Source organism: Paraburkholderia fynbosensis (assembly GCF_902859935.1).
In the GTDB taxonomy this organism is placed as follows: Bacteria; Pseudomonadota; Gammaproteobacteria; order Burkholderiales; family Burkholderiaceae; genus Paraburkholderia; species Paraburkholderia fynbosensis.
In genome coordinates, this window is sequence record NZ_CADIKI010000004.1 from 57,094 (window position 1) to 113,835 (window position 56,742).

A 56,742-nucleotide genomic window follows, 5' to 3' on the forward strand; every position below is an offset into this window, starting at 1 on the left:
GAACAGGCGGGCGGCACGTCGGAACGCGTCCAGGCGATTGCGGACGCGATGGCCGATGCGAACTTCGACGTCTCGGTCAGCGACAACATTCTGTTGCGCATGTGGGAAAAGTGGGTTTTCCTGGCCACGTTGGCGGCGAGTACCTGCCTGATGCGAGGCTCGGTCGGCGATATTCTGGCCGCGCCGGACGGCAAGCGCGTAATCGAGAACCTGTTGGGCGAGTGCCGCGCGGTGGCCGAACACCACGGCTTCACGATGGGCCCGGACTTCGACGCGCGCGCCACCCAGACGCTGTTCACGCCTTCGCCGCTGACCGCGTCGATGCTGCGGGATGTGGAAAACCACTCGCATACCGAGGCGGATCACATTCTCGGCGATCTGATCGCGCGCGGCGGCGATGCGCAAAAGGGCGAGCACGGACTGTCGCTGCTGCGCATCGGTTATAGCCATCTGAAGACGTACGAAGCGCGCCAGGCTCGCACGTCCTGAGCGCGGGCCCAAGTCGCCGAGAGAGTGCGGGCAGGGGGATGAAGAAGGACCGTCATCGCAGCCTAACGACCGGAGGTGAAACATGCCGAGTCCAATTGGATCGGTGCCCGCACTGAGTGCCGCTTCGGCGACGATCTTCTCGATCGGCATCGTATTTCTCGGCTACTGGGGCCTGTATGAGCCGAGCAAATGGCGTCCCGCCGACATCGTCGTCTTCATCTGCGCGCTGATCGGCTTCGCTTGCCTTGGGCTCGTGCCGTGGATGGCGACGAGTCCCGTCGAGCCGGAAAACAGCGATGTGCGCATCCGCATCGCACGGCATCTGTTTCTCACGGGCGTTATCTCGATCTGGCTCGCGGTGGCGATCTCGGTGGTTTTCTGAATGCCACGGGCATCACGTGCGCCCCATAGAAAACGCGCCCTGTAGCGGCAAGGCGCGTTGTCTTCCATCGAAACCGAACCTGAATCCGGCGGATTTAGCGCTCGATCTGCCGGTTCCAGCGCGTGTCCCACTGCGCACGATGCGCGTTGATCGTGTCCCAATCCACCACGGTCACCTTGCGGATCAGATCGTCGACGTTGCCGAGGCTTTGCTGCATCGGCGGCGTCATCTTCGCGAGATGGTTGGTCGGAATCTGCTTGCCGGCCTCGGCGGCTTTCGTCTGCGCCGGCGCGGACAGCAGGAATTGCGCGAGCTTTTGCGCGAGTTGCGGATCGGGATTGTTGTTGACCACGCACAGATCGACCAGCAGCAGCACCGGCCCTTCCTTCGGATTCACATAAGCGACCGGAATGCCCTTGTCCTGCAGATCGCCGACGCCGGTCGGCGTCAGTGGGAACAGACCCGCTTCGCCGGTCTGAACCATTTCGGAAATCTTCGCCGAATTCGGCACGTACTCGACCACGTTCGGGCCCACCGTGCTCGCCCATTTCGTGAAGCCCGGTTCGACGTTCTGCTCGCTGCCGCCCATCAGCCGGTTGATCGCGAGAAAGCCGTGCAGCCCGAAGGTACTGCTCGAAGCCGACTGGAACACCACCTTGCCCTTGTACTTCGGGTCGGCGAAATCCATCCACGAAGTCGGCGGCGCCCAGCCTTTTTCGGCGAACAGCTTCTTGTTGTACGCGATGCCCGTCATGCCCAACTGCACGCCCGCGCCCATGTCGCCCTTCATGCGCGCGAACGGATAGAGTTCCTTGAGCACTGGCGAGTCGTCGAGCTTCTTGCACACGCCCATGCTGACCGCACGCGCCATCACGCCGTCATCGAGGAACACCACGTGAATCTGCGGACTGGCCTTGTTGGCGAGCAGCTTCGCGAGAATATCCGACGACGTGCCCGGCACCACCACCACGTGCACGTTGTTGGCTTTCTCGAAGTCGGGCAGCACCTGGCTCGTATAGGCCTTTTCCATCGGACCGCCGTTCATGCCGATGTAGATCGTTTTGGTCTGCGACCACGCCGGCGCGGCCGCGCCGAACGCGCACAGGGCGGCGAGTGCCGCAAGCGTCTTGAACAGTTTCATAGGGGCTCCTGAGTTTCACTGGATTTGAGACTTAAGCGACGGATGAGGTGGTCGCCGCGGCAAAGCGGCCAATCGAGAAAGCGTCGAGGGGCGTGGCCGTGGCGCCGTCGATCACGAGATCGGCAAGCACTTCGCCGACGCCGGGCGCGAGCAGAAACCCCCCGCCCGAAAAGCCGAAGGCGTGCAACAGACGCGGCACCGTGCGGCTCGCGCCGATCACCGGATTGCTGTCGGCTGTCTCGCCTTCGACGCCGCTCCACGTGCGGATCAGCAGCGCCTCGCGCAACGCGGGCAGCAGCGCGCACGCGTCGCGCATCACGGCGCGGGTGGTTTGTGTCGACGGCTGACCGTATTCGCCGTCGCCATGACCGCGTCCGCCGCCGATCACGCAATTGCCGCGCGCCACCTGCCGCGCGTAGATGCCACCGCCGTACACGCCGAGGTTGTGCGTGATGAGAAGCGGCAGCGGCTCGGTGACCCACATGTTCGGGTAGATCGGTTTCATCGGCACGGTCTCGCCGAAATGACCCGCGACCTTGTTCGCCCATGCGCCGGCCGAGTTGATCAACCAGTCGGCGCTGATGCGCGTGTCGCCGGCGCGCAACTGAAAACGCGTGCCGTCGTGATGAATCCCGGTTAGTTCGGTTTGCTCGCGTACGTCCGCGCCTGCGGCTCGCGCGGCACGCGCGAAGGCGGGCGACACGAGACGCGGGTTCGCATGACCGTCGCTCGGGCACAACGAGCCGCCGATGGCTGCCGCGCCGAGCCACGGGTAGCGTCGGCGGAAGTCCGCGCCATCCAGCACCTGCGAGCGCAGTCCGTAATCGCGCGCCATGTCGGCCCATGCCTGCAGCGCGACAAGATCGGCTTCGCTGCGCGCGAGCCGCAAATGGCCTGACACCGTAAACTCGCCGTCGATGCCGATCAGTTCGGGCAGGCGCTCCCAGATGCGCCGCGCACGCATCGCGAGCGGCATCTGTTCGACCGGGCGGCCCTGGCAGCGCACGCCGCCGTAGTTCACGCCGCTCGCCTGCGCGCCGCAATAGCGCCGCTCGAACAGGCCCACGCGCACGCCACGGCGCGCGAGCGCCAATGCGGCCGACGAACCCACGAGACCGCCGCCCGCAATGACGACGTCGTAATGCAGCGCGTCACTCATCGCGGGCCTCCGCGGGAATCTCGGCGACATCGTCGGCGTACATCGCGGGCGAAAGCGGAATCGGTTTGACGGGCGGCTGGCTGCGCAGGCGACCGACCGCTTCGAGCGGCTTGCCGGTTTCCTCGGCGAGCAGCGCGAGCGCCGCTTCACCGCACATACGCCCCTGGCAGCGGCCCATGCCGACCCGCGTGAGCGCCTTCAACCGGTTGATCTCGTTCGCTTCGCCGCCGCGGATGCAGCGCCGCACGGCGCCCGCGTCGATCTCTTCGCAGCGGCACACGGTCATGTCGTCGGGCCATTGCGCGGCGCACTGCGTGGGCGGCGCGAAGGCCGCTTCGATGCCCTCGCGAAACAGCGCGATACGTTTCAGGCCGCGTTCGAGCGACGCCGCGTCGGGCAGACCGGGGCCGCGCGCCGGCTCGATGCCGAGATCGTCGAGTAAGGCGAGCGCCGCGCGGCGGCCCGCCAGTTCGGCGGCGTCGGCGCCGGCAATGCGCGCACCGTCGCCGGCGAGATAAATGCCGCGCACCGAACTGCGGCCGGCGGCATCGAGTTCGGGCAGCCAGCAGCGGTTGGTCGGATCGAAACGGAAGCGGCACCCCGCGAGATCGGCGAGTTGCGTTTCCGGCTTCAGCCCGAAGCTGATGCCAACCGCGTCGCAGGCGATCGTTTCGCTCGCCGCGCGGTCGCCCGGCTTGCGCCATTCGATTGCCTCCACGCCTTGAGCGCCGCGAATGGCCACGAGTTTCACCGCGCGTTCGATACGCACGCCATGCGTTTTCAGCCAGCCGACGTAGTACAGACCCTTGGCGAATGTCCACGGCAGACGCGCGAGTTTCGCCGTGGCGGCGATCTGTTGCGAGAGCGGGCTGGTGTCGAGCACGGCCAGCACCTGCGCGCCCGCTTTGACGTACTGATACGCCACCAGGTAGAGCAGCGGCCCGGTGCCCGCCAGCACGACGCGTCGGCCGATCGCGCAGCCTTGCGCCTTCAGCGCGACCTGTGCCGCGCCGAGCGTGTAGACGCCGGGGAGCGTCCAGCCAGGCAGCGGCAGCACGCGATCGGTCGCGCCGCTCGCGATGATCAGGTGTGAGAACGGCACGCGGGTTTCGCGTCCCGCTTGCAGCGTATCGAGCCAGCCCGCTTCGCAGGCCCACGCGAGCGTGTCGGGACGGTAGTCGAGATGCGGCAGCAGCGTGGCCATGGTCGTATGCAACGCGTCGGCCTTGTGCGCTTCGAAACCGTAGAGTGTTTTTTTCGAGCGCTGAAAGCCGCCGTGCACGGGCGGTTGCCGATAAATCTGGCCACCCCAGCGGGCGTTTTCATCGATCACGATGGGCTTGAGGCCCGCCGCGACCAGCGTCTGCGCGGCGCGCACGCCCGCCGGACCCGCGCCGACGATCACGATGCGGCGTTCGTCGTTCATCGCGCGTCTCCCTCGGCGGGCGCAACGGCAACGGCGCCGGCTTCGCTCGCGGCAAACCGCGTGACCACCCGCAAGCCGTTGGTCACCGGCGTCGAGCACGCGCGCAGACGCCGGCCGTCTTCGGTGCGCATCCAGCAGTCCTGGCAGGCGCCGATCAGGCAGAAGCCGGCGCGCGGCGCGCCGCTGAATTCGCTGTCGCGCACGCGGCGCTGGTGCGTCAACACCGCGGTCAGCAGCGTGTCGCCTTGCAGCGCGGCGACTTCGCGGCCATCGAGAAAAAACCGCAGCGGCTCGCGCTGCGTTTCGGCGAGACGAACGAATTGCGGCGCTTGTGTGCACGTGGCGGCATCGGAAAACGGCGGGCTGGATGGCATTGCAGAGTAGGAAGAAGACATCAGTGCTGGCCGATCAGAATCCGGTTCAGTCCGTACGCACGATCGAGCAGCAGCATCGCGCCGGCCGTGATGAAGATCACCAGCGCGGAGACGGACGCCATCATCGGGTCGATCGATTCGGTCGCGTACATGTACATGCGCACCGGCAGCGTGACGGTTTGCGGCGAGGTGACGAAGATCGACATCGTCAGTTCGTCGAAGCTGTTGATGAACGCGAGCAGCCAGCCGCCGGTAATGCCCGGCAGAATCATCGGGAAGGTGATGCGGCGAAACGTGGTCCACGCGTCGGCGCCGAGCGAGTGCGCGGCATGTTCGACGCTGCGGTCGAGACCGCTCACCGAAGCGAGCACGAGCCGCATCACGAACGGCGTGATGATGATCATGTGCGCGAGCACGAGCCACGCGAACGAGCCGGTCGCGCCGATCAGCGCGAAGAAGCGCAGCAACGCGATACCGAGCACGAGGCCGGGAATCACGAGCGGCGAAAGCAGCAGACCGTTCAGAAACGCGCGGCCCGGAAAGCGCGCCCGGCCGATCGCGAGCGCGGCGGGCAGCGCGACGAGCAGGGACAACGTCGCCGACGCGAACGCCAGCTTCAGGCTGTTGAAGAACGCCGAAATGAAGTCCGGGTAATTGAGGATCGCGCGGAACCAGCGCAGCGACAGGCCGTGCGTGGGCAGCGTGAGCGTTTCGCCGGGCGTGAACGCGACCAGCACGACGATCACGAGCGGCGCGAGCACGAACGCAATCACCAGCGTGTGGAAAATCAGCGCGACAGGGCCGTTTTTTCTCATGATGTCTTCACTCGATGAGGCAGTCGATCAACCCAGCTTTCTGGCGTATCTGCGTTCCAGAACCCGGTAGTAGGTGAGCATCACGATCAGATTCGCGACCAGCAACAGCAGCGCGATAGTCGCGCCGAGCGGCCAGTTCAGCGAGCCGAGGAATTCGTCGTAAACAGCGGTGGCGGCGACTTTCAGGCGCCGTCCGCCGAGCAGGCCGGGAATCGCGAACGCGCTCGCCGACAAGCCGAATACCATCAGACTGCCGGACAGAATGCCGGGCGTGAGTTGCGGCAACACGATGCGGCGCAGCACGGTGGCGGGCGAAGCCATCAGAGAGAGCGCGGCGTTTTCCGTTTGCGGGTCGAGCTTCTGTAACGCCGTCCACACAGGGATCACCATGAACGGCAGCATCACGTGCACGAGGGCGATGACGATCGCGAAGGTCGTGTATTCGAGCTTGTAGGGGCCGAGGCCGACCAGACCGAAGGCCTGATTCACCAGACCGTTGCTGTTGAGCAGCATGCTCCAGCCGAACGCGCGCACCACCACCGACACCAGCAGCGGCGCGAGAATCACCAGCAGAAACATCGAGCGATACGGATCGCGCATGCGCGACAGCACGTACGCTTCGGGCGTGCCGATCGCGACGCACAGCAGCGTGACCAGAAACGCGATGCCGAAAGTCCGCAGGAAGATCGTGTGGAAATACGCGGAACCCAGCACCTCGACGTAGTTGCCGAACTGGAAGGCGGCGAGCGGGCCGCTCGCCGGGTCGAAGCGGTAGAAGGTCAGCACCAGCGTCATCACGAGGGGAATCAGCACCAGTGCGGCGAACAGCAGAAAGGCCGGCGCGCACATCAGCCAGAGCGGCAGGAACGCGTGCCACGGCGCGCGCCGGGCGTCGCCGGACGGCCGGCTGCCGTTGTCGGTGGCGGGCAGCGCGCTAGCCATGTTGTGCATCCCGTTGAATGAAGCGGATTGCTTCGCTGTTCCAGTCGACCCCCACCGCCGCGCCTTCCGGCAGCGGCTCTGCGCCTTCGTTCTGGCAGCACACCAGCACTTCGCCGAGCCGGCTGTCGAGCCGGTACAGCCACTGGCTGCCGAGGAAGAAGCGGCTCGTCACGGTGGCCCGCACCCGGCCCGTGTCGGGCGCGCACAGGCGCAGCTTTTCCGGGCGGATGCACAAGGTCACCGCGTCGCCGACCGCGACCACGCGCTCGCGCGCCGGCAACTGCGCGGTGCGGCCGGTTTCCGCGAGGTCATGGCCGAGGTCGATGCGGATCGCGTCGCCGTCGCGCGCCACCACGGTGCCCGGCAGCATGTTGGCCTTGCCGATGAACTGCGAGACGAAGCGGTTCTCGGGGCGCTCGTACGCTTCATACGGCGTGTCGATCTGCGTGATGCGGCCGGCTTCCATCACCACCACGCGATCGCTGATCGACAGCGCTTCGGACTGGTCGTGCGTGACCATGATCGTGGTCGTGCCGATCTTGCGTTGAATGCTGCGCAGTTCGAACTGCATGTCTTCGCGCAGCTTCGCGTCGAGATTCGACATCGGTTCATCGAGCAGCAGCACCGGCGGGGCGATCACGATCGCGCGGGCAATCGCCACGCGTTGCCGCTGACCGCCGGACAACTCGCGCGGAAAGCGATGCGCGAGCGTGTCGAGCCGCACGAGAGCGAGCGCTTCGCGCACCCGCGCCTGCCGTTCGGCCTTGTCGATGTTGCGCATTTCCAGACCGAAGCCGACGTTGTCGGCGACGCTCATGTGCGGAAACAGCGCGTAGCTCTGGAACACGATGCCGAGCCCGCGTTTGTTCGGCTTCATGTGCGTGATGTCGCGGCCGTCGAGCGTGATGCGCCCGCGCGTCGTTTCGACGAAGCCCGCGATCATCTGCAGCGTGGTGGTCTTGCCGCAGCCGGATGGGCCCAGCAGCGAAACGAACTCGCCTTTTTCCACCGACAGGTTCACGTCGGCGACCGCCTGCAGGTTGCCGAACGATTTGGCGACATCGGTGAGTGTGAGGAACGACATGGTCTGGCCTTTGGATGGTTCGACTCGGTTCAAACGGCGACTGCTGTGAGCCGTGATGGAGCCGACTCTAGCCAGCCAAATTACCGGGCGTCAATTCGAAATTCCGTTTGGCGGGATAAGCTTGAAAAAAATTCCGTTATACGGAATATATGTGGTGCAATGTGAATGAACTGTTCCGCTGCATGGGGTCAGGAATATCCCTATACATACGCGGCCAAGCGTTGTGTCACAGGCACGGGTCAAAGATTCCGTTTGCGGATAAACCGCCTTATAGTATTCCGAACAATGAAATAACCGAGGGCCAACAGAATGAATGCCGCCGCCAAACGAGATACCGCTGCCGCACCGGCCCAAACGGGCGACGCGCCCGGCCCCGGCATGCTGGAGCGCGCCTTCGCCGTGATCCGTGCGTTGTCGCAAGTGCAACCGGACGGCGGCCGCGTCACGCGGCTCGCCAAAGCCGTGGGGCTGACGCAGGGCACCGTGCATCGCATCCTCCACGCGTTGATTGCCGAGGGCATGGTCGAACAGGACGAAAGCTCGAAGCTGTACCGGCTGAGCGTCGAGTTCTTCGCGCTCGCGGCGCAGGCCGGCAATCCGAGCGGCATGCGCACGCTGTGCCGTCCGGCGTTGCTGCGGTTGTGCGCGAGCCTCGGCGACACGATCTTCCTGCTGGTCAAAAGCAGCTTCGACGCGGTGTGCCTCGACATCTGCGAAGGGCCGTTTCCGATCCGCTCGTTTACGGGTGACATCGGCGGACGCGTCGCGTTGGGTGTCGGCCAGGGGAGCCTCGCGATTCTCGCGTTTCTGCCCGAGGCGGAGCGCGAGGAAATCATTCGCTTCAACGTGCCGCGGATTCGCGGCTACGGCGTGCTCGACGAAGTGTATTTGCGCACCGAGATCGAACGCGTGCGCCAATTGGGCTACGCAGGGCGCAATAGTGGCGTGCTCGACGGCATGGCCGGCGTGGCGGTGCCGATTCTGGACCGCACCGGCGTCGCGGTGGCGGCGCTGAGCGTCGGCACGCTGGCCGCGCGCCTCGGTGACGACCGTCTGCCGATGGTGGTGGAATTGCTGCGGCGCCAGGCCGATGCGATCGGTCCGCAAACCAATCCGTTCGATGTCGCGCTGCGTCGCCCGACGCAAGGTTTGTCGCGCGCGATGACGACCGAACGGATCACGGGATAAGCGGCGAAACAAGAGGCGCTGAGCGGCGCGGCGCCCCCTTTCCCGCGATGCTTTATCATTGGGCCCGCTCCGCTTGCCGGAGCCTGAGCCCGATGCGGCGCAGCTTACCGCGAGGCGGGCCTCATACCCCGTCCTCTGGTTTTTCCGCCGGTAATTGGCGCATGGGCGTGCGATCGAGCACGCCGATGATGGCGCCCGCGCGTATGCGCCAACCGCGCAAGGCTTCGCCGACCGCTTTTCCAGATCCCGTATTTTGCGCTGCGCGGCCCGTTCGCGCGACGCGGCAACCGTTCGAACAAGAGGTACACGATGAATTCATCCCACCCGTCGGACGCACGCGTCTCGCAGACCCGTTCGTTTTCGACGGTCTTTCTGATCGAGATGTGGGAGCGTTTCGGCTATTACGGCATGGCCGCGTTGCTCGTGCTGTTCATGATCGACAAGCTTAACTTCACCGACAGCCACGCGACGCTCACGTGGGGCGCATTCACGGCGCTGGTGTACGCGTCGCCGTCGATCGGCGGCTGGATCGGCGACAAGATTCTCGGTGCACGCCGCACGATGATCTTCGGCGCTGGCGTGCTGAGCGCCGGCTACTTCATGCTGGCGCTGCCCAACGACCAGCTCGCGTACATGTACGCGTCGCTCGGCGTGATCGTGGTCGGCAATGGCCTCTTCAAGGCAAACGCGGCGAACCTCGTGCGCCGCATTTATGAAGGCGACGACGCGCGCATCGATAGCGCGTTCACGATCTACTACATGGCGGTCAACATCGGCTCGACCGTGTCGATGCTCGCCACGCCGTGGATCAAAGACCATTGGGGCTGGCACGCGGCGTTCGCCGTGTGCTGCGCGGGCATGCTGCTGTCGGTGCTGAACTACTTCGTCATGTTCCGCACGCTCGCGCATATCGGCTCCGCGCCGGATGCCGAACCGGTGCGCTGGAAGCGTGTCGGCGCGGTCGCGCTCGGCGGCCTCGTGCTCGGTGCGGCGACGATGTTCGTGCTGCAGCACAAGGCGATCGCGGTGGCCTGTGTGTATGCGGCGGGCATCGCGATTCTGGCGATCTTCGGCTACATGCTGATGAAGTGCGAACGCTCCGAGCGCGCGGGACTCGTCGCCGCGCTGATTCTGACCGCGCAGGTGATCCTGTTCTTCGTGTTCTACGTGCAGATGTCGACCTCGCTCACGCTGTTCGCCCTGCGCAATGTCGATCCGCGTTTCACGCTGTTCGGCGCGACGCTGTTCACGTGGAGCGCCGCGCAGTTCCAGGCGCTCAACCCGATCTGGATCATGCTGCTGAGCCCGTTGCTCGCGCTGCTGTACACGAAGCTCGCGAGAAATGGCAAGGACCTGCCGGTGGCGGTGAAATACGCGTTCGGTTTCGCGGTGGTGGCGGCCGGCTTCTTCGTGTACGCGGCGAGCGGCAACTACGCGGTGGATGGGCGCGTGTCGTCGTGGTTCATGGTGGGCGGCTACGGCCTGTATTCGCTGGGCGAATTGCTGGTGAGCGGGCTGGGACTCGCGATGATCGCGCGCTACGTGCCCGCGCGGATGAGCGGCTTCATGATGGGCGCTTACTTCGTGGCGACCGGCGTGTCGCAGTACCTCGGCAGCGTGGTCGCGAACTTCGCGCAGATGCCGGCCGGCAATCTCGATCCGCTCGAATCGTTGCCGCTCTACATCAAACTGTTCAACGGTCTGGGCTGGCTCGCGGCGGCCGGCGCGCTGGTGGCGGTCCTGTTGCTGCCGCTGATGCGCAAGCTGTCGCGCGAACATCAGCGTTGTGGCGATGAAGCGCGGCAAAACGCGGCACTCGATAGCGTGGCGACGGAATAATCCGCTACAGCTGCGAAAGCGGCGCGAGCCACTTCCGGCGATCCACACACGATCAAAAATGGCGAGCTCGCATAGCAAGTCGCGCCATTTTGCATTTCAGGCGCGCAGCTCTTCGTCCATATCCGCTGCGATAGGGGCGCCAGAGGTAAGCTTGCATTCGTCATTGGTCTTCGAAACAACCATTTCCCAGATATTTGGGGTAGCCACCCGCATGGACATACATATCGCGGTCGAAGGGCATCACGATCTGGCCGGACAGATCTATCGGCAGTTGCGCGCCGGCATCGTCGAAGGACGGCTCGCCGGCGGCACGCGGCTGCCGTCCACGCGCGATCTTGCGACGCAACTTAAGGTGTCGCGCAAGACCACGCTCGACGTCTTCGAGCGGCTGCTCTCCGAGGGCTATCTGAGCGCGCGTGCCGGGTCGGGCACCTTCGTCGCCGACGGTCTCGAGCGTTTGCCGGCGGAACGCTCCGCCCAGGCGCGCGCGGCGCAGTCGTCGCGCGAGCGGACCCAGGCGAAGGCCAAAGCCGCGGCCGCGCGCGCCCAGCCGCTGTGGGAACAGATGCCCGCGAGCTTGCCGCTGCCGCGGCCGTCGGTGCCGTCGCCGCAGGATTTCGTCGGCGGCGCGACCGACAAGGCGCTGTTCCCTTTCGACGTCTGGCGCCGCTGCGTGAATCACGCGTTGCGTACGCAGGCGCGCGGCCCCGGCACGTATCGCGACGCGGCGGGCGAGCAGGAGCTGCGCCTCGCGATCTCGCGCTACCTCGCATTCAACCGCGCGGTGGCGAGCAACTGGGAAGACGTGATCGTCACGCAGGGCGCGCAGCACGCGCTCGATCTGATGGCGCGCATCACGCTGCGGCCCGGTGAAGTCGCCGCGCTCGAAGACCCCGGCTATCCGCCCGCGCTTGCGTGTTTCAAGGCCACCGGCGCGCGCGTCGTGCCGGTGCCGGTGGACAGTCAAGGGTTGATCGTCAGCAAGCTGCCGGACAAGGCACGGCTCGTCTACGTGACGCCGTCGCATCAGTTTCCGCTCGGCATGCCGATGAGCCTCGAGCGTCGCGTCGAACTGCTCGAATGGGCGCAGAAGCGCGGCGCGGTGATCATCGAGGACGACTACGACTGCGAATACCGCTTCGAAGGCCGGCCGATGGAGCCGCTGAAGAGCCTCGATCGCGCCGGACTGGTCGCCTACGTAGGCACGTTCTCAAAGACGATTTTTCCGGAGCTGCGGGTCGGCTACGTGGTGCCGCCGGCATCGCTCTATGGTCCGCTCGTCAAGGCGCGTCAGATCGCCGACTGGCATGGCTGCACGCTCACGCAAACCGCGCTCGCGTCTTTCATGCTCAACGGCGACTTCGCCAAGCATCTGCGCCGCATGCACAAGATCTACGCGGCGCGCCGCACGATGCTGCTCGACCATCTGCACGGCGACCTCGCACCGTGGTTCGAACCGATCGTGCCGACCGCCGGCATCCACATGGCGGCGCGTCTGCGCGCGCCTTTGACGGAGCAGGCGGTGGTCGACGCGGCGCGCGAGGCGTCGATCGGTTTGTATGGGTTGGCGCCGTTTCATCGGCATGCGCAGCCGCGGGCCGGCCTGATGTTCGGCTACGGCAGCATCGCGGTGGAACACATCGATGCGGCGCTCACGACGCTCGCCGCCCTCCTGCCGCGTGTGGCGCATTGACGCTTGTCGCCAGCCGGGGTTCGTGCGGGCACGCTCTGCCGCAGGTCGAGTCGTTATCGGTTGCGCTGCGACGCGCGCCCGAACCGCGGTCTAACACGGTGTTCTTCGCCATCGCAAAGCACCTGGCGCAGCCGTACGCTGAAGACGAATGTGCCTGTATTCATGCATCGAAACGAACTGTAACGTGCGTTACGTGTTCGTGTTGCGCAGCGTGCCGACACACGTTTACCCGCTAAAACAAGCATCAAAATGTGTTGTGGAGTCTGCGCCACGCAACAAACCTTCGAGGGAATACACAAAAGAGTCGCGCAAATCGTATTAGCGCTTGTAGAATCCGGCGTTGAAGCGTGCGCATACGGTGTGCGCTTCTTGCAATTCACTGACCACAACAGGTAGGAGAAACATGCCGACTTCCGCAAAAAAGGTGGCCAAGAAGGCTGCTGCCCCGGTACCGACCAAGAAGGTTGCTGCAAAGAAAGTCCCTGCGAAGAAAGCCGTCGCAGCTAAGAAGGTCGCCGTGAAGGCTTCCAGCGCACCGTCGCCGATCAAGGACACCTTCACGAAGGCCTCGCTGGCTGCTCACGTCGCTGAACGCGCTGCTGTCGAACCGAAGACCGCCAAGGCCGTGCTGGCCGCGCTCGAAGACACGATCCTCGGCGCCGTCCACAAGAAGGGCGCTGGCGAATTCACGCTGTCGGGTCTTCTGAAGATCGTCGTGCAAGCTGTGCCGGCGAAGAAGAAGCGCTTCGGCAAAGACCCGTTCTCGGGCGAAGAGCGTTGGTTCCCGGCCAAGCCGGCTAGCGTGCGCATCAAGGCGCGTGCGCTGAAGAAGCTGAAAGACGCTGCAGCAGGCTGATCGCGCATCGAGCGTGGCCGTGGTGCCGACCGTCATGGTTTGACATGACCTTGGCTCACGGTTGAGCCGGTTCGCTATGCGAGTTGTCCCGAAGTCCCCGTGGATGAAAATCCACGGGGACTTTTTTGTGCGTCTTCAGCGTGCGAGTTCCGCTCGCGTGCATCACGGTGCCGCGCATGCACTGTACTGGCGCATCATGATCCGCCGCAGTACGATGGCAGCGAAGCCTTGCCGGCGTGGGGTGCGCTGTTAGCGTGCATGCAACGTGTTCCGTCCGCTAAAAGCGCAATGGCATAGCGCTTGCTTGATCGATTGTCGAACACCGAATGCGCAGCGCATTCGCCTTCTATCCGACAACAAGAGCGGGGCGTGACATGCGATGCTATGACGAGATGCGTCATCATGACGATGCCGTGCGGCCACACTACACACGCTTCGAGCGATGGTTGGTCGAGCAGGGCAACGAGGCGATCGCGCGCAAGCGTGCGGAAGCGGACTTGCTGTTTCGTCGGGTCGGCATCACCTTCGCGGTGAACGGCGATCTGTCCGGCACTGAGCGGCTGATTCCCTTCGACCTGATCCCGCGCATCATCCCGCGCGGCGAATGGCAGACGCTCGAAGCCGGTCTGCGTCAGCGCGTGCAGGCGCTCAATCTGTTCATCCACGACGTCTATCACGATCGCAACATCGTGCGCGCTGGCATCGTGCCGGCCGAGCAGGTCTATACCAATGCGCAGTACCGCCCCGAGATGCAGGGCGTGAATGTGCCGCTCGGTGTTTACGCGCATATTGCCGGCGTCGACGTGGTGCGCGCAGGCGACGAGGGCGAGTTCTACGTGCTCGAAGACAATCTGCGGGTGCCGTCGGGCGTTTCCTATATGCTCGAAAACCGCAAGATGATGATGCGGCTTTTCCCCGAGCTGTTCGTGCAGAATCGCATTGCGCCGGTCGCGCATTATCCCGATCTGCTGCTCGATACGTTGCGCTCGGTCGCCCCCGAAGGTGTCGACGATCCGGTGGTGGTGGTGCTCACGCCGGGCATGTACAACTCCGCGTATTTCGAACACACCTTCCTCGCGCAGCAGATGGGCGTCGAACTGGTGGAAGGCAAAGACCTGTTCGTCGACGACAACTATGTGTTCATGCGCACCACGCAGGGGCCGAAGCGCGTCGACGTGATCTATCGCCGCGTCGACGACGACTTTCTCGATCCGCTCGCATTCCGCAACGACTCGGCGCTCGGCGTGCCGGGCTTGCTGACCGCGTATCGCGCCGGCCGCGTGGCGCTCGCCAATGCGATGGGCACCGGCATCGCCGACGACAAATCGATCTACCCGTACGTGCCGGAGATGATCGAGTTCTACCTCGGGGAGAAGCCGATCCTCAACAACGTGCCTACGTTCCAGTGCCGCAAGCCCGACGATCTGGCGTACACCCTCGCCCATCTGCCCGAACTGGTGGTCAAGGAAGTGCATGGCGCGGGCGGCTACGGAATGCTGGTGGGACCGGCCTCGACCACGGCCGAAATCGAAGCGTTCCGTGAACGCCTGATCGCGCGGCCGGCCGGTTATATCGCGCAGCCCACGCTCGCGCTGTCCGCGTGTCCGACCTTTGTCGAGGCGGGCATCGCGCCGCGCCATATCGATCTGCGGCCGTTCGTGCTGTCGGGCAAGACCGTCACGATGGTGGCCGGGGGCCTCACGCGCGTGGCGTTGCAGGAGGGATCGCTCGTCGTCAATTCGTCGCAGGGAGGCGGGACCAAAGATACGTGGATGGTCGACTGACGCCGTTGCGATGCGCTTGCCGCTGCCGCTCATCGGGCAGCCGGGCGGGCGCGTTCGCAGCCCAGCGCGCAGCGCGCAGCGGCGGCACGCCATACGTGGTACGCAATACGCGGCACGCCGCCCGCGCATCGGGATAACCAGCGAGCCTGTACTTTTACTTTTAGCGTAAGCCTCGCCTCATCAGACACGGAACGCCGTCATGCTAAGCCGCACCGCCGATCACCTTTTCTGGATGGCCCGTTACATGGAGCGCGCGGAGAACACCGCCCGCATGCTCGACATCAACCTGAAGGCGCTGCTGTTGCCGCAGACCGCCGAACAGGAGGCGCGCGCGCAACGTTCGGTGCTGCGCATCTCCGAGCTTGAAAGCGCGTTCGCGCAGCGCTATGACGAGCCCACCCGCGAACACGTGCTCGACTTCATGGTCGCGGATGCGAACAACCCGTCGAGCATTCATTCGTGCCTGCAGGCCGCGCGCGAAAACGCCCGCGCGGTGCGCGGCACGTTGACGACCGAATGGTGGGAAACCATCAACGACACGTGGCTCGAATTCAACGAGCGCATCTCGTCCGGGCAGGCGGCGCACAATCCGGGCGCGCTGTTCGAATGGGTGAAGTTCCGCTCGCATCTGTCGCGCGGCGTGACGATCGGCACCGCGCTGCAGGACGACGCATTCTTCTTCACGCAGCTCGGCACCTACCTCGAACGCGCCGACAACACCGCGCGGATTCTCGACGTGCGCTTCGCGGATGTCGAACCGAATTCACGCGACGCCGCGCGCCAGCTCGAAGACTTCTATTACTGGACCTCGATTCTGAGTTCGGTGTCGGCGCTCGAAATCTACCGCAAGGTGTATCGCGACGTCGTCACGCCGGCGCGGGTGGTCGAACTCATGATCCTGAACCAGCAGATGCCGCGCTCGCTGCTCGCATCGGTCGACGGCGTCTGCACGAATCTGGCGATGCTGCGCACCTCGGGCTCGAACCAGTGTGAGCGTTTCGCCGGCAAGCTGCGCGCCGAGCTGGTCTATTCCGATATCCGGCAGATTTTCGAAGCCGGCCTGCACGCCTATCTGACTCAGTTTCTCGCTCGCGTGTTCGAGCTGGGCAATCTGGTCGCGCGTACCTATCTGATGCTGCCAGTCGCCTGACGGAGTTTTATATGTACCTGACGATCCGCCACGACACGTCGTATCGCTACGAAGCGACGGTCCATTATTCGATCCAGCAATTGCGCCTGACGCCGGCGAGCGGCGCCGCCCAGATCGTGCGGCGCTGGAGCATCGATGCGCCGGGCAAGCTCGACGCGACCTTCGATGCGTACGGCAACGTGCTGCATACGCTGGTCATCAACAAGCCGCATAGCGAGATCCGTCTGCAGGTGTCCGGCGAAGTGGACACGATTCCGCTCGTCGACGGTCTGCTGCGCGACGCGGCCGGCCCGATTCCGCTCGAACATTTCACCTGCGCGACGCGGCTGACCGAGGCTGACGCGGCGATCCGCGAACTGGCCGCGTCGGTGCCGAGTCTCGCGAGTTCGGCGCGTCTGATCGAGCTGTCCGAGCAGATCGTGCAGCGCGTGAAGTATCGCCCCGGCATCACCGAGGTCACCAGCACGGCGGCCCAGGCGCTCGCGCTCGGTAATGGCGTGTGCCAGGACCATGCGCATCTGATGCTGGCGTGCTGCCGCGCGCGAGGCATTCCCGCGCGCTACGTGAGCGGCTATATCGAACCCGGCGACCTGTCCGCGATGGAAGCCTCCGCCGCGGCGCCGCACGGCGCGAGTCACGCATGGGTGGACGTGTGGCTCGACGGCAAGGGCTGGATTTCGATCGACGTCACGCATGCCGCGTTTGCCAGCGAGATCTATTGCCGGCTCGCCGTCGCACGCGACTACGAGGCCGCCGCGCCGGTGCGTGGACGGCGTATCGGCGGACTGGAAGAGCAATTGAAGGTGTCGGTGACGGTCAGCGCGCAGATGCCTCAGTAGACGGCCAGGAAGGCGCCTCGCGGACCCTGTGCGGCTCTGCCTCGCCACGGGGTCCGGCGGAGCGCTCGAATGCTCGTCCTTCAGGACGAACCCGTCACGGCCGACATACAGATAGAGGCGCAGAACAGACGCACAGAGAGCGACGCAGACGGAAACGCATGCGAGCCGCATTACAATAGCGCCGTTCAGTTGCTTTTCGCGGGTACCTTATGACCTACTGCGTAGCGATGGCCGTCGACGACGGTCTCGTGTTCCTGTCGGACACGCGCACCAATGCGGGCGTCGATCACATCAGCACGGCGCGCAAGATGTCGGTGTTCGAGCAGCCGGGCGAGCGCATGCTCGTGCTGCTGGGCGCCGGCAATCTGTCGCTCACGCAAGCGGTGCTGCACGAGTTGTCCGAACCCGCCGACCCCGCGTTGCCGACGCTCTGGAGCGCTCCCACGATGGCCGACGCGGCGCGCGTGATCGGCCGCGCGGTGCGCTGCGTGCATCAGCGCGAGGCGCAGGCGCTGCAGGAGTTCGGCGTCGATTTCAATTGCAGCTTCATTCTCGGCGGTCAGATCGCCGGTAACCGCACGCGCCTGTTCATGATCTACGCGGCGGGCAACTTCATCGAAGCGTCGGCCGTGAATCCGTACTTCCAGATCGGCGAGGCCAAGTACGGCAAGCCGATCATCGACCGCGTGCTGACGCCGTCCACGCCGCTCGACGAAGCCGCCAAGTGCGCGCTGATCTCGATGGATTCGACGCTGCGCTCGAACCTGTCGGTGGGTTTGCCGCTAGATCTGCTGGTGTACGAGAAGGACGCGCTGCGCGTCACGCGGTTCGTGTCGATCGATCATGGCAACGCGTACTTCGAGATGATCCACAGCACGTGGGGCGAGCAGTTGCGCCAGGTGTTCGGCTCGATTCCCGATCCAGACTGGCAGGACGCGGCCGACGTGCCGTCGTTGCAGCGCGAGCGGGCGCTAGTGCTGCATCGCGCGCCGGTCGGCGCAGACGGTATCGAGCATGAACTCGACGCGAAGCCGGCGCAGACGCTCGCGCAGGCGGATAAAGGGAAGACGCAGCGGCGGTAGGGTATATCGCGGAATACGAAGGTCGTCGCGAGTCCGGCAAGGGGCTCGTCGGCGGCTTTTTTTTGCCACGTCACTTTCCGTTGCCGTTGCCGTTGCCGCGCTTGCGCCCGGTTCTCGCTGACGGATAAGCGCATCGACCCGCACCCGCCCAGCCGCAAAAACCATCACCTCAAGACGAAAAAAAGCCAGCCTTCGGCATTGCCTCTGGCTGGCTTTTGACTACGTCGCTTTCAGCTACGTAGCAAGTTCCGATTAGAACTTGTGACGGATACCGAGGCTGACCATGACCTGGTTGTCGGTGCTAGCCTGGTAGCCATACGAACCGATCGAAGCCGTAGAGGAGACCAGCTGACCCGTGCTCGGATCACGCTGTTCGCCGCTTGCATGCTGCCATGCGCCGACCAGGTACAAGTCCGTGCGCTTCGAGAGCGAGTAATCGCCGCCCAGCGACACCTGGTGATACGTCGCCGACGAGTCGCCGTGCCCCTTCGTGTACGCGTAGCCAACGCCCAGCAGCGCTGCCGGCGTGATCTGATAGCCCAAATAGGCGCGACCCACTTCGTACTTCTGGGTCTGACCGAAGCTCGAGCTTCCGTCCTGGTAGTACTGTGCGTTGCTGTAGCTCAGGTTACCCGTCCACGGACCCGTAACGTACTGAACGGCAACCGACGCGATGCCGATGCGCGAGGCAGTAGCGTAGGCTGCGTTGATGCCCGCTACGTCGGAGGGGCCGTCAAACATGCCATCCGACGTGCTGCTCCAACCCGTACGGACCGGGGCCGTCGTGTGGTTGTTGCTCATCGAGAGGTAGCCAGCAGCGATGCTGAACGGACCCGTCGCATACGTTCCCGCAGCACCCCAGGTTTGGCCCGAACCCGTTTGACCTGCAACACCGCCCAGTGCATACAGACCTTCGAACTGGAAGCCTGCGAACACCGGCGAAACGTACTTGACCGAGCTGTTCGTGCGCGAGCTGTTGTCGTTGTTGTCCACGTCGCCCGGCGTTGCGAACGTGCTACCGAAGTAGTTGTCGCCCGTCAGCGGCTGAACCATGTCGACCAGCGGGTCGTATTGACGGCCGGCCGTGATCGTACCGTAGGCGTCGTGCGACAAGCCGACGTAGGCCTGGCGACCGAACAGGCGGCTGCCTTGACCCAGCTTGCCGGTGTTGATGTCAAAGCCGTTTTCCAACTGGAAGATTGCCTTCAGGCCGCCGCCCAGGTCTTCCGTGCCCTTCAGGCCGAAACGGTTACCCTGGAGGTTGCCGCCGAACAGTTGCACGAGGCTGCCACCGTTGGGGGTGGCGTTGTTCACGTATTGGACCGATTCATCGATCAAGCCATACAGGGTGACGCTGCTTTGAGCATGTGCCACGCCGGTGACGCCGAGGAGCGCCAGCGAGAGGGTAGACAGTGCGATTCGTTTCATCCATTTCTCCACGCGATGATTAGTTTCGTTGTTGCGGAAAGGAGAATAGCTCACGGTGTCTACCGGCAAGAACTGGAAAAAAAAGAGTGTCGTCAAAAACTGACAAACCACGCAAAGCCTTGTATTTAAAGAACGTTAGGGATTATTTCCGTTTGAGCAATATTTATTCGTTGATTGAGCATTATTGTTGTTTTGTTGACAGTGACGGATTGGTTATCGCCACATCTGGCATTGATTCGAAGGCTTCGTGTAAGAAAGTTGTCTATTCGTCTGAACGATTCCCGCAACGAAAACACAGAAGCGCAAAGACCCGTGCCCAGAGAAAAGCCGGACAGAATCGATATGCTTTGGCCAACTGCAACCGGGCGTCCGCGTAGCGGTGCACCGTTGGCGCGCGGATGGCGGGCTCGATTGCGCCAGGGGATCAGCGATCGTCGCCCGTGCGGCGCGCGACCGTTGCGGCAGCCAGGCCGGCCGCTGCGGCAAGCAGCACCGAGGTCCACGGATTACGTCTGACGTAGCGGTCCGCCGCCGCCGCTTTGCGGCCGGCTTCGACGAGCGCGTCGGCGGCGAGGCGGGTGGCCTGCGCTTCCGCCATGGCGACACCGCGTCCAACCTTGACGGCGGTCGCGCGCGCCGAAGCGCCGGTGTGCGCCGGTGTGCGGGAAGCGGTTGCAGACGCCGCTGCGGACGGCACGCCACTCGCGGGTGTGCGCGCCGCGTGTCTGGATCCCGCCGCGTCGGCATACCCCGGTACGGTCGACGCCGCCAGCACCGACGCGAGTTTCGCGCGGCTGCCCGGTGGCGCGCCCGCCTGGATGCCCCAGCCGCCGCGCGGATCGTGCACGCGCCCGCGCGCCGCCGAAAATTCCGCGCCGAGCAGCAGCACAACCGCCGAGAAGTACAGCCACATCAGCAGCACCGCGAGCGAGCCCGCCGCGCCGAACGACGTCGCCATACCCGCGTGCGCCAGATACAGCGCGAACAGTTTCTTGCCCGCCGAAAACAGCACGGCCGCGACAATGCCGCCGACGAGCGCATCGCGCCAGCGCACCGTGGCGTCCGGCAGAAACTTGAGCAGGCCGGCGAACGCGAACGCCAGTACCAGCAGGCCGACGCCCAGTTGCAGCAGGTTGCCGATCATCACGTACGGCGAGTTGCCCCACAGCCAGTTGCCGACAAACGTGATGACCGTATCGAGCACCAGCGAAACGATCAACAGGAAAGCGACGCCCAGCACCAGTCCGAACGAAATCAGGCGCACCCGCACCAGTGCGATCACGCTGGAGGTGCGAGGTCCGGTGTAAGGCCACACCTGATTGAGCGCGTTATTGAGCGACGAGAACGTGGCCGACGCGCCGATCGCCAGCGCCGAAAACGAGATGATCGCCGCGATGCCGCCCGCATTGCCGCTGTGATGCGCGTTTTCGACGATGGTCTGGACGCCCGCGGCGGCCTGGTCGCCGAGCAAGCCGTTGATGTGGTGGTACAGCTCGCCGCGCGCGGCGGCGGCGCCGAAGAACCAGCCGGCTACCGCGATCACCATCACCAGCGTCGGCGCGAGCGAGAAGGCGGCATAGAAGGCGATGCTGGCGGCCATCGCGGCGCAGCGGTCGTCGGCGAACTGCTTGAATGCGCCGATCGCCCAGTTGGCCTGTTTGCGGGCGACGTGCTGGAGGTTCTCGGAGGAAAGGGTGTCGATGTCCATGTCGTGTTTCTCAATGGGATGCGGGCGTGGCAAACGCCGTGTGCGAGCCGTTGAGGTGGCCCCCGACGTAGTCTTCGCCGCAGTCTTCGCATGCGTGTGTTGCGCAAACCTTGTGCCCGTCACTATATACAAGCAAATTGCGCGGCGGGCGCTCGTCGCGGGAAACGGCTCACGACGGGCCGGCAGGGTCGGACGTCGGCGGCACACGCGAGGCGATGCCGGCCGAACACGCGCCATGCGCCATGGGCCACGCTCCGCGCGATGCGCGCAAGCGAAGTGTGCCGTTAGAATGCGGAGGCATTCTCAACCCTTGCTCATACACTATGCATTCGCACGAACTCGTACAGCAGCTGGACGTCATTGCGGCGGAACAATGGAGCGCGCACTTGCCCGTGCACGTGGTCGAGCAGTTGCCGGCTCATGGCGTAACGGTCTTCCAGGTCACCGACGATGCCTCCGACACCGCCGCATTCAGCGCGCGCTATGGCTTCGGACTCGAAGACTGCGCGAACACGATCGTGATCCGCTACAAGAAAGAGGGTGCCGAGCATTACGCGGCGGTGGTCTCGCTGGGTTCGCTGCGGCTCGATATCAACGGTGCGGTGAAGGCGGCACTGGGCGCGCAGCGGCTCTCGTTCGCCAAACGCGAGCAGGCGGTGGAGCACAGCGGCATGGAATTCGGCGGTATCACCGCGTTTGGCTTGCCGGCCGACTGGCGCATCCTCGTCGACGCCGCCGTGATGCAGCGTGCGCAGATCGTAATGGGCGCAGGCGTGCGCGCGGCCAAGCTGCTGCTCGCGCCTGACGTGCTGCGGCAGTGGCCGCGCTGCGAAGTCGTGTCGCTCACGTTGCCGGCCGAGTGAGGGCTGACGTGCCCGCCATGCCGGCAGCCGAAGCTGGACCATCACACAGCATGCGCGGGCAAGAGCCTCCGCGCTCAGTCGGCGTGGTGCCCGCTACCGGCTACCCACGCGCATTGAAGAACAAAACCTGAAGTTTTCCCCCGCTCCGCCGTTAATCCAGCAGTCGACATGAACCGTCGCGGCACACGCTCGCGCGGATGCCGGCGACAAGTACAAAGGATACGGAGATGGAACGGTTTCGCCTGAAAGTGCGTCTTTGGCTCGCGCTCGCTGTGATGTGCATGGGCATTCTGGCGATCGGCCTGTGGGGCGCTTTCAAAGCACGCGACACGATGATCGCCGACCGCCAGGCGGAGCTCAAGAGCGTCGTTAGTGTCGCGTACAGCGTGCTGGATCGCTATAACGGTCTGGCCGCGGCCGGCACGCTGCCACTCGCCGATGCGCAGCGCGCGGCGATGGATGACCTGCGCGCGATGCGCTACGACGGCGCTGGCGGCTACCTCGTGCTGGAAGACAGCCACGCCCGCGTGCTGATGCACGGCACGCGCGCCGATCTGGTCGGCAAGGACATGACGGGCGTCACCGATCCGGACGGGCGGCATGTGTTCAAGGAAGGCTCGGAGCAAACCCAGCGCGAAGGCGAAGCGTTCGTCCACCTGCAATTTCCGAAGCCGGGCTCGAGCCAGCTCGCGCCGAAGATCAACTACATGCGGCTCTACAAGCCGTGGGACTGGACCATCGTCACGGGCGTCTATACCGACGACATCGACAGCGCGTTTTACACGGCGCTCATGAAGTACGCGGGCGCGTCGCTGCTGCTGAGCGTGCTGGTGTCGCTCGTGATCGGTGTGATCCTGCGCAGCATTCTGCGGCAGCTCGGCGGCGAACCGGCCTACGCGGCGCAGATCGCCTCGCGGATCGCCGACGGTGATCTCGACGTGGTCGTCGAGACGAAAGCCGGCGACGAGACCAGCCTGCTCGCCGCGATGCGGCGCATGCAGCATCGCCTCGCGCAGGCGATCACGCAGATTCGCGGCGGCGCCACGCTGATCGCGACGGTGTCCCACGAGATCGCCGCCGGCAACGCGGACCTGTCGCGCCGCACCGAACAGCAGGCGAGCGCGCTCGGCGAAACGGCGTCGAGCATGGAGCAGATCACCGCGACCGTAAAACAGAACGCCGACAACGCGAAGCAGGCGAGCCAGCTCGCGCACAACGCATCGGAGACGGCGGCGCGCGGCGGCGAAGTGGTCGGCCAGGTGGTCGAGACCATGCGCGGCATCTCGCAGTCGTCGCACCGGATCGGCGACATCATCGGCGTGATCGAGGGGATTGCGTTTCAGACCAACATTCTTGCGTTGAACGCCGCGGTCGAAGCGGCGCGCGCCGGCGAGGAAGGGCGCGGCTTCGCCGTGGTGGCCGGCGAAGTGCGCACGCTCGCGCAACGCAGCGCGGCGGCCGCGAAGGAAATCAAGGCGCTGATCGAGGAGTCGGCGGCGCAGATCGCGGGCGGCTCGCAGTACGTCGGCCACGCCGGCGACACCATGCAGGAAGTCGTGCTGGCGGTACGCCGAGTGACGGACATCATGGGCGAGATCAGCGCGGCGTCGGTGGAACAGAGCTCGGGCATCGAGCAGGTCAACATCGCGGTCGCGAGCATGGATCAGACGACCCAGCAGAACGCGGCGCTGGTGGAGCAAGCGAGCGCTTCCGCCGAGGTGCTCAAGGAGCAGACTGGCCAGTTGTCCGCGGCGATTGCGGTGTTCACGCTGCCGCAGCAGCGCTGAACCAGCGCTCGTTCACGCGGGCGCGAAGTAGCCTTCGATGATATCGACCACGCGCCACAGCGAGCATGGCCGCCTGCAATGGCCGTCGAAACCGGCTTCTTTGAGCGGACCGATCGGATCGAGCGGCCAGATATTGCTCATTGCCAGCAAAAGGATGCTGGCGTGGGCGGGTTCGGCGCGCACCGTGCGGGCGAACTGGTAGACCGCCGGCGAGTCGAGCCGGGTGTCCAGCAACACCGCGTGGGGACTCCACTGCTTCAGGAAACACTGCAACCTGCCCAGATCCGCGGCATAGATCGCATCGTATCCCTTCACCGAAAGCAGACGTACCAGCGAGTCGCCGATGGCCTTGTCGCGATGCGCGATCAGGATGCGGCGAAGGCTGCTCGGCCGTCGCGCTGCGCCGATTCCAGATCGCAAATTCGGTTTCATCGTCAAGGGATACTCGTCTCGTCACTGGGGCCTCCGCCAGACCTTCATGCGCGAAAACATCTAATGTAGTGAAAAAGAAAGGTTGGCGGGGGAATTTACCTTTCATCAACAACTACATACCGCGCCTTGCCTCCGGCATCCGGCGCGGACAGGGAAGCGAACCGCGCCGGTTTGTGCCGCGCGCATCATGCGAGGCCAATTCCCGCGCGAGTGAGCAAACGCTGATTGCGCTCCGAGAGATTCTTCATGCGCAACTGCTTGCCGGCTTTGCGATAGCGCTCGACCAATCCCTGCAACGCGGCGAGCGCGGAATGGTCCGCGAGCAGCAGGTGGCTGCAATCGACCGTGACGCGTTCAGGATCGTCGAGCGGGTCGAACAGCTCGTGAAAACGCGTGGTCGACGCGAAGAAGAGCGTGCCGCGCGGCACGTAGGTTTTGTCGCCGGCACTGTCTTCGACATGCGCGTGAATTTCGCGGGCATGCTGCCACGCGAAGTTGAGCGCGGCGATCACGATGCCGCACATCACCGCAATCGCCAGATCGGAGAACACGGTGATGATGGTGACCGCGACGATCACCAGCGCGTCGTTACGCGGCACCTTGCCGAGCACGCGCAGCGAGCCCCAGGCGAAGGTCTGCTGTGCCACCACGAACATCACGCCCACCAGCGCCGCGAGCGGAATGCGTTCGATCAGCGGCGACAGGAACAGGATGTACATCAGGATCATCACGCCGCTGACGATGCCCGAGAGCCGCGAACGGCCGCCCGAATTCAGATTGATCATGGTCTGGCCGATCATCGCGCAGCCGCCCATGCCGCCGAACAGACCCGACGCGATATTCGCCGCGCCCAGCGCGAGGCATTCGCGGTTCGGCTGGCCGCGCGTTTCCGTGATCTCGTCGGTCAGATTGAAGGTCAGCAGTGTTTCGAGCAAGCCGACGATCGCCATCAGCACCGCGTAGGGCAACACCACGTGCAGCGTGTCCAGATTCAGCGGCACCGTGGGCAGATGCAGCGTGGGCAACCCGCCTGCGATGTGCGCCATGTCGCCGAGCGTGCGCGTGGGCAGATGCAGCAGTTGCGTGAAGAGCCCCACGCCGACGATCGCCACCAGCGCCGGCGGCGCGGCGCGCGTGAGCCGTGGCAGCAGATAGACGATCGTTATGGTCAGCGCGACGAGGCCGCACATCATCGCCAGCGCGCTGCCGTGCAGCCACTGTTCGCCTTGCGGCGTGCTCTGTTTGAAGTGCGCAAGCTGCGCGGTGGCGATGACGATCGCGAGGCCGTTGACGAAGCCGAGCATCACCGGATGCGGGACCATGCGGATCAGCTTGCCGAGGCGCAACGCGCCGAACAGCAGCATCAGGATGCCGCTGAGTATCACCGTGGCGAGCAGATATTGCGCACCGTGCTGCACGACCAGCGCGACGATGACCACCGCCATCGACCCCGCGGCCCCGGAAATCATGCCGGGCCGCCCGCCGAACAATGCGGTGATGGTGCAGATGAAGAACGCGCCATAGAGGCCCATCAATGGATTGAGGTGGGCGACCAGCGCGAAGGCGATGCATTCCGGCACCAGCGCGAACGACGAGGTCAGGCCTGCGAGCACATTGCTTCTGATGCCGGGCAGCGCAGCGGGCCGACCGTGAGTGGGACTAGCGGTGTTCATTGTCAACGAGGTGGGGAGCGCGGGAGCGCGTGGGCAAGCGGCGTACGTGGCGAGGCACGTGGCGCGGCGCAAGTTGCGTCCGGTGGCCAGGCATTTAGCCTTGACCGGAGACGATCGCAAAATGGCGAAAGGGGTGCATTTTACAGCAGTACGGTCGATGTGACCGGTGAGGCGGGCAAAGGTCGCAACCGCACGGCACACCGCGACCTTGCCTGATGCCGGCGTCACGCAACCGGCGAGCGGCTGCGTGACGAGGTGCGGACACTCAGATGATCAGGCGCGACACCTTGGTCCCTTCGACCGACACGCCGGCCATCAGGCCGCCGTTCGTCAGCACGAACGCTTCGACCGGGCTGGTGGCGGTGGACGTGTCGACCGCGCCGTTCGCGCCGACCTTCAGCACCGCGACGGTGGCATCCGCGCCGGCCGCCCAGCCCTGGCTGTGGAGGAATTTGTCCAGCGCTTCCTGCGTCATGAACAGGAAGATGAGCGCCTTCGACTGCGCGCCGATCTGCAAACCGAACGACCCCGCGACGGTGCTATAGAAGCCCGTCGTCTGACCGTTCACCCGCAGAGCGCCTTCGCCGTATTGTCCGCCGACCCAGAAGCCCGCCGAAATGACGGACGGGAACACCAGCACGCCGCGCGCCTTCGCGACCAGCTCGCGCGAACCGTGGACGTTTTCGTAGAGGCGCGCGAGTGTCGCGTCGACACCGGCGTTGATCGTATCGCGCTTGCCGGCGTTGGCCGAAGGCGAAGCGCTGGAGGACGGCGAAGTCGTCGTGCAACCGGCGAGGCTGAGGCCAGCGGAGGCCAGGGCAGCGCTGCCGGTCAGGATGAATTGTCGTCTGCGCATGTTGGTTTTGTCCTTTTACGTTATGAAGGTGACGGGAGGGCGGGTGCCGTTTCGCTTCCCGTGCGTTTCCCGGGGCGATGATGCCTTGCCCCGATGGCGGCACGCCCGTACGACGGTGGTGAAACAGCAAATAGCGTACCCGACCCCGCGCGTCTGCGCAGGGACAGCGGGGTGGGCTCGAAGTTGGCGTGAATCGGCGAGGTCGCGCGTTGCTTGCTCGCCTACATTTGTTAAGCCGCCGGTCGAATGTTCTGGTTGTGGCGGAAAAGATTGTGCGGGTCGTATCGGCTTTTTACCGCGACTAGCCGTTCGTAGTTCGGCCCGTAGGCTTCGGCGACACGGCCGCCTTCCTCCTGCGTCATGAAGTTGACGTACACGCTGCCGAGCGAGAACGGCGCGGCGGCATCGAAGAATGCACGCGACCACGCGATGCAGCGCTCGTCGTCGGCGGCATCGTCCCAGCGGCCGTGGACGTTCATCGCGTACTGCGTATCGCGGCTCGGGTAGGCGGTGGCCGCGACCGGCACGCGCTGAGTTTGCGCACCGATCTGGCCGAAGAAAATCTCGCACTGCGGCGTCGGCAGATTGCCGATCGAACTGAGCAGCGCGTCGATCAGACCATCGTCGATGCCGCCGAGATTGTGCGACTTCCAGTAATTGCGCGCGCCCGGCGCGAGCAGCGGGTCGAACGCCTGCTGCCACATCGCGTACGGCATCGGGCCGAGATGTTCGCCGACCGGTGTCCCGAAGCCGCGCACGGCTTCCACCACGGACGGCCCGTCGTCGACCGGCCCGCTATAGCACATCGCGAACACGATCACCGGCGTCCCATGAACTTCCGGCGGCAGGAAAGGCAGCGGCGGCGCAAGCCGCAACACCGCCCACACGCTGAGCTCCTCCGGCATGCCGGCGTGCGCGGCGCGGTACTTGACGAGCGCCTCTTTCGCCTGCGCGATCGGCAGCACGACGAGGCCGCCGTACACGAGCGGTCCGATCGGATGCAACTGAAATTCGAATGACGTGACGACGCCGAAATTGCCGCCGCCGCCGCGTATCGCCCAGAACAGATCTTCGTGCGAATCGGCGCTGGCGCGGACCAGTTCGCCGTTGGCGGTGACGACGTCTGCCGACAACAGATTGTCGACCGTCATGCCGTATTTGCGGCTGAGCCAGCCGAAGCCGCCACCGAGCGTCAAGCCCGCGACGCCGGTGGTCGAGTTGATGCCGAGCGGCGTCGCGAGTCCGAAAGCCTGGGCTTCATGGTCGAAGTCGTGCAGTGTCGCGCCCGGTTCGACATACGCGCGCCGCGCTTGCGGGTCGATACGCACCGACTTCATCGACGACAGATCGAGCACGAGACCATCGTCGCAAAGCGCGCTGCCGCCGATGTTGTGACCGCCGCCGCGAATCGCCAGCGGCAGGTTGTTGTCGCGCGCGAAGGCGACGCCGTAGCGCACGTCGGCGGCGCCGGCGCAACGCAGGATCAGCGCCGGACGCCGGTCGATCATCGCATTCCAGATACTGCGTGCCTGATCGTAGCTCGCATCGCCAGGCTGCAGGAGCTGGCCTCGGATCGCGGATTTCAACTCGTCGGTAGCACTGCTGGACACATTAACCATGACTTGCCTCGTTGGAGAGTGAACGGCGATTCCCTCATCGCTATTCGGATGACCAAAGCAAACGGAACGCCGAAACAGAAAGCTGATTGAGAGCTTTGCTTGGGTCCAGTAAACGGGGCAGTCTGGCTAAGTCAAACACAGGTAAACCCGCGCGTGCCGGCGATCTCGCGCAAGCGCTCATGCGGCAAGCGTCCGGACGCCGCGCAGGCGGCGATGAGCGAGCCGGCGTCGCGGATGGTGGAAATACTTCGGGAAAAGACCATGCGGCGAAGTGTTGGATTGCGCCGCGCTGGTGGTTGCGCAGCGACACTTTTGGCGTGGCCCGCATACATGCGGGTCAGCCGCGCTGGAGAATCAGCCCTTCACGAGCCCGCCGTCGACGATCAGATTCTGGCCCGTCACCGCGCGCGCCCAGGGCGACAGGAAAAACAGCACGGCGTCGGCGAATTCCTCGGGCGTCGTGACACGCCGTAGCGGCGTGGAATTCGCGATGAGGTCGAAGACGAATTCCGGGGTCGCTGCGCTCGCGTCGGTGGTGCGCAGCAGACCGCCCGACACCATGTTGACCGTGATGCCGTCGGGGCCGAGATCGTGCGCGGCGGTGCGCGTGAGCGAGAGCAATGCGGCCTTGGCCGCGGTGTAGTCGTGATACGGGACCACGGGATTCTGAAACAGATTGGTGCCGACGTTGACGATGCGCCCGAACCCGCGCGCACGCATGCCGGCCGCGGCTGCCTGAATCGTGTTGAGCGCGCTTTTGAGCGAGCCGTCGAGTTGCTGCTGGAAACGCGACCAGTCGATGGAGTCGATCGAGGGGCGTGCGTCGCCGTCGAACTGGAAGTCGGCCAGCGCGTTGTTCACGACCGAGACGATGGCCTGGCCGGTTTGCGCGTGCGCGGCTTCGAACAGACGCGCGACCGCAGCGGTATCGGTGATGTCCGCCTGCAACGGCAGCACGCGCTCGCCGAGTTCCTCTCTCAGTGCGTGCGCCAGCGTCTCACTCTTGCGGTAATTCACGATCACGCCCGCGCCTTCGCGCACCAACGCTCGCGTGATGGCCGCGCCGAGTCCGCGGGCGCCGCCCGTCACCAGCACCCATTGATCGGATAGAAGCATCTGTTTTTCCTGTTGTCGATGAAGTTGCGAGGTTCGTATTGTTACCTGAGTTGAAGACTGCCTCCCTGTGTGGGATAGCGCACGAAGTGGCCAACCGCGATGGAAAGGTGGCGCCAGGTTTGTAAGGGGCGTCTGACGAGGGTTGGTTTGCCGGCTTTTTTCCGGCTTCTGCGGTGATGGGTGGTGGTGCCGGGTCGAGGTTGAACAATGAGTGCGCACGGCGCTCTCTTCGATCCTGTCTGTGGGATTGCGCTCACCCGGTTTCGGCAGCCGCTCGCTTATGTGCGGATGGACACGCAAAAAGATCTGCAGCGTAAGTTTTAACCCTGGTGGTTTGACGAAAATCGCGTTGGACTCTGTCGATGGTTATTCGATTCAAGCGGGGAGTAAGAAGCATGGTTCACGACATAATAGTTTGGACTGCGTATCTAAACGTAAAAAAGTCCGCATTTTCAGAAGCTCTCGAATTGACTATTTCGGACGGTTCTACTCGTGCCATTCGCTGGCAATAGATCCGCGGTATCGCATTGCGTGGTCTAGCGCACGGTCGCCGTATGGCGCTCCGCATAACTTCAACGTCCATCAGGCCATGCTGTGCCGTTCTAACGACGAAGTTCGCGCGCAGCCAGTCTCCTCTCTCGGATCACGCCAAATCGGACCGGGATTTTTCGCGAGAGACGTACCACGCACGATGCACTTTTGCATCGCCCGCGGCAACGTCGACTGGGCTTTGAATTTTCGTTTTTAACAGTGAACAGGGATTCGTTCGTTATCTGGCCGGTCACTCTAGGTTGATAGTTAGGAGAATGAAATGAAAAGGCAAAACGGGGACGCGCGGACATTGGGAACGCGGCGGGCGGTATTGGCGGTCGCGGTGAGTCTGTATGCGGCGATGGCGGGAGCGCAAACGAATCCGACGGGGTCGGCGGACTCGTCGACCAGTTCTGCTGGGCTGGTCGTGGCGCAGGCGTCGGCGACGGGTTGTCCGGCCGGCGGGGGGCCTGCTTGCGCGGTGCAGCGCGATGGCTTGTTCGCGCCGGGTCGGGGCGGCCTTGCGGCGGCGACGGTCGGATCAACCACGGGTTCGCAAAGCGGCGGCGGGGCTCCGTCTACTGGCTCGGGCAATAGCGGCGGAAACGGTGTGACGAACTCCGGCTCAGGCGGGAATGGTTCGGGGAGCACGGGCGGCAATGGCAGCGGCAGTGGCGGCGGGAAGGGCGGGGCGGGGGATGGCGGCTCGGGTGGTGACGGGCCGGGTGGTGGTGGGCCGGGGAGTGGTGGCGGTGACGGTGGAGATGGCGGTGATGGTGGTGATGGGGGCCATGGAGATGGTGGTCATGGTCATGGGCATGGTCATGGCGGCGATGGCGATGGCGATGGTGATGGTGGTCATGGGCATGGACATGGCGGCGATGGTGATGGTGGTCATGGGCATGGCGGCGATGGTGATGGCGGTCATGGACATGGCGGGCACGGTGACGGTGGTCATGGAGACGGCGGCCACGGCGACGGTGGCCATGGCGGTACGGGGCATGGCGATGGCGGCCACGGTGACGGCGGTCATGGAGACGGCGGCCACGGCGATGGCGGTCATGGCGAAGGTGGCCATGGCGACGGTGGCCATGGCGGTACGGGGCATGGCGATGGCGGCCACGGTGACGGCGGTCATGGAGACGGCGGCCACGGCGACGGCGGTCAAGGCGGCGGTGGCCATGGCGGCACGGGTCACGGAGATGGCGGCCACGGTGACGGCGGTCATGGAGACGGTGGCCATGGTGGTACGGGTCACGGAGACGGCGGCCACGGCGATGGCGGTCAAGGCGACGGTGGCCATGGCGGCACGGGTCACGGAGATGGCGGCCACGGTGACGGCGGTCAAGGCGATGGTGGCCATGGCGGCGCGGGTCACGGTGACGGTGGCCATGGAGACGGCGGCCAAGGTGACGGCGGCCACGGCGACGGTGGCCATGGCGGCACGGGTCACGGAGATGGCGGCCACGGTGACGGCGGTCAAGGCGATGGTGGCCATGGCGGTGCGGGTCACGGTGAGGGTGGCCATGGAGACGGCGGCCAAGGTAACGGCGGCCACGGCGAAGGTGGCCATGGCGGCACGGGTCACGGAGATGGCGGCCACGGTGACGGCGGTCAAGGCGATGGTGGCCACAGCGGCACGGGTCACGGTGACGGTGGCCATGGAGACGGCGGCCAAGGCAACGGCGGCCATGGTGGTGGAGGTCATAGCGGCACGGGTCATGGCGACGGTGGTCACGGTGATGGCAACGGTCCGGGTAATGGCGGTCCCGGCAATGGCGGTCATAGCGGCGGGCCGAGTAATGGCGGTCCCGGCAGCGGCGGCAACGGCGGAGGCTCGGGCAATGGTGGTTCCGGCAACGGAGGCCACGGCGGTGGCTCGGGCAACGGCGGCTCCGGAAATGGCGGGAACGGCGGTGGCGCGGGTGGCGGTGGTTCCGGCCACGGAGGCCACGGCGGTGGCTCGGGCAACGGCGGCCCCGGAAATGGCGGGAACGGCGGCGGCGCGGGTGGCGGCGGTTCCGGCAACGGAGGCCATGGTGGCGGCGCAGGCAGCGGTGGCTCCGGAAATGGCGGGAACGGCGGCGCGGGTGGCGGCGGTTCCGGCAACGGAGGCCATGGCGGCGGCGCAGGCAGCGGCGGCTCCGGAAATGGCGGGAACGGCGGTGGCACGGGTGGCGGTGGTTCCGGCCACGGAGGCCACGGCGGTGGCTCAGGCAACGGCGGCTCCGGAAACGGCGGGAACGGCGGTGGCGCGGGTGGCGGTGGTTCCGGCCATGGAGGCCATGGCGGTGGCTCGGGCAACGGCGGCTCCGGAAATGGCGGGAACGGCGGCGGCGCGGGTGGCGGTGGTTCTGGCAACGGAGGCCATGGCGGTGGCTCGGGCAACGGCGGCTCCGGAAATGGCGGGAACGGCGGAGGCGCGGGTGGCGGTGGTTCCGGCCACGGAGGCCATGGTGGTGGCTCGGGCAACGGTGGGTCCGGGAATGGCGGTAACGGCGGCGCGGGTGGCGGTGGTTCCGGCAATGGAGGCCATGGTGGTGGCTCGGGCAACGGCGGCGCCGGCAACGGTGGTCCCGGCAACGGCGGCAACGGTGGTCCCGGCAACGGCGGCAACGGTGGTCCCGGCAACGGCGGCGACGGAGGCCCGGGCAACGGCGGCAACGGAGGCCCGGGCAACGGTGGCAACGGAGGCCCAGGCAACGGAGGCCCAGGCAACGGCGGTCCAGGCAACGGCGCAGGCAACGGTGGTCCCGGCGGCAAGGGCGGTCCTGGCAACGGCGGCTTCGGTTCAGGCCGCGGTGGCTTCGGCGGTGGCTTCGGCTCTGGCCGCGGTGGCTTCGGCGGCGGCTACGGCGGTGGTGGCGGCCATGGCGGTGGTCACGGAGGGGGCAACCACTAAACGAGGGTAGTTTTACTCGCAGCGCGCGGAGGCCGGCAAGCCGACCTCCGCGCCAGATCAGGCAGCGGAAAACACAAGCAACCTACGCAAACCGAGTGGACGGTCCCCGTCCACTCACCTTCACGCACCACCCATCTCGATCACACGCTCCTGCACCACCAGAAACACTTTCTCTCCAACAGCACGTCCCTCCTCGCGCGCTCCCCCGGTAAAGCTGCCAAAAGCCGGCAACACGCCACTCTCAATCCCGAACCGGAAACAGGGCACCCGCACCGAATCGGTCCGCGTCGTGATCCGATAGACCGGATGCACATGACCTGCGAGCGCATACGCGCCATCGACCCGCTGCGGCAGATGACACAACGCCCACGGCCCGACGAGCCAGGGTTCCCGCACAGACTCGATCCCCAACGTCGACGGCAGCGCGCCCGCATGCCGGTCGTGATTGCCCTCCACCAGCACGACCCGCAGTCGCCCATGTCGCGCGCGCCACGCGTGCAGCGCATCGAGCATCTCCGGCACATGCGATTCGCGCGCGTGCAGCAGGTCGCCGAGAAACACGAGCATGGCCGGGTCGAATTCGGCGATCAGAATGTCGAGGCGCATCAAGTTGTCGGCAGTCGAGCCGATCGGCACCGGGATGCCGCGCGCACGAAACACGGCGTCCTTGCCGAAATGGGCGTCGGCGACGAACAGACAGCGCAGCACAGGATCGAAACTCGCCCGCAAACCCGACAGCACGAGGTCATGCCCGGCGATGTGAACCGTCAACGATGAGGGCTTCATGTGCGCGCGGCCTTCTCGAGTTCGGCCAGCATCCGCTCGACGCGATCCGCAAGCTTCTCCGTGCTGACCTTCTCGCGCAAGCGCCCGACGATCAGCGGAAACGCAAACGGCGTCGGCTTCTTCGGCCGCGTCACCACCACCCGGCTCGCGTTCATGCGTTCGAGCGCGCGGCGCATCCGCTGCGCGTCGAGTTCCTGCAACAGCACTTCGTCATCGGCCTGATTGAGCAGCAGGTTGTCGCGATCGTGCTGACGGAAGATCTCGTAGAAGAGGCCACTCGACGCCTGCAATTGCCGCGCACTTTTCTGCTGGCCTGCATGTCCCTGAAACACCAGTCCCGACACGCGCGCGATTTCGCGAAAGCGACGCATCGAGAGTTCGGACGAGTTGAGGCTGGCGAGAATGTCGTGCTCCAGTTCGTCGGGCGAGAGCAGCCCGCCTTGTAATTGCGCGGCCCAATCGAAGGGTTGCGCGGACAGCAGTTCGAACCCATAGTCGTTCATCGAAATCGAAAAGGTGCCGGGCTTCTCGCGCGCGACTCGCCATGCGAGCAACGCGCCCAGACCGATATGCGCGGTGCGCCCGGCAAACGGATAACAGAAGAAGTGATGTCCTTCACGCGACTTCACCAGTTCCACCACGAGCACGCCCGGCTCGGGCAATGCCGACCATTTCTGCTGCAATTCGAGCAGCGGCCGCACGGCGCGCATTTCGGGCTCGTCGAAGATACCGTCGGCGGCGCGCGCGAGCATCGTCAGCGTGGCGTCGGCGAGTTCGGACGAAAGCGGCATGCGGCTGCCCGCCCATTGCGGCATCGCTCCGCGCGAGGTCGTGGCGCGCCGCACCCACGCGGTCATGTCCTGCACACGGATCAATTCGAGCGCACGTCCGCCGAAAGTAAAAATATCCCCTGTTTTAAGGCGTGAAATGAACGACTCTTCGATCGCGCCGATGCGGCCGCCCGACAGATACGCGACATTCAGCGTGCCATTCGCGACGATGGTACCGATGTTGTTGCGATGCCGCCGCACCAGATCCTCGCGCGGCACGCGGTACAGTCCGTCGCTTTCGCGCACCACCCGATGGTAGTCGGGGTACGCGCGCAGCGACGTGCCGCCGCCTTCGACAAAGCCGAGCGCCCAGTCGAACTCCGCTTGCGTCAGTTGCCGGTAAGCATAGGTGCCGCGAATTTCAGCATATAGTTCACGCGCATCGAAGCCGCCGCCGATCGCGACGGTGACGAGATGCTGGACTAGCACGTCGAACGGTTTCTCCGGCGTTTCGCGGCCTTCTATCTGACGCTTGTCGACGGCCTCGCGCGCGGCGGCGGCTTCGACCAGTTCGAGCGCATGGGTCGGCACGATCGTCACCCGCGACGGGCGGCCGGGCGCATGCCCCGAGCGTCCCGCGCGCTGCATCAAACGCGCGACGCCCTTGGGCGAGCCGATCTGGAACACGCGCTCCACCGGCAGGAAATCGACGCCGAGATCGAGGCTCGACGTGCACACCACTACTTTCAGCAAGCCGTTCTTGAGGCCTCGCTCGACCCATTCGCGCACTTCCTGATCGAGCGAGCCGTGATGCAATGCAATGAGGCCGGCCCATTCGGGCCGCGCTTCGAGCAGCGCCTGATACCAGACCTCGCATTGCGAGCGGGTATTGGTAAACACGAGCGAGGTCTGCGCTTCGCCGATCGCATCGGCAACCGCGCCAACCTGGCGCATGCCCATATGGCCGCCCCATGGAAACCGCTCGATGGTGTCAGGGATCACCGTATCGACGATCAGCGCTTTGGGCAGCGCGCCATGCACGCTGACGCGCGGCGTCTTCACGGGCGCGAGCAATACGTCGGCGGCGAAGGGCAGGTTGCCGAGCGTCGCCGACAAGCCCCATACCTGCAACTCGGGGTGCCAATGTGCAAGACGCGCGAGCGCGAGTTGTGTCTGCGTGCCGCGTTTATTGCCGAGCAGCTCATGCCATTCGTCGACGATCACGAGGCGCACGTGCGAGAGCACCTCGCGCGCGTCGGGCCGGGTGAGGATGAGCGTCAGGCTCTCGGGCGTCGTGACGAGAGCGGACGGCATGCGCCGGTTCTGTCGCGCGCGTTCGGCCGACGACGTGTCGCCGGTGCGCAGTCCGACGCTCCATGGCACCGCTAGCTCGGCCGCCGAACTTTGCAACGCGCGCGCGGTGTCGGCGGCTAGCGCGCGCATCGGCGTGATCCAGAGCACGGTGAGCGGTTCCGGATGCGTGCGTGCCGTGCGCTTGCGGGACGAGGGTTCGGCCGTCGCGAAGGCGCCCAGCGCACCGAACCACACGGCCCAGGTTTTGCCCGCGCCGGTGGTCGCGTGCAGCAGGCCGCTCGCGCCTTGGCCGATTTCCGCCCAGACGTCGCGTTGAAAATCGAAGGGTTGCCAGCGGCGCGCTTCGAACCATTCGCGGAGTTTGTCGGCAAATGGGCGGCGCGCGGCGGCTTCGTCTAAAGCAAACGGGAGGGGTTCGAAGGCCGGCTCGCGTGCGTCGAGCCGCGCCTGCTGTTCGCGGCTGCGCGGAATCCGGCGAGCCCGGGGCGCCCGGCGCCGTTCCGACGCGACAGAAGCTGCGGGAACGAGGGACTCGTCGGAATCAGTCGGCGCGGTCATCGAAAGTACTCTTTGGCATGGGAGTCACGTGTCGACGAATGGGTCGGGGCGGGTGTCTTTTATGTGGACCACCGAAGCGTGGCGGTGGTTCACATCGCAGTGCGGTCCGTGGTCAAATGCCGGGGCTTCACTCGCTCATGCTTGCGCTCGAATCGGCGCCGGCGCATGGCAACAGTCCATTCACCACGGAGTTCCCGTTGAGTCACACACAAGTATCGTTGCCGCAAACCTCATTACGAATCGCGACTGCGCAAGCACAACCGGTTCCCGGCGACGTGGCGGCCAACATCGCGAGAACGGTCGAATTGACCGGCGTCGCCGCCGATCAGGGCGCGAAACTGGTGGTTTTTCCCGAGAAATTTCTAAGCGGCTACGAGCCGGAGCTGATTGCCGGCGACCCCGCGAAGTACGCATTCGACACGCACGATCCGCGACTCGAGCCGATTCGCACGGTTTGCCGACAGCGCGAGATCGTGGTGATCGTTGGCGCGGCGACGTGCGGCAGCGTGGCTGCGGGTGGCGCTAATCGGCTGCACATCTCGTCGCTGATATTCAACCGCGCCGGCGAACAGATCGAGCCGTATCACAAGCAGTATCTCTATAGCAGCGAGGCGCGCATTTACCAGCCGGGCTCGCAGGGCTGCATGCTGGAGCTCGACGGATGGCGGCTTGCTCTGGGCGTGTGCTACGACTCCGGTTTTCCCGAGCATGCGCGGCATGCGGCGGTCAATGGTGCGCATGCCTATCTGGCGAGCGCGCTCTTCAGCGCAAAGACGGGCTATCATCAGTCGCGTATCTGGTTTCCCGCGCGTGCTTTCGACAACACCATGTACGTGCTGTTGTCGAATCACGTCGGTACGACCGGTGGGTGGGCTGCGTGCGGCGCGAGTGCAATCTGGAGTCCGTACGGCGACGTCATGGCACAGGCTGGCCGTGATCGCGCCGAAGTGATTACCGCCTTACTCGATCCGGCAGTGCTGGCCGACGTGCGTGAACGCGAAACGGTGCTTGCCGACTTCAACGCGCGAGGTGAGGTATTGGCGGCTAATAGATACAGGGTGCAACGCCTCGATTAAAGAGCGTTCAATCGAGCCTGGCCGTTGGCGCAATTGGCATATTGACGCTTTGGGCGGTTCTGGCACTCTCGTAATAGAGCCAATCGTCGGACACGTACGTTATTTTCCGCGAGACCGGATTCGCGTCGCTTGCACGAGTCGACAGAAAGCCTGCACGGTGCTGCCGCGCGGCGGCAAGCAGTATGCGATCCGCTACAATGGCGCGCATTACCCCACTGGAGATTCGCTTTGAAATCCATCGTTGCTTTGGTTGCCGCAGCTGTCCTCTCCTCGACGGCCATGGCCGCCGCGCCCACCACTGACAAACTGCCTTCCGGTGTCATCGTCCAGCATCTGACGGTAGGCACGGGCGCCCAACCGGCAGCCGACGATGTCGTCAAGGTCAACTATCGCGGCACGCTGCCGAACGGCACCGAGTTCGATAGTTCCGCGAAGCACGGCGGCCCGGCATCGTTCCCGCTTAATCGCGTGATTCCGTGCTGGACGCAAGGCGTCCAGAAGATGAAAGTAGGCGGCAAAGCCAAACTGACGTGCCCGGCGGCGACCGCTTATGGCGATCGTGGCGTCGGTCCGATTCCGCCGAATACCGATCTGACGTTCGAAATCGAACTGCTCGGCATCGGCAAGTAACTCTGGTGCGAAATGCGTCGACAATTGAGCCCCGCTGCGGATGCCGTTGCGGGGCTTTTTGCTGCTCCGGGCGCGGAATCACCCCTGCTGGGTATTCGTCATGAAACCTGAAAAGAACGCCGTGCGGGTTGCAACTATCGGCTTCACCGGCAAGAGCGCCGCGCATTTTTTCGATTTGCTGAAAAGCGCCCAGGTGCGCACCGTTCTCGACATCCGCCTGAATAACACCTCGCAGTTGGCCGGCTTTGCGAAAAAGCAGGATCTTCCCTACTTCCTCGACAGGTTGTGCAATGCAGCGTACGTCGAAATGCCGGATCTCGCTCCCGAGCCGCACTTGCTGAAGCGCTATCAGGGCAAGCAACTGTCCTGGGATCAGTTCACGGCGGAGTACGTCGAGCTGATTGCAAAGCGCCGGGTAGAAAGCAATCTGGATGTCGATCTTTTTCAATCGGCTTGCCTGCTTTGCAGTGAACATTTACCCCATCGCTGCCACCGGACGCTTGCGGTCGAGTATCTGAATACGCAATGGAACGGCCGGATGGTGGTTACTCACCTGTGCTGAGGCTCTTATATATATAGGGGGCGCAGGCGGACTGCTGGAGAGCTCTTCTCTGTGCGCGCGACATTGCTCCATCAGGAGGACGCCTTCTTCTATCGGGATCCCGGAAGTCTGGATGGTCAGGGTCGAGCGAGTCACGCCCTTCGGCAAAGCGAATCGCTCCTTATCGCGTGGATCGGCGAATACGGATGAGGCGCCTTTTTAAAGCCGGACTGCACTCGGTCGTCTACTATCTACTCACGCGCCGACATCGAATTCGCCCTGCCGCGCAGTCGAGAACCTTCGACGTCATCCGTCGCGCGTCAGGAGCGCCAGCCATGAATATCGACTTTCACTATGGTGTGGTCTATATCGCCGCCCGCGTCGGCGGGATGACGGCTGGCGACGCATCGACCGTGGCGCATGCCTGCCAATACGTCGATGACGCGACGACCCGGGGAATACTGCGGTTCAAGGGCGGCGAGACTTTCGAGCGGTTTGCCACCGCGCACAAGCTATTCGACTACGCTAACACCGAGAACGATCAGAACTGCCTCGTGTGGACGCCATTTCATTTTCTGCCGGCCGCGGAAGGTGAAACCCTCGAAGAGAAAGCGATTTGCCGGCCGGACAGCGGGGTCGCGCGCGAAGTGGTGCGGCGTGCAATCCGGCAGCGCGACTCGGAGACGGGTTTGCATCGACTGGGTGTGACGCTTCACGCGTACGTCGATACCTGGGCGCATCAGGGATTCGCGGGAATAGAGAGCCCATGGAATCGGGTGCATCTATTGGAGGCTCAGGATTGCACGCGCAAAGGCTGGTTTGCCCATCTCCAACTCGTGGCCGGCCATCTGCTGGAACACATCGAGGAAGACATATTGACGCTGGCGCTCCCCGTCGGTCACGGCGCCGCGTTGCACTATCCCGACCAGCCGTGGGCTCGCTGGCATTACATCGACGGCAGAAACAACTTCATCTCGAGACATAACCTGCCGGAGTTCGTCGAGGCGGCTGACATGGCTTGCCGCGCAGTGCGCGCTTATGTGGCGGGACGGGAAGACTTCGAAACCCAGCCCGGCTTGCCGGAGGAGGTGAAAGAGACGCTGACCCGTCTGCTCGATACGAACCGCCATGCGGACGATAACGACCGCTTGCTAATCGTTTGCGAGTGGGTAAAAGCCGGCCGCATTCCGGGTTTGAAAGAGCGGATTCCGGCTTATGTCGCCAAGGGACGAGGTTCGTGGAAACACATGGCGACTGGTTTGGAGTGCGACGACGACACCGGGGACAGACCGGTTTGGACGAACGCCTTTGAGAAAAGCGACTACCGGCGCTTTCACGACGCGGTCAAGCAACACCGTTTCGTGACGACGCAGGAGATTTTGCCAGCTCACGGGTTGCGGATCGCGTGAGTGAGAGGAAGGACTGAAGTTGGAGCCGTCGCCAAGCCCGCGTGATATTGGCGGCGGCTCCTTTTACTGACCAGACTATTGCATCTTGGCTTGCTGACGCTGTGTGGCCTGTTCCTCAGCGTGCTTCTTCGCTACATGCCGTCCGACGATGCAACCGCCCACCGCACCGACGACCGCGTGGTGCCCCGCATAGTGACCCGCTACGCCGCCCACGACGGCTCCCTTCAGGCAACCCGCCGCGTTTGCCGTGCTGGACATGGCCGAAGTGAGTGCCGCTGCTGCAAGGGCGACTTTCATAAATCCCGCTTTCATCTGAGAGTACCGTTCTGTTGAGATTGCCGAAGGTGGTGCTGCCCGGGTTCTTTTCAATAGCCAACCCAGTGCCCGTGTTCACGTGTTTCAGGTTCCCGCAGGTTTTCCGCAGGCAAGGTCCGAAGTATAGAAGCGCCGACCCGACATAAGTGAAACAGTGTCGAGAAATGCGTAACGTAGAGTTACCTCTGCCCTCCGTATGGATTTCTTCGGGGTCCAACGTGGTCTTTTCATTGCCCATAGTGCTTTTTTTAAAGCGGGCCGCCGGGAAAGCCAACTTTCGAAAGAAAAATGAACTGCTGTCCTTTGAATATTCAGATGCTTGCCTATAGTAGAAACGGCTATTGCTGCGAAGCACGGCAAACCACCTTTTCGTCGATGCGGGTACGGGGAAAACAGAAATGACGCCTTCGAATGCTGCGACCTATCAGTCCGGAGCCTGTACGCCAGAGTCGCTACGCGCGCTTGCCGGGTATCTCGAACTGGCGCTCGACGAAGGCAAAAGCGTGGTTCTGATGCGGATTGGCACGCAGGTACGCAACGTTTATGTCGGTGATCCGTCCGGTGCTTTGGAGGATCTCACGGATTCGGGGGTGGTCGATGCGTTTATGGCGGACGAAATACTGAGGCTGACCAGTCTTGGAATCAACCGGATAACGGCAGATGGTCAACAATACCGCTTTGTACGTAGTGTGCGTTACATTGCCGACCGCCAGGCTGTCGTTTTTACGCCTACCTGAGTCGGGATGCCGGAACTGGAAGGCAAAAGAAGAGTCTTCGGGAAAGGAAAAGAAAGAGAGATCGGATAATTCGGTAGTGAAGCTGAAAGCTCCGTACTGGAACGCCAGGTGATGGAAATGCGTTGGGTGCCTTAAAACACCACATAGATCTGCCTTTCTTCTTTCATTCATGGCATAGTTCGACGGCTACCACATAGGGAGGAATCAAATGCCAACGTTAGAGCAAATCCAGGCAAAGTTGAAGAAACTGCAGGCACAAGCCGATATCCTTGTTGCCAGAAAAGCGCAAGTCGCGGTCGACCAGATTCGCGATCTGATGCTCAAGCATGGTTTGACTACTGAGGATATCGAAGCCAAAGCAAAGGCGAGGCGCGTGGCGCGCGGCTTGAATGGCCATGTTGGCACCGGCAAGGCAAAAGCCAGTGCTTCGGGAAAACCGGCGAAATATCGCGACCATAAAACCGGTGCAACCTGGACGGGCCACGGGCGCGCCCCGGGTTGGATTGCAGGCGTGAAAGACCGCACGCAATTCCTGATCGATGGCTCGAGCGAACTCAAGTCCGCGGCAAAGGCCGTGGTCGCTCATGCAAAAGCCGGTAAAGGTCAGCCGAAAGGCGCGCAGCCGCCCAAGTATCTCAATCCGAAAACCGGTGCGACCTGGAGCGGCCGTGGTCCGGCGCCCGCATGGCTCGCAACGGTGAAAGACCGCACGAAGTTCCTGATCGGCGGTGCAGCGGCCAAGCCCGCGACTAAAGCGGCAACTCAAGCAGCGACCAAGGCTGGCAAAGCGAAATCCGCGGCAACCAGCGGTGCGGTGAGCAAGAAAGCCGCGGCGAAAAAAGTCGTAGCGAAAAAGGCCGCCGTGTCCAGAAAGACGGCTGCGAAGAAAGCAACGGCAACCAAAAAAGTCGCAGCGAAGAAAGCCGCAGTGAAGCCCGCCGCGAAGAAGAGCACGGTCGCGAGAGCGGCCAGAAAAGCGCCGGTCCGCAAAGCCGCCGCTAAAACCGCTGTGACGAGCACTGCGGCAGCGCCGCAAGCCGCGACCGCGACGATGCCAGCCAGCGCATGAGCGCAACGGAGTCGTGAAGTAGATGACTAGCACGATCGATTCACTCCAGCAGGAAGACCAGGTCATCCTGCTGGATTCCGTTCCTCATCCGGCAGCCGATGCCGCCGAACCGTTCATCGTCGCCAGCGACCGCCGGGTGATTCTGGCCTACCCGATTGCGGAAGCCGACTTTGAACGGTTCGGGCCATTCGATCCCGATGACGATCCCTTTTGCACGGTGCTATTTCCCGATGCCGCGTTTCATCGGCTCGGTCCGCCCGGCGACGTCGATCTCGAGATTCACCCGCTTGCCATGCAAGGGTTGCTCGGCTATCGGGCGCACGAAGTCGTGAATTCGTCGCTGGCGGCGGAAATTGCCACGGTCGGATCGGCGGTGCCGTCATTGCGCCATTTCGTGATTACGTTTCAGGACTCGACGTTCGAATGCGTGGCGTCGGACTATACCGTGGTCGGTGTCTATGGCGCGGGCGAGATTGCGAGCCGGGAAGCGTTCGCGCTGGTCAGGTAAGTCAGAGTAGGCGGCGTAGCAAAGCGCACGCCCGCAACGGGCACGCGCAGTGCGTCCGGTATGCGTGGTTAAAGCCGGACTTCGGGTCCGGCACTCTCCGTCAAACTGCAGGACGTGCGTTACGCGTTCTGCCGCTGAGCATCGAGGCCATGCATGCTGACCATTCCCCTTACCGCATTCGTCACGCTCGTCATCATTCTGGTGATCGCCAATCTGTCGAGCGGCGAGAAGAAGATCGAACACAAGATCGAGCGGCTGTATGCGAGCGACGATCCGCAATTTCTTCGTTCAATGGGATTGCTGCTCGGTCCGCCTGTCGTCTCCGGCAATCGCTTCGAAATGCTGCTGAACGGTGACAGCATTTTTCCTTCGATGCTCGAAGGAATTCGCTCAGCGCGCAAAACCATCACATTTGAAACGTTCATTTATTGGTCCGGCGAGATCGGCGAGCAGATAGCCCGCGCACTCGCGGATAAAGCGCGTGAAGGCGTCGCGGTGCACGTTCTGCTCGACTGGGTCGGCTCGTCGAAAATGGACAGGCATTATCTGGAGATGCTGCGCGACGCGGGTGCGGCAGTGATCAAGTATCACAAGCCGCATTGGACCGGCCTTGGCCGCATGAACGATCGGACTCACCGCAAGCTGCTGGTGATCGACGGCCAGATTGGCTTTACCGGCGGTGTAGGCATCGCGCCGGAATGGACCGGGCACGCGCAGGATGAAAAGCATTGGCGCGATACGCATTTTCGCGTGGCCGGTCCGGTGGTCGGACATATGCAAGCGGTGTTCATGGACAACTGGGTCAAGGCGACCGGCAATGTACTCCACGGCCCGGACTATTTTCCGCACGTCGAACCACAGGGCGACGGTCTCGCCCACATGTTCAGCAGTTCGCCGTCGGGCGGCAGCGACGATATGCAGCTGATGTATCTGATGGCGATCACAGCCGCGACGCATAGCATTCATCTCGCGAGCGCCTACTTCGTGCCCGACAAGCTGACTATCAACGCGATCGTCGAGGCCGCGAAGCGCGGCGTGAAAGTGCGGATCATCACGCCGGGCAAACGCATCGATACGCACACGGTGCGCGAAGCGTCGCGCGCCTGCTGGGGCGATCTGCTCAAAGCGGGCATCGAGATATTCGAGTACCAGCCGACCATGTTTCATTGCAAATTGCTGGTCGTGGACGAGTACCTGGTGTCGGTGGGTTCGACCAATTTCGATAGCCGTTCTTTCAAGCTGAATGACGAAGCGAACCTGAATATCTACGATCGCGACTTTGCGCGCCAGCAAACTGCCACCTTCGCGGACGACATCGGGAAGTCGCAACGCATCACGCTTGAAATGTGGATGCACCGTCCGCTGACCGAAAAGCTGATTGAGAAGTTCGTATGGATACTGGACACGCAGCTGTAGAGCACCCGAACACGCGAACGAGAACGAGAACGCGTTCACCACGGCCGGCGCACCGAGTCCTGATAGCGGGTGAGAATGAAATGCGCAACGTCGTCCGAGTGATACGCGGCGACCAGTTGTGCGACCCACGCCTCGCCGCGGTCGCTGTCGCGAACCGTCAGCACGTTGGCATAGGGCGAGCGCGCGTCTTCGAGGCCGAGGCTGTCGCGTGCCGGGTAGAGTCCCGCACGGGCCGCGTCATCGCTGTCGATCACGGCGAAGGCCACGCTGTTCAGCGAGTCGAACAGACGCGCGCGCGGCACCTGGCGGATCTTCAGATTCAGGCGGTTGCTCGTGATGTCCGCGAGTTTGGCATGCAGACCCGCACTGTCCTCGAACGTCAGCAGCGTGAAGTTCTGCAGCAGGATCAGCGCGCGTGCGGTGCCTTCACGATCGTCGGGAATGGCGATCGTTGCGCCGCGTTGCAACTGGCCGAGTTTCGTCAGCTTGCGCGAGTACAGCGCGATCGGAAACGTCACGGTCGTGGCGACGCTCGTGAGCGCATAGCGATGCTGTTTGCGCTGCGCTTCGAAGCTCGGCGCGTCTTCGAAGCTCGCGGCGTCGATCCTGCTCGCGGCGAGCGCGGCGTCGATCAAAGCCGGTCTGTCGAACACGACGACGTCGAGCGCGAGTCCGCGTGCGGCGGCGACGCGGCGCACCTGGTCCATGATCTCGGCGTGCGCGCCCGCGCTCACGCCGACTTTGATGACCTGACCCGGCGCGGCCGCCGCCGCTTGCATAGGCTGCAATAATGCGGCGGCCCCAAGCAGCGCCGCTAGTGCGATCCCACGCGGCGTCATGACGCGTCCCTCAACACCGTGCGAAAACCGATGTGCGCGGCCGGCAAATCCGCCTCCTGCTGCTCGCGTGAGGCCGCGCGATAGCGCACGCAATAGTCGCGCGAGCAGAGAAACGAACCGCCCTTGATGACCATCGGCGTATCGTGCCTGCGGCTGAGCGGTGCGACGGCCGCGGTATCGCCATTGGTGTGCGACTGGTGCGGACCGCTGTAGACGTCCTTGGTCCACTCCCACGCGTTGCCGATCATGTCGTAGAGCCTGAAGTCGTTGGCCGCATAGCAGCCGACGGGCGCGAGCCCGACGTGACCGTCCTCGTCGGTGTTCAGCACCGGAAACACGCCTTGCCAGTAGTTCGCACTCGGCTTGCCGTGTTCGTCGCGCGGTGCGGTGTCGAGGTCCGCGCCTTCGTGGCCGGCTTTGCCCGCATACTCCCACTCGGCCTCGGTCGGCAGATCGCGGCCTAGCCAACGCGCGTAGGCAAGCGCGTCGGCTTGCGTGACCATCGTCACGGGCTGGTTCATGCGGCCGTCGAGCGTGCTGCCCGGACCGGTCGGATGATTCCACGCAGCGCCCTTCACCCAGCTCCACCACGCCAGGTCGCGCGCGTTCATCTCTTCTCGGGTCGGCGAGTGGAACACCACGGCGCCGCCCTGGCGTTCCGAGTCGCTGACATAGCCGGTCGCTTTGACGAAGGCGGCGAACTGCGCGTTCGTCACGTCGGTCTGATCGATCCAGAAGCCGGCAACGTGTGTCTTGCCGTCGCCGGCCGGGCGCTCGTCTTCATAGCCGAGCTTGCTGCCGAACGCGAAGTCGCCGCCATGCAGATGCACCATGCCGGCCTGCGGGTCGTCGCGCCAGCGCGCGGGCAAACCGCTGTAGCGCGCGCATTGCTTTTCCGAGCCGAGCGCGGCCAGCGGACGCGAGCGGTTCAGATCGTCGAATGCACCTTGTTTCGCGGCGCCGCCGAATACGGTCGAAGCGGCAGTCGACGCGACCGCTGCGGCGGCAAACGCGGCGGCGAAGGCGGCGGCCGCGAGCGCGGCGTAGGCGCCATACAGCGCCGCGCCGCCTGTGAGCTTGAATCGAAACGTCATCGCGTGCTCAGTAGTAACCGCGTGGACGTAGCGGCTCGACGCCGCCGACGCTGCCCATATAGCTGTTCCACTGCTGCACGAGGCCGTCGATCACCGACGAATTCTGCGTCGACACGTCCTGCGTTTCGCCGCGATCCGAATTCATATCGAACAGTTGCCAGTGACCATCCACGGGACCGAGCGGCGGCTCGGTCCACAACGCTTTCCAGCGACCGTCGGCGCTGCGCAGATAACCGCGCCCGTACGCTTCGTCGCCGAAAGAGGCGGTGTGCACGGCGCTCGTGGCCTGATCGTTCAGCACCGGCAACAGCGACTGCCCGGTGATCGGATACACGTAGCGATTGTTGTAGACCACCTTGCCCTTGTTCTCATCGACGCCGGTGAGCGTGTTGATCAGCGCGGGTGCGGCTTGCGTCGGCGGGGAGATCTGCGCGAGCGCGAGGAACGTCGCCGTGTTGTCGGTGACGTGCGTGAAGTCGCGCAGCGTCGGCTTCTGCGAGGTCTGACCCGGCAAATGCACGATCAACGGCGTGGACACGCCGCCTTCGCCCGAATAGCCCTTGGTTTGCCGGAACGGCGTCGCGCTCACTTCGGCCCAGCGCAAACCGTATTGCAGACGCTTGGCATTTTGCAGGCCGTTGTCAGTGCCGAGCGTCGAATAGATCGGCTCGGCGGCATTGGCGGTGTCGGTCGCGCTCGGGTCGGCGCCGGAGTCGATGGGCCAGCCTTCCGCGCCGTTGTCCGACTGGAACATGATGAACGTGTTGTCGTATTCGCCGATATCTTTCAGATGCTGGATCAGCAGGCCGATGTTGTGGTCAAGGTTCTCCACCATGCCCGCGTAGATTTCCATGTAGCGCGCCTGCGCTTTCTTCTCGGCGGGCGAGAGGCTGTCCCACGTCTTGTTCGCGGTGCCGGGGCCGTAGTCGGTGTAGCCTTGCGCGGCGCTATGCACGGCGCTCACGTACTTTGCGTTCACCGTGCCGTTGTTCGCGGTGGCGGGGCTCGCAACGAGCGTTTCCGATGCGCCACCGTACGGCACGAAGTCGTTCGGGATGATGCCGAGCGCTTTTTGCCGCGCAATGCGCGCATTGCGGATCACGTCATAACCGGCGTCGTATTTGCCGGCGTAGTTGTGCAGATAAGGCTCGGGCACCTGCAGCGGCCAGTGCGGCGAGGTGTAAGCGGCATACGCGAAGAACGGCTTGCCGTCGCCCTTGTTCGAATCGATGTAGGAGATCAGGCGCTGCGTGTAGAAATCGGTCGAGTAGAACACGGCGGGGCTGCCGCCGGTACCGCCCGGTTGACCCGGCTGGCCGGGCTGCACATACTGGCCGTCTTCCGTGTAGTTCTTCGAGCCCGCCGGTTCGTGCGCGAAGTGATTGGTCGCGGCGCCCCCGAGCAGCGCGTAGCTATGTTCAAAGCCCCATTGGTCCGGCGTCTGTCCGCCGCCCGTCGTGCTGCCGACGATGCCCGAGCCGATGTGCCACTTGCCCGCCATGTATGTGTGATAGCCGCCGTCCTTCAGCAATTGCGCGACCGACAACGCGCGGTCGTTCAGATATCCCTCATAGCCGGGCAGGCCTTTGCGTTCGTCGGTCGGCGCGCCCATCGTGCCTTCGCCAACCAGATGGTGATCGGTGCCGGAAATCAGCATCGAGCGCGTAATCGCGCAGACGGTGCCGGTGTGATGATTCGTGAGGATGCGGCCGGATTGCACCAGCGCGTCGAGGTTCGGCGTGTTGATTTCGCCGCCGAACGCGTGGATGTCGGAATAGCCGAGGTCGTCGGCCATGATGTACAGAATGTTGGGCCGCTTCTGCGCGACTACGGGCGCCGGTGCCGGCGTCGCGTTGGCGCTCGGCAGAGTGTCGTCGCCGCACGAGGCGAGCACGACGAGGCTGGCGACCGCTGCGCCGATGAGGCCGAGACGAAAAACGGAAGGATGCGATCTCTGTGTTGTCATTGTTGTGCTGACCGGGTATGTCGGGTCGCCGATGTTAGCAATGACGTCGACAAGGCCAAAGATCGATTTCTGCGTTGCTATGAACGATTGCCGATATAGCTGTGGCAGCGTCGCTAGTTGCCCGGACCGAGTACGGGCCTGTCCGGATTCGCCTGGGTTCGATAGGGAAGTTGCGCGGCATGCGGGTCGACGATCGTGTTGTCGATCACGCGTTCGACGTCCGCTGTCTTCGCCAGCTCGGCGAGGAACGTGCGCTTGTCGAAGCCGGGCGCGACGCAGCCTTCCACGTAGATGAAGCGGCGTTGCAGCGTGAGCCAGAGTGTCGACTGTTCGCGCCAGTGCGTCGCATAGTTGATGTTGGCAAGACGCCGCTGCACGGCTTCGGCGATTTCCGCGTCGTACAGATAGGCGTTCGACAAACGGCAGCGGCCCTCGATCCAGCAGCTATTGCCACGTTCGATCCGGTAATGGCTGTCGTCGAGCCATTCCTTTTCCGTTTCGAATGGACCGAGTGGTGTGGGGCACTCGCTGATTGCCCTGGAGATCTGCAAGAACGGGTCGTGGCCGCGATTCACGCGCGGTTGTTCCGCATGAGCTTGAGTCGCGGCCGTGCAGACCAGCAGACAGGCGAGGCGCAGTTCGATCAGGCGTGTCATCTTTAACCCGCTCCAGGTGTTGGCCGCTCAACTGTAAGGAGTTGAACGGCAACCCTATTTTTACACCTGATGCGGGCACGTGTTTGACGGACAACGGGGGACGACGCCCACTCACGCGCCTGCGGAGGCCTCCAGTTCCGCCAGACGTTTGCGTAGCAGTCGATCCTCCTGGAAGCGGGTGGTTTCGTCCCGGATCACGGCGACGATGCCGCTCAGTTCGTTTTGCGGCGAATGCAGCAGCGCGACGGTGAAGGCGATCGACATTGACCGTCCGTTCTTATCCACCGCGGGGACACGCAGCACGTCATTGCCGTAACGGGTTTCACCCGTTGCCATGGTCTTGTGATAGCCGTCCCAATGGCGGCCGCGCAGGCGTTCAGGAATGATCAGGTCCAGTGACTGTCCGAGCGCCTCGCTTTGCGTAAAGCCGAACATGCGCTCAGCCGCTGGGTTCCAGAAAGTGATGCGGCCGCCGGCATCGGAGATGATGATGGCGTCGCCGATTGCGTTGGCGAGTTGCTGGAAGTCGATGGCGGTTTGCACGGCGGTCCTCCAAAGTGAATACACGGATTTGAAGTGGATGCAGCGCCCTCACGGGCGCCGCATTGGCATGCCAGAGCCCGAAGCGGGCTCCGATGTCACCGTTAGACTGCCTTGATTTCGCGTAGGTTGAAAATGTCTTGCCGGCTGTAGCCCAAGCCCAACAGCACCTCTTCCGTATGCTCTCCGAGCAGCGGCGAGGCGGTCACTTCCGGCTTCATATCCGAGAACTTGATCGGGCTGCCGACGGTCAGATACGAGCCGCGTTTCTTGTGCGGTACTTCGACGATCGTGCCGCTCGCGCGCAATGACGGATCGTTAGCGAGTTCTTTCATCGTCAACACCGGTGCGCACGGAATGTCGAACTTGCGCAGGATATCGACCGCTTCGAACTTGGTCTTGTCGGCGAGCCACGCTTCGATCGTCTTGAAGATGTCGAAGATGTGCGGCTGACGCGCTTGCGCGGTCTTGTAGGACGGGTCATCGATCCACTCGGGTTTGCCGAGTGCCTTGCAGATCGGTTCCCACGCGTGGCCCTGGATCGTGAAGTAGATATAAGCGTTCGGGTCCGTTTCCCAGCCCTTGCACTTGAGCACCCATCCCGGCTGACCGCCGCCACCCGCATTGCCGCCGCGCGGCACCACGTCGCCGAATTCGCCGTGCGGATACTGCGGGTATTCCTCGAGATAGCCGACCCGTTCCAGCCGTTGCTGGTCACGCAGTTTCACCCGGCACAGGTTCAGCACGCTGTCCTGCATCGACACGGCAACCTTCTGGCCTTTGCCGGTTTTATCCCGGCCGAGCAGCGCGGTCAGAATGCCGATCGCCAGATGCATACCGGTGTTGCTGTCGCCAAGCGCGGCGGCGCTGATGGTCGGCGGGCCGTCCCAGAAGCCGGTAGTGGAGGCCGCGCCGCCCGCGCACTGCGCGACGTTTTCATAGACCTTCAGGTCGTCGTAGTGATGGCCGTCGCTGAAGCCCTTCACCGAAGCGACGATCATCTTCGGATTGAGTTCGTTCAGGCGTTCCCACGAAAAGCCCATCCGGTCCAACGCGCCCGGGCCGAAATTCTCGACCAGAACGTCGGACTCACGAATCAGCTTTTCGAGCACTTCCTTACCTTCGGGCTTTTTCGTGTCAAGCGTCAGCGACTTCTTGTTGCTGTTGAGCATGGTGAAATACAGCGCGTCGGCATCGGGGATGTCGCGCAGCTGATTACGCGTCACGTCGCCCGAACCGGGTCTTTCGACCTTAATGACGTCGGCGCCGAACCAGGCGAGCAACTGGGTGCACGCCGGACCTGCCTGAACGTGGGTGAAGTCGATGATCTTGATGCCTTCTAGAGGTTTGGTCATGCCGATGGCTCCGTAGTTGCCCTGATTACTTTTTTGTTGCCGCGCTTTGCGGATTCAGATTGGTCAGGCGGCCGCTCTCGGTGCCCGCCGCTTCATCGATGACGGCATTGATCAGGCTCGGTTTGCCTGATGCGATCGCTTCGAGCAGCGCCTTCGTCAGTTCTTCCGGTGTGCTCGCGTGATAACCGATGCCGCCGAACGCCTCGATCATCTTGTCGTAACGCGCACCCTTCACGAAGACGGTCGGTGCGACGTCCTTGCCGCCGGTCGGGTTCACGTCGGTGCCGCGATACACGCCGTTGTTGTTGAATACGATCGTGCAGATGGGCAGCTCGTAACGGCAGATCGTTTCGAGTTCCATCCCGCTGAAACCGAACGCGCTGTCGCCTTCGATCGCGACAACCGGTTTGCCGGTCGTGACCGCCGCGCCGATGGAGAAGCCCATGCCGATACCCATGATTCCCCACGTGCCCGAATCGAAGCGTTTGCGCGGCTCGTACATGTCGATAATGCTGCGCGCGTAGTCGAGCGTATTCGCGCCTTCGTTGACGACATTGATGTCCGGACGCGTCTTCAGCACATCGCGAATCGCACGCAATGCGCTGTGGAAGTTCATCGGCGACGGGTTCTTGTCGAGCGTCTCCGCCATCTTGGCGAGATTCTTGTTCTTGCGCTCGGCGATCGCGCCGAGCCACTCGGCGCCCGGTTTGCGGAAGCTGGCATCGATGCCGGCGCGCAGTGCCGCCACGCATGAACCGATATCGCCGATGACCGGCGCGGCAATCGCGACGTTGCTGTCGATTTCGGTCGGCGAGATATCGACCTGGATGAATCGCTTCGGCTGCGCGCCCCACGTTTTGCCTTTGCCGTGCGAAAGCAGCCAATTCAGACGCGCGCCGATCAGCACGACCACGTCGGCTTCCTGCAGCACGAACGAGCGCGCCGCCGACGCCGATTGTTCATGCGTATCGGGCAACAGGCCCTTGGCCATCGACATCGGCAGATAGGGAATGCCGCTTTGCTCGACGAAACCGCGGATCTCCGCGTCGGCCTGCGCGTACGCCGCGCCTTTGCCGAGCAGGATCAGCGGACGTTTGGCGCTCTTGAGCACCTCGATCGCACGCTTGACGGAGTCCGGCGCCGGCAACTGGCGCGGCGCAGCGTCGACGACTTTCACGAGCGACTGCTGCGCCTTCACGGCATCGAGCGTTTGCGAGAGCAGTTTGGCGGGCAAGTCCAGATAGACGCCACCGGGGCGGCCCGACACGGCAGCGCGAATCGCACGCGCCACGCCGATGCCGATGTCCTCCGCATGCAGCACGCGATACGCGGCCTTGGCATATGGCCTGGCCGCATTCAGCTGATCCATTTCCTCGTAATCGCCTTGCTGCAGATCGACGATTTCGCGTTCGCTCGAACCGCTGATCAGAATCATCGGGAAGCAGTTGGTGGTCGCATTGGCGAGCGCCGTCAGGCCGTTCAGAAAGCCCGGTGCCGACACGGTCAGGCAGATGCCCGGCTTCTGCGTGATGTAACCCGAAATGGCGGCCGCGTTGCCTGCGTGCTGTTCATGGCGAAAGCCGATGAAACGCATTCCTTCAGCTTGTGCCAGTCGGGCCAGGTCGGTAATGGGAATGCCGACCAGACCAAAAATGGTATCGATGTCGTTCAGCTTCAGCGCATCGATGACGAGATGGAATCCGTCGGTCGTTTCGGTCGCCTGTTGTTTCAACGTGTCCTCTGTTGTGGACTGGTCGGCTTCTGCCATGACATCTCTCCTTGTTGGCGGGGCATTGTGTGGTGGGTCGTGAGCGGCGCGCTCACACGAACGTTTATTCGGATGAGCCGCTGGACCACGGCTGCAGCCTTGGTTCGGGCACGGCTACGCCGGCGCGCGCGCCCGAGTTTTCGATCCAGCGCTTTCTCATGGGGGCAAGGATGAACTTCGCGGAGACGGCGGCGGCGATCGAGATCACCGCTGCCGAGATGAACACCGTGTTCCATCCGCCGTTGGCCGACAGCAGCGAGGCGATCGGCACCAGCATCGCGGCCGTACCCTTCGCGGTATACAGCGTGCCCGCATTCGCAGCGGCGTGTTTGCTGCCGAACGTGTCCGCGCAAGTCGCGGGGAAGATCGAGAAGATCTCGCCCCAGCAGAGGAAGACAGCGGCTGCGAAGAACATGAACGCATACGGGTTGTGGCCGAACTGCATCAGCCCCAGCAGCGCGACACCTTCACCGAGGAAGATCATGAACATCGTGTTTTCGCGGCCGATGCGGTCTGAGAGAAAGCCGCAGAGGGGACGGGTGAAGCCGTTGCACAGGTTGTCGATCGACAGCGTCATCGTGAGGAGCGGCAGCGTGATGCCGATCAAACTCACGGGCAGCTTGGCAAAACCATATTCCTTCGCGATGGGCCCGAGTTGCGCCGTCGCGATGATGCCGCCGGCTGCCACGAATACGAACATGAAATACAGCACCCAGAAGAGCGGCGAGCGGATCATCTGGCCGGAGGTGTAGTCGATCTTGCTGGCAACGATACGTTTGGCCGGGATCGCATTGGCGGGCGGCTTCGGCCGTACCATCAGGGTGGCGAGCAGCAGGATGAAGACACCCTGGAAAATGCCGAAGAACATGAACGCGTGCTCGTAGCCCGAACGCTGGATCATGTTGGCAATCGGTATCACCGTGACGGCCGCGCCGGCGCCGAAACCCGCTGCGGTTAACCCGGCTGCGAGACCGCGTTTGTCCGGAAACCATTTGAGCGCCATGCCGACGCAGGTGCCATACACGCAGCCCGCACCAATGCCGGCGATGACCGCTGCGACGTACAGCTCGGCGAGACTGGTCGCATGTGCGTTGATGATCCAGCCGAGCGCTGCGCACAATGCGCCGCCGCTCACCACCGGGCGCGGCCCGAACTTGTCGACGAGCCAGCCCTCGACGGGCACGAGCCAGGTTTCGGTGACGATGAAGATCGTGAAGGCGGTCTGGATCGCCGCCTGGCCCCAATGGTGAGCGTTGTCCATCGGTACGACGAACAGCGTCCACGCATACTGCAGATTCGCCACCAGGCCCATGCACATGATGCCGATGCCTAGTTGCACCCACCGGTGCTGCCAGAATGGTGCGCGGCCGCCTTCCGATACGTTGGGATGTCCCATGTCTCCGTCTCCTGTTCTGCCGCGCTCGAATGGCGCGTTGAACTTACGTGATCGAATCGCTTCGTCGCCGTTTGGCTGCGGGCGATGAAAGCGCCAATGGTCGGCCAGAAGCACTGCACTCGCGAAAACCCTTACTCGCCCACGCACAAGAGTTCAGAGAACGCTATTGCACGTGCAACGTGTGTGAGGGGATGCTGCGCGTGAACGGCAATAAACAAAAGTTAAAACATTTTATGGTTTGTATTAGGCATCCCTAATATGAGGGTCTACCCTTTGGCCCCCGGAGGAAGTGCGGAACGCGACTTTTTCGCCGAGAGCGGGTTTCCCCGGAGGTTAGCTCACCGCGCGTTTCTTGCGCGCGAAGCTGACGAACCCGGTTCGTTCGGCGGGTAGCCGCTGTGAAGATTAAGCGGCTCGAAAAGCATGCAGGACGGGGTTTTCGCTGCGCATGAGGTCGTTGGATTTCCTGCGAGACCGCGCATGCGGGAGGTAAATAACTGGGTCTCCGCCGCTTGACGCCGCCGCACCGGCGGCCCCATATATAAACAAAACACTATCGTTTATCGAAAAAACTTTAACTATTGTTTATTCATGGGCGCTTCTATTCTGAGTCAATGTCACTTGCCGGAAGGAGACGACCATGAACCCAGCTCAATTGCATGCTCGCGACAGCGAGCACGATGCGCAAGTCCAGGCGCAACTGTGTGCCTATAACGCCGCTTTCGACGAACTCGGCCTGCGCTTCCGTTGGGATGAGCGCACGCTGACGACGCTGGCCATGATCGATGGCGAACAGGAGCAGATTGCCGCGTACATCGAAGCGCAGCATCCGCACTTGCTGAAAGCCTATAGCGCCGAATTTCTGAGCCGTGCCATTCTCGAGAAGAAACACGCCCGCTATCCGGCGCGCTTGCAGATACGGGTCGATGGTGCGACGCGTGCGAGCCACGTGATGCGTCAATCACAGATGAGCCGCGGGTCCGAACGCCTGTCGTACGAAGCGGAGTTGCCGGCGCTGGCGGGCGCGTAGACGGCGGCGCGCGGCATGAGGGCGCCGGCTGCGGGACGGCTACGCGCCGTTCAGCGCTTTAGCGCCTCACCGCTGCGTGCGCCGATTCTCCACCGCGAACTTGATCAGTTCCGCCTGACCTTCGATATCGAGCTTGCGCTTCAGATTCAGCCGGTGCGTCTCCACCGTCCGCACGGACAGATCGTTGCGCTGGGCGATCTGCTTGCTCGATAGGCCCTCGGCCAACGCATCGAGAATGTCGCGCTCGCGCGGCGTGAGACGTTCGACGGGCGATTGCGTCGCCGTCGCCTGGATCAGCCGCGCGCCGAGCCCCGCGCTGAAAAACGTCTTGCCGTCGAGCACCGCGCCGATCGCCTGAATGATTTCAGTGGCGGGCGAGTCCTTGAGCACGTAGCCGCTCGCGCCCGCGCGAACCGCCTGGGTCACGTATTCGAGATTGTCGTGCATCGACAGCATCAGCACGCGAATCGCCGGAAAGCGCTCATGAAAGAGCCCCGCCAGCGCGATGCCGTTCATCCCGTTCATGCCGACGTCCATCAGCACCAGATGTGGCGTCTCGCTCGCGGCGAGTGTTAGCGCCTCCTGCGCGTTGCCCGCTTCGCCGACCACTTTGAAGTGGCGCACCGCTTCGAGACGCGCGCGCAGCCCGTCGCGCACGAGCGGGTGATCGTCGACGAGAAGCAGGCGCGCGATGGCGAAAGAGGTGTCGTTCATGAATGGATTTCCTGCAGGGGCGGCTGCGCCGCCTCGGATGTGCCGAGCGGCACGCGCGCGGTGACGACCGTATGGCCGGTTTGTGAGGCGAGCGACAGCTTGCCGCCGAGCGCTTCTAGCCGCTCGCGCATATTGCGCAGACCGATGCCCGAGCGCCGGCCGACGAAAGCGTGCGTTACGTCGAAGCCGCGGCCATTGTCAGCGATCGTCAGCGTGACCGCGTCGTGAGAGATGTCGAGCGCGAGCGCCGCGCTCGACGCCTGCGCATGGCGCACGATATTGGTCAACGCTTCCTGGGCGATGCGAAACAGCACGGTGTTGACGGTGTCGGGCAGCGTTGCCGCATGTGTGTGCGTGATCTGCGTGAAGCCGATCTCGATACCGGACTCCTCGCTGAGTTCGCGCGTCAGTTGCTCCAGCGCGGCCGCAACGCCGAGATCGTCGAGCATCGACGGACGCAGCGCGTGAGAAATACGCCGCACTTCGCGCAAGGTATCGCCGAGCCGCGTGAGACTGGTGGTGAGCGCGGCTTCGGCGGCGGGCACGCGCGCTTCGCCGCGCTCGAAGCGCGCGAGCGCGGATTCGAGCAGCAGCTTCACAGACACCATCATCTGGCTGATGCCGTCGTGCAATTCGCGCGACAAACGTGCGCGTTCGTTTTCCTGCGACTCGACCACCTGTTGCGCGAGCCGCTTCAGTTTCGCGTCGGCGCTGCGGTATTCGGTGACGTTGAGCACGATCGCGCACAGCGCGATCACGGCGAGCCCGGCCACGGCAATGGCGTCGATCCACTTCATCGTGCGATCGATGTTGGCGGCCGCGCCTTCGTCGATATGCGCGAGCGTCGTGTCGACGTCGTCGAGATAGATGCCGGTGCCGATCATCCAGCCCCAGCGTTCGAGCGGCACCACGTAGCCGAGTTTCGACGCGATCTTGCCGGTCGACGGTCGATGCCACAGGTAACGCACGTAGCCGCCGCCGCGCGAGGCCGCGGCGACCAACTGCTGGATCGTCGGCGTGCCCTGGCTGTCACGCAGCGCCCATAGATCGCGTCCGACCAGATCGGGCTCGCGCGGATGCATCAGCGAACGGCCGTG

Annotated in this window: 50 protein-coding genes (2 of these 50 cut by a window edge); 22 read left to right on the top strand and 28 right to left on the bottom strand. The window is 63.9% G+C overall.

Features of this window, described 5'->3' with window-relative positions; translation table 11 throughout:
* Both panE and HV770_RS08010 read left to right on the top strand, forming a co-directional pair.
* Positions 1 to 489: the 3' portion of a 2-dehydropantoate 2-reductase gene (gene panE, locus HV770_RS08005; protein ID WP_175158895.1), read on the top strand. 447 nt of this gene lie to the left of the window's left edge; only the last 489 of its 936 coding nucleotides appear in the window; its start codon lies off the left edge, out of view; its stop codon occupies positions 487 to 489.
* Between the two features lie 82 nt (positions 490 to 571).
* The gene (locus tag HV770_RS08010; RefSeq protein WP_175158896.1) at positions 572 to 871 is read left to right on the top strand and encodes a hypothetical protein; all 300 of its coding nucleotides are present in this window, start codon (positions 572 to 574) and stop codon (positions 869 to 871) included.
* 94 nt (positions 872 to 965) lie between these two features.
* Here the strand turns inward: HV770_RS08010 and HV770_RS08015 are convergent, their stop codons facing one another.
* The 7 genes from HV770_RS08015 to HV770_RS08045 are packed head-to-tail and all read right to left on the bottom strand — an operon-like array spanning position 966 to position 7,812.
* On the bottom strand, positions 966 to 2,012 hold the full coding sequence (locus HV770_RS08015) for an ABC transporter substrate-binding protein (protein WP_175158897.1): 1,047 nt from the start codon (positions 2,010 to 2,012) through the stop codon (positions 966 to 968).
* A gap of 31 nt (positions 2,013 to 2,043) precedes the next feature.
* Positions 2,044 to 3,171 carry an NAD(P)/FAD-dependent oxidoreductase gene (locus HV770_RS08020; RefSeq protein WP_175158898.1) on the bottom strand — a complete coding sequence of 376 codons (1,128 nt, stop codon included), beginning with the start codon at positions 3,169 to 3,171 and terminating at the stop codon, positions 2,044 to 2,046.
* A complete protein-coding gene (locus HV770_RS08025) occupies positions 3,164 to 4,597 on the bottom strand; it encodes an FAD/NAD(P)-dependent oxidoreductase (RefSeq protein WP_175158899.1) in 1,434 nt (477 codons plus the stop codon). Before HV770_RS08025 ends, HV770_RS08020 begins: the two co-directional genes overlap by 8 nt.
* A complete protein-coding gene (locus tag HV770_RS08030; protein WP_175159176.1) occupies positions 4,594 to 4,971 on the bottom strand; it encodes a (2Fe-2S)-binding protein in 378 nt (125 codons plus the stop codon). The genes HV770_RS08025 and HV770_RS08030 overlap by 4 nt, the downstream gene beginning before the upstream one ends.
* 20 nt (positions 4,972 to 4,991) lie before the next feature.
* Positions 4,992 to 5,786 carry an ABC transporter permease gene (locus HV770_RS08035; protein WP_175158900.1) on the bottom strand — a complete coding sequence of 265 codons (795 nt, stop codon included), beginning with the start codon at positions 5,784 to 5,786 and terminating at the stop codon, positions 4,992 to 4,994.
* Positions 5,787 to 5,813: 27 nt separating this feature from the next.
* Positions 5,814 to 6,728 (bottom strand): ABC transporter permease, encoded by a 915-nt coding sequence (locus HV770_RS08040; RefSeq protein WP_175158901.1) that lies wholly within the window; start codon positions 6,726 to 6,728, stop codon positions 5,814 to 5,816.
* Positions 6,721 to 7,812, bottom strand: coding sequence for an ABC transporter ATP-binding protein (locus HV770_RS08045; protein ID WP_175159177.1), 1,092 nt, complete (start codon positions 7,810 to 7,812; stop codon positions 6,721 to 6,723). Before HV770_RS08045 ends, HV770_RS08040 begins: the two co-directional genes overlap by 8 nt.
* 309 nt (positions 7,813 to 8,121) lie before the next feature.
* On the opposite strand from HV770_RS08045, the gene HV770_RS08050 reads away from it, so the two are divergent.
* The 8 genes from HV770_RS08050 to HV770_RS08085 all read left to right on the top strand — a co-directional run bounded on the left by HV770_RS08050 (position 8,122) and on the right by HV770_RS08085 (position 18,243).
* Positions 8,122 to 9,000, top strand: a complete 879-nt coding sequence (locus HV770_RS08050) for an IclR family transcriptional regulator (RefSeq protein WP_175158902.1) — start codon at positions 8,122 to 8,124, stop codon at positions 8,998 to 9,000.
* A gap of 309 nt (positions 9,001 to 9,309) precedes the next feature.
* Complete coding sequence (locus HV770_RS08055) at positions 9,310 to 10,839, top strand: peptide MFS transporter (protein ID WP_175158903.1); 1,530 nt, start codon at positions 9,310 to 9,312, stop codon at positions 10,837 to 10,839.
* A gap of 211 nt (positions 10,840 to 11,050) precedes the next feature.
* On the top strand, positions 11,051 to 12,532 hold the full coding sequence (pdxR, locus tag HV770_RS08060) for a MocR-like pyridoxine biosynthesis transcription factor PdxR (RefSeq protein ID WP_175158904.1): 1,482 nt from the start codon (positions 11,051 to 11,053) through the stop codon (positions 12,530 to 12,532).
* A gap of 403 nt (positions 12,533 to 12,935) precedes the next feature.
* Positions 12,936 to 13,388 (top strand): HU family DNA-binding protein, encoded by a 453-nt coding sequence (locus HV770_RS08065; protein WP_042326082.1) that lies wholly within the window; start codon positions 12,936 to 12,938, stop codon positions 13,386 to 13,388.
* Between the two features lie 374 nt (positions 13,389 to 13,762).
* The gene (locus HV770_RS08070; protein ID WP_175158905.1) at positions 13,763 to 15,172 is read left to right on the top strand and encodes a circularly permuted type 2 ATP-grasp protein; all 1,410 of its coding nucleotides are present in this window, start codon (positions 13,763 to 13,765) and stop codon (positions 15,170 to 15,172) included.
* 199 nt (positions 15,173 to 15,371) lie between these two features.
* Positions 15,372 to 16,322 carry an alpha-E domain-containing protein gene (locus tag HV770_RS08075; RefSeq protein WP_121323464.1) on the top strand — a complete coding sequence of 317 codons (951 nt, stop codon included), beginning with the start codon at positions 15,372 to 15,374 and terminating at the stop codon, positions 16,320 to 16,322.
* An 11-nt stretch (positions 16,323 to 16,333) separates the two neighbouring features.
* Positions 16,334 to 17,161: a transglutaminase family protein gene (locus HV770_RS08080; RefSeq protein WP_175158906.1), complete on the top strand. Its 828-nt coding sequence runs from the start codon at positions 16,334 to 16,336 to the stop codon at positions 17,159 to 17,161.
* Positions 17,162 to 17,370: 209 nt separating this feature from the next.
* Positions 17,371 to 18,243 (top strand): proteasome-type protease, encoded by an 873-nt coding sequence (locus HV770_RS08085; protein ID WP_175158907.1) that lies wholly within the window; start codon positions 17,371 to 17,373, stop codon positions 18,241 to 18,243.
* Positions 18,244 to 18,495: 252 nt separating this feature from the next.
* Here HV770_RS08085 and HV770_RS08090 read toward each other — a convergent pair whose 3' ends face one another.
* Both HV770_RS08090 and HV770_RS08095 read right to left on the bottom strand, forming a co-directional pair.
* A complete protein-coding gene (locus HV770_RS08090; RefSeq protein WP_175158908.1) occupies positions 18,496 to 19,671 on the bottom strand; it encodes a porin in 1,176 nt (391 codons plus the stop codon).
* 424 nt (positions 19,672 to 20,095) lie between these two features.
* Positions 20,096 to 21,379, bottom strand: coding sequence for a YihY/virulence factor BrkB family protein (locus HV770_RS08095; protein ID WP_175158909.1), 1,284 nt, complete (start codon positions 21,377 to 21,379; stop codon positions 20,096 to 20,098).
* 323 nt (positions 21,380 to 21,702) lie between these two features.
* Here HV770_RS08095 and HV770_RS08100 point away from each other — a divergent pair, with 323 nt between their 5' ends.
* Entirely contained in the window at positions 21,703 to 22,242 is a 540-nt protein-coding gene (locus HV770_RS08100; RefSeq protein WP_175158910.1) for a YbaK/EbsC family protein, read from the top strand.
* A 227-nt stretch (positions 22,243 to 22,469) separates the two neighbouring features.
* Positions 22,470 to 24,029 carry a methyl-accepting chemotaxis protein gene (locus HV770_RS08105; protein WP_175158911.1) on the top strand — a complete coding sequence of 520 codons (1,560 nt, stop codon included), beginning with the start codon at positions 22,470 to 22,472 and terminating at the stop codon, positions 24,027 to 24,029.
* Between the two features lie 12 nt (positions 24,030 to 24,041).
* On the opposite strand, the gene HV770_RS08110 is transcribed toward HV770_RS08105, so the two are convergent.
* From HV770_RS08110 to HV770_RS39360, 6 genes are all read right to left on the bottom strand, one after another.
* Complete coding sequence (locus HV770_RS08110) at positions 24,042 to 24,461, bottom strand: response regulator transcription factor (RefSeq protein ID WP_175158912.1); 420 nt, start codon at positions 24,459 to 24,461, stop codon at positions 24,042 to 24,044.
* Positions 24,462 to 24,646: 185 nt separating this feature from the next.
* Positions 24,647 to 26,134: a SulP family inorganic anion transporter gene (locus HV770_RS08115; RefSeq protein WP_175158913.1), complete on the bottom strand. Its 1,488-nt coding sequence runs from the start codon at positions 26,132 to 26,134 to the stop codon at positions 24,647 to 24,649.
* Between the two features lie 265 nt (positions 26,135 to 26,399).
* The gene (locus HV770_RS08120; RefSeq protein ID WP_175158914.1) at positions 26,400 to 26,990 is read right to left on the bottom strand and encodes a BPSL1445 family SYLF domain-containing lipoprotein; all 591 of its coding nucleotides are present in this window, start codon (positions 26,988 to 26,990) and stop codon (positions 26,400 to 26,402) included.
* Positions 26,991 to 27,220: 230 nt separating this feature from the next.
* Entirely contained in the window at positions 27,221 to 28,609 is a 1,389-nt protein-coding gene (locus HV770_RS08125) for an FAD-binding oxidoreductase (protein ID WP_175158915.1), read from the bottom strand.
* 354 nt (positions 28,610 to 28,963) lie between these two features.
* A complete protein-coding gene (locus tag HV770_RS08130) occupies positions 28,964 to 29,725 on the bottom strand; it encodes a 3-oxoacyl-ACP reductase (protein ID WP_175158916.1) in 762 nt (253 codons plus the stop codon).
* A 1,156-nt stretch (positions 29,726 to 30,881) separates the two neighbouring features.
* Positions 30,882 to 32,042, bottom strand: coding sequence for a hypothetical protein (locus tag HV770_RS39360; RefSeq protein ID WP_175158917.1), 1,161 nt, complete (start codon positions 32,040 to 32,042; stop codon positions 30,882 to 30,884).
* 58 nt (positions 32,043 to 32,100) lie between these two features.
* On the opposite strand from HV770_RS39360, the gene HV770_RS08140 reads away from it, so the two are divergent.
* Complete coding sequence (locus HV770_RS08140) at positions 32,101 to 33,168, top strand: hypothetical protein (protein WP_175158918.1); 1,068 nt, start codon at positions 32,101 to 32,103, stop codon at positions 33,166 to 33,168.
* Positions 33,169 to 33,278: 110 nt separating this feature from the next.
* Here the strand turns inward: HV770_RS08140 and pdeM are convergent, their stop codons facing one another.
* Both pdeM and HV770_RS08150 read right to left on the bottom strand, forming a co-directional pair.
* Entirely contained in the window at positions 33,279 to 33,944 is a 666-nt protein-coding gene (gene pdeM, locus HV770_RS08145; RefSeq protein WP_175158919.1) for a ligase-associated DNA damage response endonuclease PdeM, read from the bottom strand.
* Positions 33,941 to 36,586 (bottom strand): ligase-associated DNA damage response DEXH box helicase, encoded by a 2,646-nt coding sequence (locus HV770_RS08150; protein ID WP_175158920.1) that lies wholly within the window; start codon positions 36,584 to 36,586, stop codon positions 33,941 to 33,943. Before HV770_RS08150 ends, pdeM begins: the two co-directional genes overlap by 4 nt.
* Before the next feature lie 197 nt (positions 36,587 to 36,783).
* On the opposite strand from HV770_RS08150, the gene HV770_RS08155 reads away from it, so the two are divergent.
* The 4 genes from HV770_RS08155 (at position 36,784) to HV770_RS08170 (ending at position 40,242) form a co-directional block, all read left to right on the top strand.
* The gene (locus HV770_RS08155) at positions 36,784 to 37,662 is read left to right on the top strand and encodes a carbon-nitrogen hydrolase family protein (protein WP_246290756.1); all 879 of its coding nucleotides are present in this window, start codon (positions 36,784 to 36,786) and stop codon (positions 37,660 to 37,662) included.
* 279 nt (positions 37,663 to 37,941) lie between these two features.
* The gene (locus HV770_RS08160; protein ID WP_175159179.1) at positions 37,942 to 38,292 is read left to right on the top strand and encodes an FKBP-type peptidyl-prolyl cis-trans isomerase; all 351 of its coding nucleotides are present in this window, start codon (positions 37,942 to 37,944) and stop codon (positions 38,290 to 38,292) included.
* Positions 38,293 to 38,392: 100 nt separating this feature from the next.
* A complete protein-coding gene (locus HV770_RS08165; RefSeq protein WP_175158921.1) occupies positions 38,393 to 38,854 on the top strand; it encodes a DUF488 domain-containing protein in 462 nt (153 codons plus the stop codon).
* 314 nt (positions 38,855 to 39,168) lie between these two features.
* Positions 39,169 to 40,242 carry a DUF6765 family protein gene (locus HV770_RS08170; protein WP_175158922.1) on the top strand — a complete coding sequence of 358 codons (1,074 nt, stop codon included), beginning with the start codon at positions 39,169 to 39,171 and terminating at the stop codon, positions 40,240 to 40,242.
* A gap of 75 nt (positions 40,243 to 40,317) precedes the next feature.
* Here the strand turns inward: HV770_RS08170 and HV770_RS08175 are convergent, their stop codons facing one another.
* Positions 40,318 to 40,554 (bottom strand): hypothetical protein, encoded by a 237-nt coding sequence (locus HV770_RS08175; RefSeq protein ID WP_175158923.1) that lies wholly within the window; start codon positions 40,552 to 40,554, stop codon positions 40,318 to 40,320.
* A 401-nt stretch (positions 40,555 to 40,955) separates the two neighbouring features.
* Here HV770_RS08175 and HV770_RS08180 point away from each other — a divergent pair, with 401 nt between their 5' ends.
* The 4 genes from HV770_RS08180 (at position 40,956) to cls (ending at position 44,287) form a co-directional block, all read left to right on the top strand.
* Positions 40,956 to 41,294: a hypothetical protein gene (locus HV770_RS08180; RefSeq protein WP_175158924.1), complete on the top strand. Its 339-nt coding sequence runs from the start codon at positions 40,956 to 40,958 to the stop codon at positions 41,292 to 41,294.
* Between the two features lie 208 nt (positions 41,295 to 41,502).
* Entirely contained in the window at positions 41,503 to 42,363 is an 861-nt protein-coding gene (locus HV770_RS08185; protein WP_175158925.1) for an H-NS family nucleoid-associated regulatory protein, read from the top strand.
* A gap of 22 nt (positions 42,364 to 42,385) precedes the next feature.
* Positions 42,386 to 42,871, top strand: a complete 486-nt coding sequence (locus HV770_RS08190; RefSeq protein WP_175158926.1) for a hypothetical protein — start codon at positions 42,386 to 42,388, stop codon at positions 42,869 to 42,871.
* A 153-nt stretch (positions 42,872 to 43,024) separates the two neighbouring features.
* Entirely contained in the window at positions 43,025 to 44,287 is a 1,263-nt protein-coding gene (gene cls / locus HV770_RS08195; RefSeq protein ID WP_175158927.1) for a cardiolipin synthase, read from the top strand.
* Between the two features lie 35 nt (positions 44,288 to 44,322).
* On the opposite strand, the gene HV770_RS08200 is transcribed toward cls, so the two are convergent.
* The 8 genes from HV770_RS08200 to oxlT form a co-directional block, all read right to left on the bottom strand.
* Positions 44,323 to 45,126, bottom strand: coding sequence for a MetQ/NlpA family lipoprotein (locus HV770_RS08200; RefSeq protein WP_175158928.1), 804 nt, complete (start codon positions 45,124 to 45,126; stop codon positions 44,323 to 44,325).
* Entirely contained in the window at positions 45,123 to 46,220 is a 1,098-nt protein-coding gene (locus HV770_RS08205) for a formylglycine-generating enzyme family protein (RefSeq protein ID WP_175158929.1), read from the bottom strand. Before HV770_RS08205 ends, HV770_RS08200 begins: the two co-directional genes overlap by 4 nt.
* A gap of 7 nt (positions 46,221 to 46,227) precedes the next feature.
* Positions 46,228 to 48,186, bottom strand: coding sequence for an arylsulfatase (locus HV770_RS08210; protein ID WP_175158930.1), 1,959 nt, complete (start codon positions 48,184 to 48,186; stop codon positions 46,228 to 46,230).
* 113 nt (positions 48,187 to 48,299) lie between these two features.
* Positions 48,300 to 48,842, bottom strand: a complete 543-nt coding sequence (locus tag HV770_RS08215; protein ID WP_175158931.1) for a hypothetical protein — start codon at positions 48,840 to 48,842, stop codon at positions 48,300 to 48,302.
* 111 nt (positions 48,843 to 48,953) lie between these two features.
* The gene (locus HV770_RS08220) at positions 48,954 to 49,385 is read right to left on the bottom strand and encodes a PAS domain S-box protein (protein ID WP_175158932.1); all 432 of its coding nucleotides are present in this window, start codon (positions 49,383 to 49,385) and stop codon (positions 48,954 to 48,956) included.
* A 101-nt stretch (positions 49,386 to 49,486) separates the two neighbouring features.
* Positions 49,487 to 50,737 carry a formyl-CoA transferase gene (gene frc, locus HV770_RS08225; protein WP_175158933.1) on the bottom strand — a complete coding sequence of 417 codons (1,251 nt, stop codon included), beginning with the start codon at positions 50,735 to 50,737 and terminating at the stop codon, positions 49,487 to 49,489.
* Between the two features lie 25 nt (positions 50,738 to 50,762).
* On the bottom strand, positions 50,763 to 52,505 hold the full coding sequence (oxc, locus tag HV770_RS08230; RefSeq protein WP_175158934.1) for an oxalyl-CoA decarboxylase: 1,743 nt from the start codon (positions 52,503 to 52,505) through the stop codon (positions 50,763 to 50,765).
* Positions 52,506 to 52,569: 64 nt separating this feature from the next.
* Positions 52,570 to 53,901, bottom strand: a complete 1,332-nt coding sequence (gene oxlT, locus HV770_RS08235; protein ID WP_175158935.1) for an oxalate/formate MFS antiporter — start codon at positions 53,899 to 53,901, stop codon at positions 52,570 to 52,572.
* A 640-nt stretch (positions 53,902 to 54,541) separates the two neighbouring features.
* On the opposite strand from oxlT, the gene HV770_RS08240 reads away from it, so the two are divergent.
* Complete coding sequence (locus HV770_RS08240; protein ID WP_175158936.1) at positions 54,542 to 54,931, top strand: hypothetical protein; 390 nt, start codon at positions 54,542 to 54,544, stop codon at positions 54,929 to 54,931.
* A gap of 66 nt (positions 54,932 to 54,997) precedes the next feature.
* Here the strand turns inward: HV770_RS08240 and HV770_RS08245 are convergent, their stop codons facing one another.
* The gene (locus HV770_RS08245; RefSeq protein ID WP_175158937.1) at positions 54,998 to 55,645 is read right to left on the bottom strand and encodes a response regulator; all 648 of its coding nucleotides are present in this window, start codon (positions 55,643 to 55,645) and stop codon (positions 54,998 to 55,000) included.
* A protein-coding gene (locus tag HV770_RS08250) for a cache domain-containing protein (RefSeq protein WP_175158938.1) crosses the window boundary here: on the bottom strand, positions 55,642 to 56,742 show its 3' portion. 315 nt of this gene lie beyond the right edge of the window; only the last 1,101 of its 1,416 coding nucleotides appear in the window; its start codon lies off the right edge, out of view; it ends in the stop codon at positions 55,642 to 55,644. The genes HV770_RS08245 and HV770_RS08250 overlap by 4 nt, the downstream gene beginning before the upstream one ends.

What these genes read in the sequence shown, in the direction of transcription:
- HV770_RS08120 (WP_175158914.1), bottom strand. Translation starts at nt 26,990, where the DNA reads ATGCGCAGACGACAATTCATCCTGACCGGCAGCGCTGCCCTGGCCTCC.
- HV770_RS08115 (WP_175158913.1), bottom strand. Translation starts at nt 26,134, where the DNA reads ATGAACACCGCTAGTCCCACTCACGGTCGGCCCGCTGCGCTGCCCGGC.
- HV770_RS08100 (WP_175158910.1), top strand. Translation starts at nt 21,703, where the DNA reads ATGCATTCGCACGAACTCGTACAGCAGCTGGACGTCATTGCGGCGGAA.
- HV770_RS08210 (WP_175158930.1), bottom strand. Translation starts at nt 48,186, where the DNA reads ATGACAACACAGAGATCGCATCCTTCCGTTTTTCGTCTCGGCCTCATC.
- HV770_RS08245 (WP_175158937.1), bottom strand. Translation starts at nt 55,645, where the DNA reads ATGAACGACACCTCTTTCGCCATCGCGCGCCTGCTTCTCGTCGACGAT.
- HV770_RS39360 (WP_175158917.1), bottom strand. Translation starts at nt 32,042, where the DNA reads ATGACCGCCATTGCCGGGACCGCCATTACCCGGACCGTTGCCATCACC.
- pdeM (WP_175158919.1), bottom strand. Translation starts at nt 33,944, where the DNA reads ATGAAGCCCTCATCGTTGACGGTTCACATCGCCGGGCATGACCTCGTG.
- HV770_RS08085 (WP_175158907.1), top strand. Translation starts at nt 17,371, where the DNA reads ATGACCTACTGCGTAGCGATGGCCGTCGACGACGGTCTCGTGTTCCTG.
- HV770_RS08170 (WP_175158922.1), top strand. Translation starts at nt 39,169, where the DNA reads ATGAATATCGACTTTCACTATGGTGTGGTCTATATCGCCGCCCGCGTC.
- cls (WP_175158927.1), top strand. Translation starts at nt 43,025, where the DNA reads ATGCTGACCATTCCCCTTACCGCATTCGTCACGCTCGTCATCATTCTG.
- HV770_RS08200 (WP_175158928.1), bottom strand. Translation starts at nt 45,126, where the DNA reads ATGACGCCGCGTGGGATCGCACTAGCGGCGCTGCTTGGGGCCGCCGCA.
- HV770_RS08045 (WP_175159177.1), bottom strand. Translation starts at nt 7,812, where the DNA reads ATGTCGTTCCTCACACTCACCGATGTCGCCAAATCGTTCGGCAACCTG.
- HV770_RS08065 (WP_042326082.1), top strand. Translation starts at nt 12,936, where the DNA reads ATGCCGACTTCCGCAAAAAAGGTGGCCAAGAAGGCTGCTGCCCCGGTA.
- HV770_RS08030 (WP_175159176.1), bottom strand. Translation starts at nt 4,971, where the DNA reads ATGCCATCCAGCCCGCCGTTTTCCGATGCCGCCACGTGCACACAAGCG.
- frc (WP_175158933.1), bottom strand. Translation starts at nt 50,737, where the DNA reads ATGACCAAACCTCTAGAAGGCATCAAGATCATCGACTTCACCCACGTT.
- HV770_RS08140 (WP_175158918.1), top strand. Translation starts at nt 32,101, where the DNA reads ATGGTGGTTCCGGCAACGGAGGCCACGGCGGTGGCTCGGGCAACGGCG.
- HV770_RS08240 (WP_175158936.1), top strand. Translation starts at nt 54,542, where the DNA reads ATGAACCCAGCTCAATTGCATGCTCGCGACAGCGAGCACGATGCGCAA.
- HV770_RS08180 (WP_175158924.1), top strand. Translation starts at nt 40,956, where the DNA reads ATGACGCCTTCGAATGCTGCGACCTATCAGTCCGGAGCCTGTACGCCA.
- HV770_RS08105 (WP_175158911.1), top strand. Translation starts at nt 22,470, where the DNA reads ATGGAACGGTTTCGCCTGAAAGTGCGTCTTTGGCTCGCGCTCGCTGTG.
- oxlT (WP_175158935.1), bottom strand. Translation starts at nt 53,901, where the DNA reads ATGGGACATCCCAACGTATCGGAAGGCGGCCGCGCACCATTCTGGCAG.
- HV770_RS08205 (WP_175158929.1), bottom strand. Translation starts at nt 46,220, where the DNA reads ATGACGTTTCGATTCAAGCTCACAGGCGGCGCGGCGCTGTATGGCGCC.
- HV770_RS08185 (WP_175158925.1), top strand. Translation starts at nt 41,503, where the DNA reads ATGCCAACGTTAGAGCAAATCCAGGCAAAGTTGAAGAAACTGCAGGCA.
- HV770_RS08150 (WP_175158920.1), bottom strand. Translation starts at nt 36,586, where the DNA reads ATGACCGCGCCGACTGATTCCGACGAGTCCCTCGTTCCCGCAGCTTCT.
- HV770_RS08160 (WP_175159179.1), top strand. Translation starts at nt 37,942, where the DNA reads ATGGCCGCCGCGCCCACCACTGACAAACTGCCTTCCGGTGTCATCGTC.
- HV770_RS08080 (WP_175158906.1), top strand. Translation starts at nt 16,334, where the DNA reads ATGTACCTGACGATCCGCCACGACACGTCGTATCGCTACGAAGCGACG.
- HV770_RS08175 (WP_175158923.1), bottom strand. Translation starts at nt 40,554, where the DNA reads ATGAAAGCGGGATTTATGAAAGTCGCCCTTGCAGCAGCGGCACTCACT.
- HV770_RS08055 (WP_175158903.1), top strand. Translation starts at nt 9,310, where the DNA reads ATGAATTCATCCCACCCGTCGGACGCACGCGTCTCGCAGACCCGTTCG.
- HV770_RS08090 (WP_175158908.1), bottom strand. Translation starts at nt 19,671, where the DNA reads ATGAAACGAATCGCACTGTCTACCCTCTCGCTGGCGCTCCTCGGCGTC.
- HV770_RS08165 (WP_175158921.1), top strand. Translation starts at nt 38,393, where the DNA reads ATGAAACCTGAAAAGAACGCCGTGCGGGTTGCAACTATCGGCTTCACC.
- HV770_RS08050 (WP_175158902.1), top strand. Translation starts at nt 8,122, where the DNA reads ATGAATGCCGCCGCCAAACGAGATACCGCTGCCGCACCGGCCCAAACG.
- HV770_RS08215 (WP_175158931.1), bottom strand. Translation starts at nt 48,842, where the DNA reads ATGACACGCCTGATCGAACTGCGCCTCGCCTGTCTGCTGGTCTGCACG.
- HV770_RS08020 (WP_175158898.1), bottom strand. Translation starts at nt 3,171, where the DNA reads ATGAGTGACGCGCTGCATTACGACGTCGTCATTGCGGGCGGCGGTCTC.
- HV770_RS08130 (WP_175158916.1), bottom strand. Translation starts at nt 29,725, where the DNA reads ATGCTTCTATCCGATCAATGGGTGCTGGTGACGGGCGGCGCCCGCGGA.
- HV770_RS08190 (WP_175158926.1), top strand. Translation starts at nt 42,386, where the DNA reads ATGACTAGCACGATCGATTCACTCCAGCAGGAAGACCAGGTCATCCTG.
- HV770_RS08125 (WP_175158915.1), bottom strand. Translation starts at nt 28,609, where the DNA reads ATGGTTAATGTGTCCAGCAGTGCTACCGACGAGTTGAAATCCGCGATC.
- HV770_RS08010 (WP_175158896.1), top strand. Translation starts at nt 572, where the DNA reads ATGCCGAGTCCAATTGGATCGGTGCCCGCACTGAGTGCCGCTTCGGCG.
- HV770_RS08040 (WP_175158901.1), bottom strand. Translation starts at nt 6,728, where the DNA reads ATGGCTAGCGCGCTGCCCGCCACCGACAACGGCAGCCGGCCGTCCGGC.
- oxc (WP_175158934.1), bottom strand. Translation starts at nt 52,505, where the DNA reads ATGGCAGAAGCCGACCAGTCCACAACAGAGGACACGTTGAAACAACAG.
- HV770_RS08015 (WP_175158897.1), bottom strand. Translation starts at nt 2,012, where the DNA reads ATGAAACTGTTCAAGACGCTTGCGGCACTCGCCGCCCTGTGCGCGTTC.
- HV770_RS08095 (WP_175158909.1), bottom strand. Translation starts at nt 21,379, where the DNA reads ATGGACATCGACACCCTTTCCTCCGAGAACCTCCAGCACGTCGCCCGC.
- HV770_RS08035 (WP_175158900.1), bottom strand. Translation starts at nt 5,786, where the DNA reads ATGAGAAAAAACGGCCCTGTCGCGCTGATTTTCCACACGCTGGTGATT.
- HV770_RS08025 (WP_175158899.1), bottom strand. Translation starts at nt 4,597, where the DNA reads ATGAACGACGAACGCCGCATCGTGATCGTCGGCGCGGGTCCGGCGGGC.
- HV770_RS08070 (WP_175158905.1), top strand. Translation starts at nt 13,763, where the DNA reads ATGCGATGCTATGACGAGATGCGTCATCATGACGATGCCGTGCGGCCA.
- HV770_RS08075 (WP_121323464.1), top strand. Translation starts at nt 15,372, where the DNA reads ATGCTAAGCCGCACCGCCGATCACCTTTTCTGGATGGCCCGTTACATG.
- HV770_RS08110 (WP_175158912.1), bottom strand. Translation starts at nt 24,461, where the DNA reads ATGAAACCGAATTTGCGATCTGGAATCGGCGCAGCGCGACGGCCGAGC.
- pdxR (WP_175158904.1), top strand. Translation starts at nt 11,051, where the DNA reads ATGGACATACATATCGCGGTCGAAGGGCATCACGATCTGGCCGGACAG.